The organism is Stappia sp. P2PMeth1, from assembly GCF_900185735.1.
Lineage (GTDB): Bacteria > Pseudomonadota > Alphaproteobacteria > Rhizobiales > Stappiaceae > Stappia.
Window position 1 is genome coordinate 1 of record NZ_FYAW01000035.1, and the last position, 55931, is coordinate 55931.

Consider the following 55931-nt stretch of genomic DNA (forward strand, 5'->3'; position numbering starts at 1 on the left):
CTGTTCTATCAACGGCTTGTCCAGAACGGAAAGAAGCCAATCGTCGCCATCGCCGCTCTCATGAGAAAGATCGTCGTCATCCTCAATGCAAGGCTCAGAGATCAGATCCAACAACAGAGTTGATGACGGCCGAGAGGATGCGGGGTCGGGCCACTTTCTCGGGGTGACGGCTGAGAGGATGAGGGGTGGTGCCTCCGTTTCAGGCTGACGCTCAAGCGTCCGCCCGACCTACTCCTCCCAACCGCCCCCCGACGCCCCCCGACGCCTCCCGACGCCTCCCGACGCCTCCCGACCTCCCGCCTAGCGCCCCCCGACGCCCCCCCCCGACGCCCTCGCGCCCTTCTTCTTGCGCATGTTCACACCCGTATCGCGATCTCGGCCGCGGCGGGTTTGCCAGCAGGGGCAGGCGGTTGCGCGACTGATTGACAGATTGTCTGATAATCTGCTAATGCCGTCCTGTCAGTTATGCAGAGGCCGCAAGCAGGGGCCGGAGAGGCCGCGCGGCGGCGTCCGGCGAAGCGTTGCGGCAGGCGGGGAGTTGCGGACATGGTCGGGCAGTCGGGCCAGCAAACGGGCCAGAAATCAGGCCAGAAATCAGACCAGAAATCAGGTGCGGGCACGAAGATCGCCTTCATCGGCCTCGGGCGGATGGGGCTGCCGATGGCGGTCAACCTGCTGAAGGCCGGCTTCGACGTGACCGGCTACGACCGGGCGACGGAGGCCGGCGTGGCCTTCGCGGCCAAGGGCGGGAGGTCAGCGGCGAGCGCCCGCGCGGCAGCAAACGGCGCCGACATCGTCATCACCATGCTACCGACCTCGGCCATCGTCGCCGCCTGCCTCATTGGTGAAGAAAACGCGCTGGCGGATGTGGCACTGGGCGCGCTGGTGATCGACATGAGCTCGTCGGTGCCCGCCGACACGCTGAAGCTCGCCGAGGCGCTGACGGCGCGCGGCCTGTCGCTGGTCGATGCGCCGGTCTCCGGCGGCGTCGGCAAGGCCATCGACGGCACGCTGGCGATCATGGTCGGCGGCGAGGCGGGCGATGCGGCCCGCGCCGAGCCGGTGCTGAAGGCGATGGGCGAGCGGATCTTCCGCGCCGGCAAGCTGGGCGCCGGCCATGTGATCAAGGTGCTGAACAACTACGTCTCGGCGGCCGGTGCGCTGGCGGCGGTGGAGGCGCTGATCGTCGGCCGCGAGTTCGGCCTCGACGAGGGCGTGATCACCGACATTCTCAACGCCTCCACGGGGCGCAACAACACGACCGAGAACAAGGTCAAGAAGTTCATCCTGTCGGGCGCCTTCAACTCGGGCTTCGACCTGGCGCTGATGTCGAAGGATATCGGCATCGCGGCGGGGCTCGCCGGCGATCTCGGCCTCGACATGAAGCTGTTGGCGCGCACCTCGCAGGAGTGGACCGCGGCGACGGACGAGCTGCCGGCCGGCGCCGACCACACCGAGATCTACCGCTATGTCGACGGCGGCTCGCGCCGTGGCTGACCTGCTCGCCGCCCTTGCCGGCCGCCTCGAGGCGGCCTCCGGCGATCCGGAGCTGACCCGGCTGTCGCCGGGCCTTGCCGTGGCGCTGGCGATCCGCGCGGGCGAGGCGCGCGCCGTGCTGCGGATCGCGGCGGGCAGGGTGGAGCCGGCGGGCGCGGACGCGTCTGCCGAAATCGAGATGACCCTCGGCGAGGGCGTGCTGGAGAAGATGCTGCAGGTGCCCCCGCCGCCGCGTCACCAGGGCTTCACGGCGCTGCAGATCGCCAATCCGGATGTGACGGTCGAGGGCGAGGATCTCGTCATCGCGCGGGCGCGCGCCGCGCTGGAGCGGCTGTTCGAATTGGCGCTGGCCGCGCCCGAACTCGCCGCACTGAGGCGCACCCGCCGCACCGAGGGGATCGCCGGGCGCAGGATCACGCTCGACTGCGCCGAAGGGCCGCTGGAGATCCACACCGATATTGCCGGGCGCAAGGGCGCCGTGCCGCTGGTCTTTTTGCACACGGCGGGGGCGGATGCGCGCCAGTTCGAGGCGCAGATGGCCGACAGCGCGCTGGGCGAGACTCATGAGCTGCACGCGCCGGACATGCCGTTTCACGGGCGCTCGATGCCGCCGCTTGGCTGGGACGGCGCGCCCTACACGCTGACGGCGGAGCGTTATCTCGACTGGGTGAGGGCCTATCTGGCGCAGGTCGTCGGCCGGCCGGCGATCCTTGCCGGCTGCTCGATGGGCGCGGCGGTGACGCTGGTCTGCGCGGCCCGCGCGCCGGAGCTGCTGCGCGGCGTGCTGGCGATCGAGCCGCCCTACCGCGCCAAGGGGCGGATCCACCGCGGCCAGAACGATGTCGGCGTCCATGCCGGCCTGCACAACGGCGCCTTCGTGCGCGGGCTGATGGCGCCGACCTCGCCGGAAGGCCGTCGCCGCCGCGCCGCCTGGATCTATTCGCAAGGCGCGCCGGGCGTCTACCAGGCGGATCTCGGCTTCTACTCGCTGGAATTCGACGGCGGGGAGACCGCCCCGATGGTGGATGCCACCCGCCTGCCGGTGGTGCTGCTGTCGGGCGCCTACGACTATTCGGCAACGCCGGAGGACGGCGCGCGGCTCTGCGCCCTGATGCCGGGCGCCCGCCAGATCGTCATGCCCGATCTCGGCCATTTCCCGATGACCGAACATCCCGACCTTTTCGCCGGCTACCTGGACCAGGCGCTGGCGCTCCTCGCCGCCGGACCCGGCGACCAACCCTCGAACGCGAGCAACTGAAGGAAGTGAACATGAGCACGAAGACCATGCGCCCCGACGGCACGCCGGCCGGCGAACGGTTCGAAGCCGGCCTCAAGACCCGCCGCGAGGTGCTGGGCGACGACTACGTGAACGCCTCGGTCAACAAGGCGACGGACTACAACTGGCCGATGCAGCAGCTCGTCACCGAATATTGCTGGGGCGATGTGTGGAACCGTCCCGGCCTCGGCCGCCGCGAACGCTCGATCCTCAATCTCGGCATGATCTCGGCGCTCGGCCGCAGCCACGAGCTGCGCCTGCATGTGCGCGGCGCGATCAACAACGGCCTCACCAAGGAAGAGATCCGCGAAATCATGCTGCAGGTCGCGATCTATTGCGGCGTGCCGGCGGGGATCGACAGCTTCCGCACCGCCCAGGACGTCTTCGACGAAATGGGCATCTGATTGCGCCGTGCCCGGAGCGACATCCGGGCAATCATTCCAGGGAGGAAGCAATGACCAAGACCACGACGAAATCCCCGTTCAGCCTGTCGCGCCGCCAGGTGCTGGCGGCCGGTGCCGCAACGGCGCTGACCATGCCGTTCTACGCGCGCCGGGGCTTTGCCGCCGACACGATCAATGTCGGCGTGATCCAGCCGCTGTCGGGCGCCAATGCCCAGTTCGGCATCAACTCGCGCAACGGCATCCAGCTCGTCGCCGACGAGATCAACGCCGCCGGCGGCATCCAGTCGATGGGCGGGGCGAAGATCAACCTGATCATCTCCGACGCCACCTCCAACCCGACCCAGGCCGCGACCGTCGCGCAGCGGATGATGTCGCAGGACGGCGTATGCGCGGTGCTCGGCGCCTTCGCCTCGTCGCTGACGCTGGCGATCTCCGAGGTGACCGAGCGGCGCGGCGTGCCGCTGCTGACCATGTCCTTCTCGGACCAGGTGACGGGCCGCGGCTTCCGCAACATCTTCCAGGTGGTGTCCAAGGCCTCGCAGCTCGGCAGCGCGACGATCACCCACACGCTCGACCTTGCCCGCAAGGCCGGCGACGAGATCACCAAGATCGCCATCATGTATGAGGACACCGCCTACGGCACCTCGCAGGCCGGCGGCCTGCGCGCCGCGGCGGAGGCCAACGGCATCGAGGTGGTGATGGACGAGGCCTATCCGCTCGGCATCACCGACGTGTCGCCGCTGATCAACCAGCTTCGCCGCACCCAGGCCCAGGCGGTGTTCCCGGTCTCCTACCTGAACGACAGCCTGCTGATCATCCGCAACATGCGCCAGCAGGGCATCAACCTGCCGACCATCGGCGGCGCGGCCGGCTATATCATCCCCGACTTCCGCAACGGCCTCGGCGAGCTTGCCGACGACGTGCTGTCGATCTCGCCGGCCGCCTACGACCAGGCGCCGGAGTTCACCGAGCGGTTCCGCGAGCGTTTCGGCTACTTCATGGTGCACGAGGCGCAGGAGCACGCCGCCTGCATGGGCGTGCTCGCCTCGGCGCTGGAGAAGGCCGGCAATGCCGACCCGCGCCAGCTCCGCGAGGTCATCGCCGCCGAGACCTTCGACGAGGGCTGGGCCACCGTCATGTCGGGCGGCAAGATCAAGTTCGACGAGACCGGCCTCAACATCCACGCGGTGCCGATGATGGTGCAGTGGCGCGGCGACGAGCTGGTGACCGTCGCCCCGGCGGAATACGCCAAGGCCGAGGCCGTCTGGCACCGCCTCTGATCCCGACCTCAAGCCCCCGCTGAGGGGCTGCCAGGCGACCGGGAGGGTCCTCAAGCGCCCTCCCGGCGAACCTTGTGAGGGGACCATGGAATACCTCATCATCCTGCTCCAGACCCTGCTCGACGGGATCATGATCGGCGGCGTCTACGCGGTGCTGGCGATCGGTCTCAGCCTCGTCTTCGGCGTCATGCACATCGTCAACTTCGCCCATGCGGAGTTCATGATGATCGGCATGTTCATCGGCTGGGCGTGCTGGCACTTTCTCGGCCTCGATCCGATGCTCGGCGCCTTCATCGCGCTCGCCGTGACCTTCGGCTTCGGCATGGTGCTGCAGCGCGTGCTGATCCGCCCGGTGCTCGGCGCGCCGCAGGTCGCGCAGATCTTCCTGACCGTCGGCATGCTGTTCGCGCTGGAAAACGCCGCCCTGATGATCATGGGCGCCGAATACCGCTCGGTGACGACGCCTTACCAGACCCAGTCGCTGACGCTGTTCTCCCATGGCGCGGAGCGGGTGCTGGTCGGCATGGACAAGCTCTATGCCTTCCTGATGGCCCTGCTGTCGGGCAGCGCGGTGTGGCTGTTCCTCAACAAGACCCGCTTCGGCGCGGCCATGCGCGCGACCTCGCAGGACCCGATGGCGGCCAAGCTGATGGGCGTCAACACCGACCTGATGTACGCGGTCGCCTTCGGCCTCGGCGTCGGCACCACCGCCTTCGGCGGCTCGGTCGTGCTGCCCTATATCACCGCCTCGCCGGCGGTCGGCTCGGGCTATGCGGTGCTGATGTTCACGGTGGTGGTGCTCGGCGGCCTCGGCTCGGTGACCGGTGCGATCATCGGCGGCATCGCCGTCGGCATCATCCAGTCCTTCTCCGCCCTGTTCATGCCGATCCAGCTCCAGAACCTCGCGCTGTTCGTGGTGTTCATCCTGGTGCTGGCGCTGCGGCCGGAAGGCATCGTCGCCCGGAGGCGCTCATGACCCGCGCCGAGACCCTGTCCATCGCCCTTCCCGCGCTGGTCGTGCTGGCGCTGATCATCGCCCCGCTCGGCCTCGATCCTTATGGCTACACGCTGCGCATCCTGTGCCTGATGCTGCTGTTCTGCGCGATGGGCCAGGCCTGGAACATCGTCGGCGGCCTCGCCAACCAGATCTCGCTCGGCCACGCCGCCTATTTCGGCATCGGCGCCTACAGTTCGACGATCCTGTTCGGCTCGTTCGGCCTCTCGCCGCTGATCGGCGTGTTCGTCGGCATGGCGCTGGCGGCGCTCTTCGCGCTGGTGCTGTCGCTGCCGACGCTCCGGCTCAAGGGCCACTATTTCGCGCTGGCGACGCTTGCCGCCGGCGAGGTCGCCCGCGTCGTCGCCAATTCCTGGACCAGCCTGACCGGCGGGCCGGTCGGCATCTCCGTGCCTTACCGTCCCGATGCCGGCTTCTGGGCGCTGCAGTTCCAGACCGTGCTGCCGAACTACTACCTGTTCCTCGGCGCCATGGTCCTGGTGTCGCTGGTGTTCTGGCGGGTCCAGACCTCGGCCTTCGGCTACCGGCTGCGGGCGATCAAGGAGAACGAGACGGCGGCCGAGGTGATCGGCGTCAACACCTACCGGGTGAAGCTGCATGCCTCGCTGCTGTCGGCGGTGCTGACCGCGATGCTCGGCACGCTCTATGCCCAGTTCCAGTTCTTCTTCGATCCCGACACGATCTTCGGCGTGGCGACGATCTCGGTGAAGATGGCGCTGATCGTCATCCTCGGCGGTGCCGGCCGGCTCTATGGCCCGTGGATCGGCGCGGCGGTGATCATTCCGCTGGAAGAGATGGCCAATTCCTATCTCGGCAACTCCATCGCCGGCCTGTCGCAATTCGCCTATGGCGTGCTGCTGATCGTGGTGATCCTGCTCAACCCGCGCGGCCTGATCTCGCTGTTCGAGTCGCTGCGCGACCGGCTCAAGCGGAGGCAGCGCGCATGAGCGGCCAGCTTCTCGAGGTGCGCAACGTCACCCGCCGCTTCGGCGGCCTGGTGGCCAATTCCAACGTCGCCTTCACCGTCGCGCCGGGCGAGATCGTCGGCCTGATCGGCCCGAACGGTGCCGGCAAGACGACGCTGTTCAACGTGCTGGTCGGGATCTATCCGCCGAGCTCGGGCGAGGTGATCTTCGACGGCAAGAGCATCGGCGGGATGAAGCCGCACCAGATCGCCAAGGCCGGCCTGACCAAGACGTTCCAGAACGTCGCGCTGTTCGCCGAAACCTCCGTGCTCGACAATGTCGTGACCGGCGGGCTGGTCAACCGCAGCCTCACGGACGCGCGCCGCTTCGCCGCCGAGTGCCTGGAGCGGGTCGGCATCGGCGCCATCGCCGGCAAGAAGGCGGGCGACCTGTCCTTCCCCGAGCGCGCCCGCGTCGAGGTGGCCCGTGCCCTGTGCACCTCGCCCAAGCTCCTGCTGCTGGACGAGGTGATGGCGGCGCTGACGCCGGCGGAGATGGAGGAGATCATCGAACTGGTGCGCTCGCTGCGCGACGAGGGCATGACCTTCATCGTCGTCGAGCACCACATGAAGGCGGTGATGAAACTGTGCGAGCGGCTGATCGTGCTGAATTTCGGCGAGATGATCGCCGACGGCACGCCGCAGGAGATCGCCGGCAACCGCAAGGTGCTGGACGCCTATCTCGGCGCCAATTTCACGACGCAAGGGGAGGGCCACTGATGCAGGCCACGGCCAGTCACACGGACGTCCTGCTGGAGATCGGCGAGCTGACCGCCGGCTATGGCGCCCAGCCGGTGCTGCACGGCATCTCGCTGCATGTGGCGCGCAACGAGTTCGTTGCCGTGATCGGCGCCAACACCGCCGGCAAGAGCACGCTTTTGCGCGCGATCTCCGGCCTTCTGCCCCAGTGCCGGGGCCGCATCGCCTTCGAGGGGCGCGACCTGACGCGGATGAAGGCGCATCAGATCGCCGGCCTCGGCATCGCCCATGTTCCGGAAGGGCGCCATGTCTTCCCCGAGATGACGGTGGAGGAAAACCTCAGGATGGGCGCCTTTTCGCATGCCGACCGGGGAGCGGTGCAGCAGGCGCTGGAGCGGGTGTTCGAGCTGTTCCCGCGGCTGAAGGAGCGGCGGGCGCAATATGCCGGCTCGATGTCCGGCGGCGAGCAGCAGATGGTGGCGGTCGGCCGCGGCATGATGCTGGAGCCCAAGCTCCTCATCCTCGACGAGCCGAGCCTCGGTCTTGCGCCGATGGTGGTGGAGGAAATGCACCAGCGCTTCCTCGACATCCACCGCTCCGGCGTCACGGTGCTGCTGGTCGAGCAGAACGTGTCGCTGGCCCTGCACAGCGCGGAGCGGGCCTATGTGATGGCCTCGGGCGCGATCGAGATCGAGGGTTCGGCGCGCGAGCTGCTGCATGACGACCGCATCCGCAAGGCCTATCTGGGCATCTGAGCGCGGATAGAAAAACGGGCGGCCCGGCAGATGTCGGGCCGCCTTTTTCAGGTTCGTTCGCCCTCAGCGCGAGGGCGACAGGGCGGCGATGTCGATCTCCGGCGCGCGGCCGTCGACGAGATCGGCGATCACCCGGCCGGAGCCGCAGGCCATGGTCCAGCCGAGCGTGCCGTGGCCGGTGTTGAGGAACAGTCGGCCGATGCCGGAGGGGCCGACATAGGGCGGGCCGTCCGGCGTCATCGGCCGGTGGCCGCACCAGAATGTCGCCTGCGCCGGATCGGCGCTGCCGCCGAACAGATCGCCGAAGGAATGTTCGAGCGCCGCCCGCCGCGCGGCGCGCAGCGCCGTGTCGAAGCCGCCGAGCTCCGCCGTGCCGCCGACGCGGATGCGCGCGCCCAGCCGGGTGATCGCGGTCTTGTAGGTCTCGTCCATGACGGTGGAGACCGGCGCCAGCGCCTCGTCGCGGATCGGGAGGGTGAGCGAATAGCCCTTCACCGGATAGATCGGCAGCTTGATCCCGAGCGGGGCGAGGGCCGCCGGCGAATGGGCGGCGAGCGCCAGCACATAGGCATCGGCCTTGCGGGTTCCTCGCGAGGTCAGCACCTCGACGATCTCGCCGCCCTCGTGCGAGAAGCCGATGAACTGCGTGCCGAAGGAAAAGCGCACGCCGAGCTCCGCCGCCATCCCGGCAAGGCGGGTGGTGAACATCTGGCAGTCGCCGGTCTCGTCGTCCGGCAGCCGCAGGCCGCCGGCGAACTCGGCCCTGGCATGGGCGAGCGCCGGCTCTGCGGCAATGCAGCCCTCGTGGTCGAGCAGCTCGCAGGGAACGCCGAACCGGCGCAGCACGTCGACATCCTTGGCGACGCCGTCGAGCTGTTTCGCGGAGCGGAAGAGCTGCAGCGTGCCGAGGCTGCGCCCGTCATAGGCAATGCCGGTCTCCTCCCGCAGGGCGCGCAACAGGTCGCGGCTGTATTCGGCGATCGGCACCATGCGCGCCTTGTTCACCGCATAGCGCGCCGAGGTGCAGTTGCGCAGCATCCTCAGCATCCAGCCCCACATGGCCGGATCTGCCCTGGGCCGCACCACCAGCGGGCCGTGCTTCATGGTCAGCCAGCCGAGCGCCTTGAGCGGCACGCCGGGCCCGGCCCAGGGGGCGGAATAGCCGGGCGAGACCTGGCCGGCATTGGCGAAGCTCGTTTCCATGCCGGCCGCCTCGCGCCGCTCGATCACCTCGACCTCGTGGCCGGCGCGGGCAAGATACCAGGCGGTGGTGACACCGATGACGCCGCCGCCGAGAACCAGAACTTTCATGTTGGAACTGCCTGATGTTGCGGCGCCGTCAGAAGACCAGGCGCCAGAAGAAGATGACACTCATGAGCCCGCCGACGGCGATGACGATGGCCCGCACCGCCTGTCGCGGCAGCGCGCGGGCGACCGGCGCGCCGGCATAGCCGCCGATGGTGGCGGCGACCATCATCACGATGGCCTGCGGCCAACTGACGAGGCCGGCCGCGGCGAAGGTCGCGACCGAGATGGCGGAGAGGACGAAGGAGAGGCCGGTCTTCAGCCCGTTCATCGTGTTGAGGTCGCGCAGGCCCCACAGCGAGAACAGCGCCAGCAGCACGATGCCGAGGCCGCCGTTGAAATAGCCGCCATAGATCGACACCAGCACGGTACCGAGCGGCCCGCCGGGCGCAAGGCGCTGCCGCTGTGCCCAGATCTGCAGCCGGTCGGCGAAGGCGAAGGTGAGGGTGGCGGCAAGCAGCAGGAAGGGGACGACGGCCGAGAACGCCTCGTTGGAGGAGACCAGCAGCAGCAAGGAGCCGAGGAACCCGCCGAGCGCCGTGACGAGGACGACGCGCAGCAGCAGGCCGCGATCGATGGCGGCGATCTCCTTGCGGAAGCCGACGGCGCCGCCGAGATAGCCGGGAAACACGGCAACCGCGCTCGTCGCATTGGCCGCCACCACCGGCACGCCGGTATAGACGAGCGCGGGGAAGGTGAGGAAGGTGCCGCCTCCCGCGACCGTGTTGAGCATGCCGGCGGCGAAGGCCGCCGCCGCCAGCACCAGGTAATCGAGCATGGCTGTCGTCTCCAGATCGGACGCGGGCGTCAGGCCGCCGAGGGGCCGGGGTCTTCCGGCCCCTTATAGCCGCCGGCCGGCGGGCCGTCCGCGCCGGGCAGGGCGCCATGCACCAGTTTCAGCACGGGCCGGCGCCGCGCCGGCTCGGGAATCGCCTGCGGCAGGCCCTCCGGCGTCGTGCCGCCGCGCCGGGCGGCCTCCGGCTGGAAGTGGACCTTCTGCAGCAGGACCCGCTCGGGGTGTCCGGCCGCATCCGTCAGAACGAACTCCTCGCCCTCCGACAGGCCGAGCAGGGCCAGCCCGCGCCGGGTGGTGATCGGCAGGAACATCCCCATCGGCATGGACAGGTGGTCGTGCGAGATCACCCGCGTGTCGGGCGGGCGGCCGTCGACGCTGTAGGTGACGCGGCTGCTCAAGGTGGCGACCGTCTCCGGCACGTCCTCGCGGAAGACGATGGTCGCCGTCTCGAGCTTGCGCTTGAGGATCGGCACGAGAGGGTCCTCGCGGCCGCGGCGGCGGTCGCGCATCACCTCGAGAATGGTGAAATCCTTGGTGGTCAGGATGCAGGTCTCGGTGGACATCGCAGGTCTCCAGCGCTCCGTCCGTGGAGCGGCAAAGGTGAAACGGATCGGAGTCCCCTGGCTGCCGGGTCGGCAGCGCAGGGGTTAGGATCCTGCGATGAGACAGCCTCCGAAAATCGCCAGCCGGTCGCGTGGCTTCGGCTCTTTCGTCGACGCGGTGGCGCTCATGCCGGCCGCGCCTCGGCCTCGGCCACGGCGGGGGGCTCGACGCTCTCCACGGTCAGCCGGTGGGTGCGCCCGTCGAGAGCCGTCCAGTCGATGGACTGGCCGGCGGACAGGCCGACCAAGGCGGCGCCGATCGGGGTGAGGACGGAAATCTTGCCCTCGGCGATATTGGCCTCGCCCGGGAAGACCAGCGTCACGGAGCGGTCCTCGCCGGCATCGGTGGTGAAGCGCAGCCGCGATCCCATGCGCACGACGTCGGCGGCAATGCGCCGGTCGTCGACGATGCGGGCCCGGTCGAGCTCGCTCGCCAACTGCTCGGCGACAGCGGGATTGCGGGTGGAAATGGACTCGGCAAGCCCGGACAGCCGCTCGTGGTCGGAGCGGGTCACGGTGATGGCGGGCTTGCGCCGCTTGCGGGTATCTGGAGCCATTCTCGGCGTCCTTGCAATGTTGTAAGGCCGCCGACGCACAAAGGCGCGCGTCGGGCGGTCTGGATCTCGTGAGGGGAAGTGTTCGCCGCCGTTATGGCCTGCTGTGTGCCCGCGAGGGGACGAGCCGGCCTATGCCCCGCGGCCGGGGCGCGACGCGACCTAGCCGGGGGTCAGTGTCCCGCGATGGGGCACACCCTGAAAACGCAAATCTGGCGCGGTGCGGTCGTGTTCATGCCCCGAAGGTCGGTGCTTGGCCGGCGAAAGTCAAGTGGTGGCTTTTGCGACCCGGCGACGGCGGGAACGGATTCGCCCACTGGAGGGAGCACGCCTCCCGCCCCGCCGCGCCCGGAGATCACCTGACGCAGCGTCCGGTTGCAGCGGCGAAGGGGACGGCGACAGACGATTGACTCGGGCGCGCGAAACCGCTCTCTTTGACGCCGACAGAGGTTCCGGACATGTCCGGATGAAAAGGGAACACGGTGAGGCGTACCCAACAGGGACCGAAACCGTGGCTGCCCCCGCAACTGTGAACGGAGAGTGGACGTTCGAAGGCCACTGACCCCGCCGGCAAAGGCAGGGTTGGGAAGGTGAATGTCCGCGATGACCCGTGAGCCAGGAGACCTGCCCCTGTCGGTCACCCGATCTTCGACGCGGGGTGTGTCGAGGCGCGGCTTTCCGTTGAGGTGACACCCGAAACCGCCTGCGCCCGCAGGCCGCCGCCTTGCGCCGTCGCGCTGGGGGCGTGCCTGCGTCCGCCGGCTCGTGCCGTATCGCGACGGAGCGCCGAGGGGCATTCCGGCGCACGTCAGGGGTGTGTCTGGATGAGGTTCATTTTGGGGGGCGCCTTGCGCGCCGGGCCGTTGGCTGCCGTGCTGGGGGCCGGAATGGGGGCGGCGATGATTGCCGCGCCGGGCGAGACCCGCGCTCAGGGTTTTGAAACGCCGGGTCTTGAAGATGAGGCGACGCAGCTCGACCGGATCGTCGTCTCGGCCGGGCGCACGCCGGTCGCCGCCGAGGCGGTGGGCCGGGCGCATACGGTGATCACCGCCGAGGAGCTGGAGACGACGCAGACGCGCTATGTCGCCGATGCGCTGCGCAAGGTGCCGGGCATCGCCGTCTCGCGCACCGGCGGCAATGGCGGCATGACGCAGATCCGCATCCGCGGCTCGGAGGCCAACCACGTTCTGGTGCTGATCGACGGCGTCGAGGTGGCGGCGACCTCCAGCGGCGAGTTCGACTTCGGCGGATTGCAGGTTGCCGACATCGAGCGGATCGAGGTGCTGCGCGGCCCGCAAAGCGCCATCTACGGCTCCAATGCCAGCTCCGGCGTCATCGCCATCACCACCAAGGGCGGCATCCGCAACGACCTGAAGATCACCGGCCGGGCGGAAACCGGCACCGACAAGACGGTGGCCGGCCATGTCGGCGTGCGCGGCGGCGGCGAGAGATACGACATCGCGGTCTCCGGCGCCTGGCGCCAGAACGAGGGCTTCAACATCTCGCAATTCGGCTCCGAGAAGGACGGCGACCGCAACGCCACGCTGAACGGCCGCTTCAACTGGGACATCACCGACGCGCTGAGCCTCGATCTCAGCGCCCGCTATGTCGACCGCAAGTCGGACACGGACGACCAGGATTCCGCCTGGCCGCCGACGCCGACGGAGGGCCTCGTCATCGACACGCCCGGCTACAACGCGACGAAGGAGTTCTACACCGGCGTCGGCCTGTCCTGGTCGCTGTTCGACGACCGGCTGGTGCAGAAGGCGCGGGCCAAATACACCGGGCTGGAGCGGCGCGGCTTCAATACCGGCAGCCTGAACGGCAACGACGACCGCCGGCTGCACCTCAGCTATCAGGCGACGGTGACGGCGGCGACGCCGGACTTCCTCGATGCAGAACACAGTCTGACCGGCGCCGTCGAATGGGAGCGCGAGCACTACAAGAACGCCTTTCCCGCTTTCGATCCCTCGCAGATCCCCGGCAAACAGCGCGACCTGACCAGCTATGTCGCCGAGTATCGCGGCGCCTTCCTCGACACGGTGTTCCTTGGAGCGGGCCTGCGCTACGACCGCAACGACCAGTTCAAGGACACGCTGACCTACAGCGCCAGCGCCGCCTATCTGCTGCGCGAGACCGGCACGCGCTTCCATGCCTCGATCGGCACCGGCGTCACCAATCCGACCTTCTTCGAGCAGTTCGGCTTCATCCCGGCGAGCTTCACCGGCAATCCGAACCTCAGGCCGGAGAAGAACTTCGCCTGGGACATCGGCATCGAGCAGCGGTTCTGGGACGGTCGCGCCGTCGCCGATGTGACCTATTTCAACGAGCGGCTGGAGGACGAGATCTGGACGCCCTGGGTGCCGGGCGTCGGCTCCTCGCCGGCCAATATGGCGGGCACCAGCAAGCGCCAGGGCATCGAGGTGTCGCTCGGTGTCGAACTGCTCGCCGACCTCTCCGTCAAGGGCACCTATACCTATCTCGATGCGACCGAGCCGAGCGGGCTGGAGGAAGTGCGCCGGCCCAAGCACTCGGCCTCGCTCAGCCTGGTGCGCGGCTTCGACGAGGGACGGGGAACCGTCTTTCTCGATGCGATCTTCAACGGCCGGATGAAGGACAGCGAGTTCATCAGTGCGACGCCGCAGACCCGGGTGACGCTCGCCGAGTATTTCCTCGTCAATGTCGGTGCCGACTACAAGGTCTCGGAGAATTTCACGGTCTATGGACGGGTCGAGAACCTGCTCGATCAGCGCTACCAGGAAGTCTACAGCTATCGGGCACAAGGATTGACCGCCTATGCGGGCATCAAGGCAAGCTTCTGACGCAAGGCGCGGGGCGGCGGGGCGTGTCCTCGCCGTCCTGCTGGCGCTGACTGCTCCGACTGTTGCTCCGGCAGCGGGCGAGGCGCCCCGGCGCGTCGTCTCGATGAACCTGTGCACCGACCAGATCGCCATGCTGGTGGCCGCGCCCGGCCAGCTCGTCTCGGTCTCGCATCTGGCGGCGAGGCCGGACGTCTCGTTGATGAGCGCTGAGGCGGCGGGGCTCGCGATCAATCACGGGCTGGCGGAGGAGATCTTCCGCCTCGATCCCGACCTGGTGGTGGCCGGCACCTATACGACGCGGGCGACGGTCAACCTGTTGCGGCGCCTGGGGCGCCGGGTGGAGGAATTCCGCCCCGAGGCGAGCTTCGCCGACATTCGCGAAAACGTCCGCCGGATGGGCGAGCTGCTGGGGCGCGAGGCTGAGGCCGCGCGGCTGATCGCCGCCTTCGATGCCGAGGCGGCGGCCCTTGCCGCCGCACCGCCGGGCGAAGATGCGCCGGTGCTCGGCTCCTTTGGCGCCAACAGCTACACGTCGGGTGCCGGCACGCTGGAAAACGCCATCGTCGGCGCGGCGGGCCTGCGCCATCTCGGCGAGGACCTGGCGATCACCGGCACGACGCGGCTGCCGCTGGAGGCCTTGGTGCTGGCCGATCCGGACTATGTGCTGCTGTGGGAGCGCTCGCGCAATGATCCCTCGCGGGCGGCGGACATCCTGCGCCATCCGGCGCTCGATGCGCGGTTTTCGAGCGAGCGGCGGCTTTCCGCCGACAGCCGCGCCTGGATCTGCGGCACGCCGCTGACGCTGGAGGCGGTCAAGCGGCTGCGGGCGGCGGTGCTCGGCCAGACTTCCCTGCGCAGGGAGGAGGGCCGATGAGCGCGGACCGGCGCTATCCGCTGCTGCTGGCGGGCCTTGGCCTGCTGGCCGCGCTGCTGTTCCTCGCCTCGCTCGGGATCGGCCAGGTGTGGATCGATCCGCTGACGCTGGCGGCAGCGTTCAACGACACGGACAGCGCCGAGGCGCTGATCCTCGCCGAGATCCGCCTGCCGCGTGCGCTGCTGGGCGCGGGTATCGGCGCGATCCTCGGCCTGTCGGGGGCGGTGCTGCAGGGCTTCCTGCGCAATCCGCTGGCCGAGCCGGGCCTGCTCGGCATTTCCGCCAGTGCCTCGCTCGGCGCGGTGATCGCGATCTATGCCGGGCTGACGGCGCTGCACCCCTACGCGCTGCCGCTCTGCGCGCTGGCCGGCGCGCTGATCGCGGTGATGCTGGTGCAGATGCTGGTGGGGCGCTCGGGCGATATCCTGGTGATCATCCTTGCCGGTGTCGCGCTGTCCTCGCTCGCCGGGGCGCTAACCTCGCTGGCGCTGAACCTGTCGCCGAGCCCCTTCGCAGCGCTGGAAATCGTCTTCTGGATGCTCGGCTCGCTGACCGACCGCAGCCTTGTCCATGTCGGGCTGGCGCTGCCGTTCATCGCGGTCGGCGGCATCATGCTGGCGCTGACGGGGCGGGCGCTCGATGCGCTGGCGCTCGGGCCCGATGTCGCCCGCAGCCTCGGCATCGACCTCGACCGCACCCGGGTGCTGGCGGTGGTGGGCACCGCCATCGGCGTCGGCGGGGCGACGGCGGTGAGCGGCGCCATCGGCTTTGTCGGGCTGATCGTGCCGCATCTGCTGCGCCCGCTCGTCGGCCACCGGCCCTCGCGCCTGCTGCCGGCAAGCGCGCTGGGCGGGGCGGCCTTCCTGCTGGCCGCCGATATCGCCGTGCGGGTGGTGATGCCGGATCGCGACCTGAAGCTCGGCGTCGTCACCGCCCTTCTCGGCGCGCCGTTCTTCCTCTGGCTGCTCATCAGCCTGCGCGGGAGGTCGGCATGATCCGTCTCGACTGCGACAGCGTCACCGTGCGCCGGGGCGCGCGCGAGACCTTGCGGGGGATCTCGTTTTCCTGCGACCGGCCGCAGCTCGTCGGCGTGATCGGCCCGAACGGGGCGGGCAAGTCGACCCTGATGCGGGCGATGGCCGGATTGCAGGCCCATGCGGGCAGTATCCGCTGGCAGGGACGGGAGCTTGCCGCGATGCCGGCAAGCGAACGGGCCCGGCTGATCGGCTACATGCCGCAGGAGCGGACGGTGCACTGGCCGATGGAGTGCATCGAAGTGGTGCTGCTGGGGCGCCTGCCGCATCGCGGCGGGTTCGGCGGGGCCTCGGCGCACGACCTGCGCCAGGCCCGCGAGGCGATGGAGCGGATGGACGTCACCGGCTTTGCCCGCCGGCCCTTCGACACGCTGTCGGGCGGCGAGCAGGCGCGGGTGCTGATCGCCCGGATGCTGGCGCAGGCCCCGCATGCCTGCATCGCCGACGAGCCGGTGAACGGCCTCGACCCGGCGCACCAGATCGCCCTGATGCAGGTGCTGGCCGACCTTGTCGCGGAAGGGCGGCCGGTCTTCGTGTCGCTGCACGACCTGACGCTGGCGAGCCGCTGGTGCGACCGGCTGCTGCTGCTCGACGGCGGACGGCTCGTTGCCGACGGGGCGCCGGGCGAGGTGCTGAACGAGGCCCGCCTTGCCGGCGTCTACGGCATCCGCGCCGAACATATCGACATCGGGGGGCGGCCGTCCGTCGTCCCCAGCGATCTGATTGCCAGGGAGAGATCCGAATGGGAGACAGCGCAATGACCACGCCGAGCCTCATCGATATTCTCGCGGAACGGCTGGCCGACCGCGATGCCGGCTGGAGCATCGGCTCCTTCGGCGCCATCGCCGAGTTTCACCAGCGGACCGACGACGAGCTGCGCCTCGACCGGCCGCAGGAGCTGTGCCGGGTGACCGGCAAGGGCGGCATCCGCCTCGATCCGCAGGCGGTGAGTGAGGCGACGGCGCTCGCCTTCGAGACGCTGAGCCCGCGTGCGCATCGCTGGGGCCAGGGGCTGGCGCTGTGCCTGCCCGAGGACCGCGCGGGCGTGCCGCGCCGCGAGGTGCTGAGCGAGCTGGGGCCGGACGCAGATGCCTTGCGCGAGGAGGAGAGGGGCGCGGTGCTGTTCGACATGGGGCTGGCGCAGCCGCAGGTCGAGTTCTGCATCCGCACCAGCGATCCCGACCTGCTGGCGATCCTGCGGAAGACGGCAGGTCGGTCGGTGATGGATCCGCAGAACCCGGCGATGGCGGCGATCCTGCGGGCGCATCCGCACCGGGTGGTTCGGTCCAAACTGGGGCGGGTCGAGGTCTACCAGAAGATCGGCGGGCCGGACACCGGCGGCGTCTCGCCGGACGGGCCGCACACCCATGTGCTGCCGAAGCTCCTGCGCTCCGGGCGCACCCACTCGGCCAACACGCCGATCCCGCAAGGGCTGGTGCCCTGCGCCATGCTGCATCCGGCAAGCGCGGTGGCGGGGTCGCAAGGAGAGGACATCGCCTTCGACGCCGCCCGCCACGAGGCGTTCCAGGAGCTGCTGCGCCGCTATGGCCTGCCGGACTATGTGGCGATCAAGGACAGGGTGCTGGACGCGCTGGAAGAGGGGATGGAGGACGCGCTCACCGAGCCCGACAGCCGACTGACCCGCACGGGCCTGCGCATCGCGCTGCGCCAGCTCGGGCGGCAGGCGGAGGCGGTCGGCCGGCCGAACCTTGCCCGCCGCATCGAGCGGCTGCGCCGGCGCTTCGACCGGGCGGAGGAGCCCGGCGAGGCGGACGAGGACCGGCCGGGCCACTGAGGCGGCCGGTCCCCGTTCGGGCGATTTTCAGAACTCCCGCACCAGGTGGCCCTCGCCGACCGGATACATGCGCGAGGGCGGCCGCGCCCAGTCCATCGGGCGCACCGGGCTCTTCAGCTCGTCGGTGAGCAGCCCACCGCGCTGGCGCTTGTCGGCGGGATCGGGCACCGGCACCGCCTCGATCAGCTTCTTGGTGTAGGGGTGCTGCGGGTTGCGCAGCACCGCGTCGCGCGGGCCGATCTCGACGATCTCGCCGAGCAGCATGACGGCGATGCGGTGGCTGACCCGCTCGACCACGGCGATGTCGTGGCTGATGAAGAGATAGGCAAGGCCGAGCTCGCGCTGCAGGTCGAGCATCAGGTTGACCACCTGCGCCTTGATCGAGGCATCGAGCGCGGAGACGGACTCGTCCGCGACGATCATCTTCGGCGACAGCGCCAGGCTGCGGGCGATGCAGATGCGCTGGCGCTGGCCGCCGGAGAACTCGTGCGGGAAGCGCAGCGCGTGCTCCTCCTTCAGCCCGACCAGGCGCAGCAGCTCGTTGACCCGGTCGGGGATCGCCTCGTCGGGCAGCAGCCCGTGCACGCGGATCGGTTCGGCAATCGCCGAGCCGACCGCCTGGCGCGGGTTGAGCGAGCCGTAGGGGTCCTGGAAGATCATCTGCAGCCGCTGGCGGGCAAGGCGCAGCTCGGCATGGCTCGCGGCCATCAGGTCCTTGCCCTCGAACAGGATCTCGCCGCCGGCCGGCTGCACCAGCCGCAGGATCGAGCGGCCCGTCGTCGACTTGCCGCAGCCCGATTCCCCGACCAGCGCCAGCGTCTCGCCGGCGGCAAGCGTCAGCGACACGTCCTCGACCGCATGGACATTGCCGACCGGCCGGTTGAGCAGCCCGCCGCGCACGGAGAACCGCGTCGTCAGGTTGCGCACTTCCAGGAGCGGGGCGCCGCGCAGGTCCGGCTCGTTGTCGGGCTCGGGGCCGGCGCCGGTGTCGTCGAGCCTGGGGAAGCGGCGCGGCGTCTTGGTGTCGCCGAGCCCGCCGAGACGGGGCACGGCGCCGAGCAGCATCTTGGTGTAGGGGTGCTCGGGCGCGGCGAAGAGCCGGCCGACGGGGGCTTCCTCCACCTTGTCGCCGCGCAGCATGACGACGACCCGGTCGGAGATCTCGGCGACGACGCCCATGTCGTGGGTGATGAACATCACCGCCATGCCGATGTCCTTCTGCAGCTCGCGGATGAGCTCGAGGATCTGCGCCTGGATGGTGACGTCGAGGGCGGTGGTCGGCTCGTCGGCGATCAGCAGCTTCGGCTGGCAGGCGAGCGCCATGGCGATCATCGCCCGCTGGCGCATGCCGCCGGAGAAGGAATGCGGATATTCGCCGATCCGCCGTTTCGCGTCGGGAATGCGCACCAGGTCGAACAGCCGCAGCACCTCTGTTTCCGCTTGGGCCTGGCTCATGTCGCGGTGGCGGCGCAGCACCTCGGCGATCTGGAAGCCGATCTTCAGCACCGGGTTGAGGCTGGTCATCGGCTCCTGGAAGATCATGCCGATGTCGCCGCCGCGCACGTCGCGCATCGCCGCCTCGTCGAGCGCCAGCAGATCGCGCCCGGAGAGGCGCACCGAACCCTCGATGCGGCTCGAGCCTTCCTGCAGCAACCGCATGATCGACAGCGCGGTGACCGACTTGCCGGAGCCGGATTCGCCGACGATGGCAACGGTCTCGCCGGTGTCGATGGCGAAGTCGAGATTGCGCACCACCGGCACCAGGGCGCCGTCGATGCGGAAGGAGGTGGTGAGGCCTTCGACCTTGAGAACGGGCTCGGTCATTGTTCCCCCTTCAGTCGCGGGTCGACCGCATCGCGCAGGCCGTCGCCCAGAAGGTTGAGAGAGAAGACGACGACGAGGATCGCCAGCGAGGGGAAGAGGGCGAGCCAGAAACTGTCGAGAATGTTCTCGAAGCCCTCGCGGATCATGCCGCCCCAGGTGGCCGTCGGCGGATTGACGCCAAGGCCGATGAAGGCGAGCGAGGCCTCGACGCGGATGGCGGTGGCGAGCCACAGCGAGCCCATCACCAGCACTTCCGGCGCGATGTTCGGCAGGATGTGGCGGAACATCAGCCGCAGATGCGAATAGCCGAGCGCGTGGCCGGCCTCGATGAACTCGCGGTTCTTGACCGCGATGGTCGGCGCCCTGGCGATGCGCGCGAACGGCGGGATCGCGGTGAGCGAGATGGCGATGACGAGATTGGCGACCGACGGGCCGAGCATGGCGACGACGATCAGGCCGAGGATCAGCGAGGGGAAGGCGAGCAGCACGTCCATCACCTGCATGATGAGAAGGTCCGTGCGGCCGCCGAAATAGCCGGCGATCAGGCCGATCAGGGTGCCGATGATCATCGCCGAGCCGATGGCGAGCAACCCGATGGTCAGCGAGATGCGGGCGCCCCACAGGATGCGCGAGAGCGTGTCGCGGCCATAGTAGTCGGTGCCGAACCAATGCGCGTCCGTCGGCGGCCTGAGGCGGTAGAGGATGTTCTGCTGCAAGGGATCGTAAGGGGCGATCACCGGCGCCAGGATCGCCAGCAGCGCGACGATCAGGAACACGGCAAGGCCGACCCACGAGGTCTTGTTGGCGTTGAAGGCGTTGAACAGACCCGAAAGCACCGTCGCGATCGCGAGGCGGTAATAGGTCATGCGCGACGGGCGTTGGCCGGTCGCGGCGCTCGGCTGGGTCGTCATGAGTATTTGATCCTCGGGTCGATCAGGCCATAGGTCAGGTCGGTGATCAGGTTCACCAGCACGACGATCAACGTGTAGATGACCATCATGCCCTGCAGCATCGTGTAGTCGCGCTGGTTGAGCGCGCCGACGATCAGCTTGCCGAGACCGGGGCGGTTGAAGACGATCTCGGTCAGCACCGAATTGCCGATCAGGATGCCGAGATAGAGGCCGACGACGGTGACCACCGGGATCAGGGCGTTGCGCAGGCAATGCCGCCAGACGATGATCGCGAAGGCGAGGCCCTTGGCCCTGGCCGTGCGCACATAGTCCTGGTTCAGCACCTCCAGCATCGCCGAGCGGGTGACGCGGGTGATGTAGGCGGCCATGATCAGGCCGAGATTGATCGCCGGCAGGGCGAGATCCCGCAGCCGGTCGGCAAGGCCGCTGCCCTGGCCCGAGCTGATCACCGGGAACCAGCGCAGGTGGATCGAGAAGAACAGGAGCAGCAGCACCGCCGAGACGAAGGCCGGGAACGACAGGCCGAGCAGCGAGCCGATGCGGGCGAGATAGTCCGGCAGCTTGTTGCGCCGCACCGCCGACCACACGCCGATGGGCACGCCGACGACGATGCCGAGGATCAGCGAGGCGACGGTGAGCTCGATGGTCGCGGGAAGGACCTTGAGGATCTCCTCGATCACCGGCCGGCCGGACACCATGGAAACGCCCCAGTCGCCGACCACGACGCCGCCGAGAAAGACGAAATACTGCTGGTAGAGCGGCACGTCGAGGCCGAGGCGCACGCGCAAGGCCTCCAGCGCCGCCTGGCTGGCCTGGTCGCCGAGGATCGCCATGGCGGGATCGCCCGGCAGCACGCGGACGATGAAGAAGACGATGGTCAGCACGGCGAACAGCGTGATCGCCGCGAAGCCAAGTCGCTTGAGAACGAATGCGGTCATGTAGGCGAGCCTCCGTCGCCGATGGGCGGGACGGCCCGCTTGCACGGGTCTCCTGCCATGGCGGATGAGATCGCTGCCCCCGCCGGGCACGCCGGGCGGCCGGCGGAAGCAGCGTCGTCACTTGCCGGAGCGGCCTTGCGGCCGCCCGGTGCGGAGCTTACGCGCCGTTTCTCACTTGGAGAAGGACGCGGCTTCGGTGACGGGCGGGCTGAGGTTCAGCGAGCCGTTCACCTCGACGCCGAGGTCGAGCGTGTCCTTCCACGCCCAGAGCTGCATGCTCTGCACGATCGGCACGACGCAGACCTCGGCCATGATCTTGCGCTGGGCCTCGGCCCAGTATTCGAGCTGCTTCTGCAGGTCGCCCTCGACCCGCGCCGCCTCGATCTCCGCGTCGGCGACCGCGCAATGCGAGAAGTTGGCGACGGCCGTCGGCGTGCCGACGATGGCGGCCGAGTGGTAGAACTGCGAGAGGTAGACGTCGGCCACCGGGAAGCGCGCGGCGGCGTAATGGGTCACCTGGCTCATGTCCTTGCGGATCTGCTCGTGGAACGTCGCGTGCTCGACGGTCTCGATCTCCAGGTTGATGCTCGCCTCGCGCAGCAGGGCCTGGATCGCTTCCATCGTGGTGAGCATGCCCGGCAGGGTGGTGTGGATCGCCTTGATCGTCACCCCGTCCGGATGGCCGGCCTCGGCGAGCAGGGCCTTGGCCTTGTCGACCGAATACTCGTAGATCGGCACATCGTCGGTGAAGCCGAGATTGCCTTCCGGCACCGGCGAGAGCGCCGCCAGCGTGACGTCCGGTCCCTTGAACTGGACCATGGCATCGCGGCTGATCGCATGGGCGACGGCCTGGCGCACGCGCAGATCGTCGAGCGGCGGCATCTTCATGTTGAGGTGGATGACCGACATTTCGCCCGGCGTCATCACCGAGACGACAGCGCCCGGCACCTGCTTGATGCGCTCGACCCAGGTCTGCTCCTGCTTGCCGTAGATCATGTCGACCTCGCCGGCCTGGAAGGCCAGGTCACGCGAGGAGTCGGAGGGGATGTAGCGGTAGAAGATCTCCTTGATCTTCGGCTCGCCGCGGAAATAGTCCGGATTGGCGACCAGCTTCACATATTGCTGCGGCTGGTATTCGGCGAACATGAAGGGGCCGGTGCCGATCGGGGTGCGCTGGAACTCGTCGCCGAGCGCCTCGACCGCGTCCTTGCAGACGATGTTGCCGCCATGATACGGCACCAGGAGGCCGAGCAGGCTCGGGATCTTGTTCTTGAGCTTGATGGTGACTTCCAGCGGGCCGGTGGCCTCGACGCTCTCGAACGCCGCATAGTCCTTGGCGAAGGCGGAAATGTCGGCATTGGCCGAGCGGTTCAGCGAATAGACGACGGCCTCCGCGTCGATCGTGCCGTAGTCGCCGTGGCATTTCACGTCGTCGCGCAGGGAGAAGACCCAGGTCAGGCCATCCTCGGAGGTGGTCCAGCTCGTGGCGATGTCCGGCTCGATGAACTCCGGATTGGCCTCGCCCGGCTTGATCCGCACCAGGCCGTTGAACATCCAGTGAAGGAGGCCCTTGTCGGGGGTCGAGGTCGCCACATGCGGGTCGAGCTTGCCGGCATCGGCGCTCGCCATGCCGACATTCAGCGTCGTTCCGGCGGCATAGGCCTGTCCTGTCGCAAGCAAGGCTGCGAGTGCAATTCCCAGTCCGGTTTTCATGGTCCTGTCCTCTGGTCGTTGTTGGTCTTGTTTTGTCTATGGGGCCCTGTTGGTGTGACGCTGCTCCTCACAGCGTGTCTTCGAGCCGGCAGTTTACCAGCATTTCCGCCATGGCTGCCGTGTTCGGCAGGGCCAGCGCCAGGGCGGCAATCTCGGCGAAGTCGTCGGGATGGATCATCTCCTCCCGCGCGATCTTGGTGATCCCGTCGGTCAGATCCGTTGCGACGAAACTCGGGCAGACGGCGGTGGCGCGCACGCCATGCTCCCAGCCGATGCGGCGAGTGCCATGGGTCAGCGCCATCAAGGCGTGTTTGGTCATGTTATAGGCAACGTTCTCGTTGCGCACGCGTTTGCCCGACAGCGAGGCGACATTGATCACCCGGCCGCTGCCGGCGGCCTTCAGATGCGGCAGGCAGGCCCGCGTCAGGAACAGCGGCCCCTTGACGTTGATGGTCCACAGCGCGTCGAGATCCTCCTCCTCGCCGCTTTCGATGGAGAAACTGTTGGAGGTGCCGGCATTGTTGACCAGCCCGTCGAGCCGGCCGAAGCGGGCGAGCGTCGCGGCGAGCCAGGCCTCGTGCGAGGCGCGGTCGGCGGCGTCATAGCGGGCGCAGAGCAGCCGGTCGCCCGGCGCATCCGTCAAGAGTTCGGCGAGCGCATCCGGGTTCCGCGCGCCGGCGCTGACGCTGTAGCCGGTGTCGAGCAGCTTGCGGGTGATCGCCAGCCCGATCCCCCGGCTGGCGCCGGACACCATCACCACGCGGCCTTCGGGATCGAGCATGGGCGTGTCTCCTCTATCCGTGCAGGGTGAGCGGCGCGTCCGGGCCGGACTGCGCGGCGAAGCGGCCATAGCGGAAGGCGGACACGTCGTGGCCGGGATCGCGGCCGAGCGCGATGCGGCCGGCGATGGCGCCGGTGACCGGGCCGATGCCGAAGCCATGGCCGGAAAAACCGGCGGCGACGACCGCATTGTCGAGGCCGGGCAGACGGTCGATGACGGGCAGCGCGTCAGGTGTCAGGTCGAGCGCGCCGGCCCAGCACTCGGCCAGTTCCACCTCGGCGAAGCCCGGCAGCACCTCGGCGACCTTGGCGATGGTCTCCTGGATGGCGCGCATGCGCGGGCGGATGGCAGGGCGGCCGCCGACCTCGACGATCTCGCTGGCCCAGTGTTCCATGCCGCTGGTCACCCGCATGCGCCCGTCGTTCTCCTGGCGGGCCGCCATGTTGGCATTGGCGACGCCGAGCACGGGGGTGAGCATCGGCCGGCAGGGGGTGCTGCGCAGCACCGTGACCATCGGCCGGCGCAGGGGGATGGCATGGTCCAGCGGGACGAGCAGGTCGTTGACGAGGATCCCGGCGGCGATCAGCACCATGCCGGGGCTCAACGTCCGCCGGTCGGTGACGACGCGCAGGACGCGCTTGCCGTCCGTCTCCAGCCGCAGGACGCGCTCGCCGAAGGCAAGGCGGGCGCCGAGGCTCTCGGCGCGGCTCGCATAGGCGGTGACGGTGGCTATCGGGTCGGCATGGCCGTCGGACGGGCAGAAGGAGGCGGCGAGCACCCGGTCGGAGAGCGCCGGGGCGATCTCGCGCACGCTGGAAAGGTCCGGCAGGAAGGCGAGCTGCAGGCCGGCCCGGGTCTGGTCCTCGACCAGCGCGCGGATCGTCGCGACTTCCGCATCCGTGCGGGCAAGGCGCAGGTTGCCGGAGCGGCGATAGCCGGTCGGCGCGCCGAGATGTTCGTGAAGGTCCTGCCAGAGCTCGACGGCGGCCAGCGCCAGCGGCAGCTCCGCCGGATGGCGGCCCGACTGGCGCACGCCCGCCAGCGTCCAGCCCGAGGCCATGGCGGCGGGGCCGTAGGCGTCGATCACCTCCACACTCGCGCCCGCCCCGGCGACCTCGAGCGCTGCCGCGGTGCCGGTGATACCGGCGCCGATGACGAGCACGTCGGGCGTGGCGAGGGCGGGTGAGGTCATGCGGCCGCCTTCGATTTTCTGCCGAAACGGGTGTAGGCGAAGGGCTTCGTGTCGACCAGCGGCGCCTCGCCCTCGATCCGCTGGACCACCAGGCGGGCAACGCCGGGGCCGATGCCGAAGCCGTGGCCGGAGAGGCCGGTGGCGATGACGAGGCCGGACCAGCCGGCGGGCTCGTCGACGACGGGGATCTCGTCCGGCAGGACGTCGATCAACCCGCCCCAGGTCTCGGCGATCTCGACCCCGTCGAGGCGCGGATGCAGGGTCTTGGCCGAGGCCAGCACGTCGCGCAGCAGGCGGGCGTCCGGCGCCGGGTCCATCACCCGCACCTGTTCGAACGGGGTGACCTCGTCGGCCTGCCAGCGATGGCGGCCGAGCGGGCCGAAGAAATCGCCACTGAGGCGGACCTTCATGATGCGCCAGCGGTCGGCGAGGATCGGCAGGAAGTCGACGAAATGGCGGAAGGCGGCCGGCACGAGCTGGAACTCCGCCGCGCCCGCACGGGCGATGGTGTAGCCGCCGTCGGCGCGCCGGCGCAGCGAAGCCTTGGTGGCGCCGATGGTGCCGGCAATCACCTCGGGGCCGGCCGTGGTGCGCAGGACCGAGGACTTCACCGCGAGCTGCGGCAGCGACAGGCCGAGATTTTCCAGGAAGGTGCGCGACCACACGCCGCCGGCCAGCACCACGCTCTGGCAGGCGATCTCGCCATGCTCGGTGACGACGGAGCGGACCTTGCCGCCGGCGCGCTCGACCGAGCGCACCGCGCAGCCCTCGATGATCGTCGCCCCGAGCCGGGCGGCGTAGCGCGCCATCGCCGGGACGGCGAGGGTGGGTTCGGCGGTGGCGTCGGACGGCGTGTGCAGGGCGCCGGCGAACTGCCGGTCGTTGCGCTTGAGAAGGTCGTCGGTCTCCTGCGGGCTCAGCAGGCGCGCGCCGTGGTCGAAGCCGGCATTGTCGCGCAGCCACTCCTCGTGCTTTGCCAGTTCCGCCTCGTCGGCGGCGAGATAGGTGGTGCCGCGAATGCCGTAGCCGATGTCCTCGCCGAGACGCGGGGCGAGATCGCGCCACATGGCGGCGCTCTCGATCATCAACTGCAATTCGCGGCTGTCGCGGCCGGCCTTGCGGATCCAGCCCCAGTTGCGCGAGGACTGTTCGCCGGCGATGCGGCCCTTCTCGCACAGGACGACGGGAATGCCCTTTTCGGCGAGGAAGAGGGCGCTGCAGACACCGACGATGCCTCCGCCGATGACAACGACCTGCGTGCTTGCCGGCACCTGCCGGCGATCGTCTGCCGTGCTCACCTTGCCCCTCCAGACTGTGGCCTGTTGTCACAGTGCGAAGGCGCCGAGTATAAGGCAAATACCGTTTTCTTCCACGCTTATGCGGAAATGTTATGAGCTCCCCCCTGTCGCAACGCTCCCTGGAAGCCTTCCGCTGCGTGATGCGGGCGGGCACCGTCTCCGCCGCCGCCGACGAGATGGCGATCTCGCAGCCCGCCGTCAGCCGGCTGATCCGCGACCTGGAGGAGCGGCTGCAACTGCCGCTGTTCAGCCGCAGGGGCGGGCGCGTCGTCGCCACCCGCGAGGCGCACGAGCTGTGGACGGAAGTCGAGCGCAGCTTCGTCGGCCTGGGGCAGATCGAGCGGGCGGCGACGCAGATCCGCCAGGGCTACCGGGCGACGCTGACCATCGCCGCCGCCCCGGCGATCGCCCAGTCGGCGCTGCCCGGCGTGATCGCGCTGCTGTCGCAGGAGCGGCCCGAGTTTCGCGGCGAGTTCCTGGCGATGACGACGCTGCCGGTGGTGCGGCAGGTGGCGCTGCGCCAGTGCCAGGTCGGCTTCGGCATCCCCACGCGCCACAAGCACGAGGTCGACGTGATCGGCACCGGCTCGGTGCCGTTCCGCTTCATCGCCCCGCCAGGCCACCCGCTCGGCGGGCGGGATGTCATCCGCGAGGAGGACCTTGCCGGCGTCGACTTCGTCGGCTTCGTGGACTCCACCATGTCGGGCCGCGCCTTCGACCGGCTGTTCGCCAAGATGCGCCGGCCGCCGGTGCAGAAGCTGAAATCCTACCTGTCGCATATCGTCTCGGCCCTGGTGATGCGCGGGCTCGGCGTCGGCATCGTCGATGCCTTCACCGCCCGCGACCACATGCGCATGGGCGGGGTGATGCGCCCGGTCGAGATCGTCGACCGCTTCGAATATTCGATCATCAAGCCGCATGGCGACAAGCTCGGCCCCGAGGCGCTGGCGCTGGTCGACGGGTTCGAGCGCTACGTGCGCGATTATCAGGACGACTGACGAGTGACGGGCCTCACGCCGCGTCGCGCCGCTCGCCCGTCACCTCCTGCCAGGCAAGGCCGGGCCGGTAGCGCGCCGTCACCTTGCCGTTCTCCAGCAGCAGCAGATGCATCCAGCCCCTGTCGAACAGGGCGCGCAAACCCTCGTGCCGGGCAAGGACGTCGTGCACCGCCGCGCGCGGGGCCTCGACCAGCACCGACAGCCGCAGCGGCTCGTGCATCAGCCGGGCCCCGTCGCTGATCGCCTGCCAGGGCAGGCCGGCGCGCAGCCGCCCGCCATTGCCCTCGACGACGCCGATGCCGCCGACGACATTGTGCAGCAGCTTGTTGCCGCTGCCGAACAGGTCGGGCGCCACGGTCGAGCCGTAATATTGCAGCGAGATCCAGCTCGCCACGACCACCGGCGCGGTGAGGATCAGCTCCAGCACCTGCATGCCCTCGTCCGCCCGCCAGTCATAGGAGTGCAGGAAGGCGCGCCCGCCGAGATCGACGCCGGCGGTGACGCCGCGCGGCGCGGCGATGAAGGCGGAGCAGCCGGCAAGCCCCCATTCGGGCCGGGTCTCGGCCCAGTTGCGCGCCCGCAAGGCCAGCCGGTCGTGGCTGGCGCCCGGCAGCCGGGCGGCCCGCTCGATCCGCGCGAGCCGTCCCGCCTCGGCGAGTTTTTCCCGCGCGAAGGCGAGATCGTCGGCGTGCTCGCCGGACGGCGCGTCCTCGGCAAAGAGCGTCACCGCGTCGGTGGTGGTGTCGTGCAGGCCGGCGACGAACAGCGTGTCGGCGGCGATCGCAAGGCCCATCTCGGCAAGGCCGGTGCGGGTCTCAGTATCGTTGAGAAGCTGCGCCAGCAGCCGCGCCGAGACTTCGCCGGTGTGGCCGCCGCAGGCACCGCAATGATAGGCGCTCTCCTGCGGGTTGTTGGTGGTGCTGGCACCATGGCCGAGCAGCAGCACCAGCCGGGCATGGCCCTGCGTCATCGACATCGCCTTCAGCACGGTCGCCGCCGTCTCGGCCTTTTGCCGCGCGGTCAGCGCCGGGTCGAGCCGCGGCGCGCAGCCGTGATGGTGGGCGTGATGATGATGGTCATGGCGATGGGTGGGCGCCAGCGACAGCGCGTCGCGCACCAGCTTGGCCGCATAGAGCGGGCCGGCGGCCTCCACAAAGGCGAAGGAGGAGACGGCGGCCTGCCGGAACCGGTTCCACGCCCGCCGCGCCCGCGCCTTGATCCGCCCTTCCGTTTCCGCCTGCGGCGGAAGCTGGGCGGTGGAGGTCATGCCCGGCGTCAGCAGCACGGGAAGATGCGCCTCGCTCTCCACCGAGCCATGCGGATGGTGGGCGACCGGCAGGCCGAAGAAGCCGGCAAAGCCGAGCGTGTTGATGCCGGTGTCGAGGCTTTCCAAGGCCCGCCGGAACACTTCCGAGCGCACGTCGATGCAGAAGGCCGCCTGAAGGGCCGGGCGACCGTCGGTCGTCGCTATCGCAGGCGCGTGAAGCCGGGCGGCGAGCCGCCGCTGGAACGACCGCTCGGCCGCCTCCTGCAGGATGGCGTCGGCGATCTGGTCGGCGGTGGGCTCGGGCGCCCGCGCATGCGCGGCGAGCACGCCCTGCCAGTCTTGCGCCACGGCGTCGCCGATGGTGAGGAACAGCGCCTCCTCGAAGACGAGGCGGATGGCGAGAAGGTCGGTGAGCGTGGCGTCGGTGCTCCCCGAAAGCTCCGCCTGCCACAGCAGGTAGCGGGCATGCTGGGCCCAGCCGCCGAGATCGACCAGCAGCCGGTGGAACAGGGTTTCGGCCGCAGCGCCGCTGACGCCGAGCGCGGCGGATGCCCGCAGGATCGCCCGCTCCGGCGTGTCCGGACAGGCGGCGACATGCCGGCAGAAGCCGGCAAGGCCGGCAAGCTCCGGCGTCAGATCGTGCTGCGCCCATTCCCGCCAGGCGGCGAAGGCGGAGCGGCCGGGCGCCGGCGTCCACAGCGCCTGGCCCCGGTCGAAATGGCCGGCTGCCCACAGCCCGGTGGTGCGGGCGACGATCTCCGGCCAATCGGTGTCGGTGGCGCGGGCGGCAAGATCGGCGAGCGTTGCCAGCGGCGCGGGGGCGGCAGCGGGTTGTGCAAGCTGGGCCCGCAAGCTCGCGGCATCCGCCGGCTTGCCGGAAAAGGGCGCGGCGTCGAGCGCGTCTTTGAGGTCCTGATCGGAAATCTCGCCGGAGGCCAGCGCATCGGCATGCAGCCGCCGCGCCGGCACGATGTCGCTGCCGGCGACCCGGGCAAGGCGCGCGGCGGCGGTGGCGATGTCCTCGCCGGTCTGGCCGAGGAACGGGTTGACGGCGACGGTCGCCTGCAGCGGGAAGGCCGGCGGCACCCGCTGGGCGGCGCGGTTGGCGGCCGCGAGCAGGGCGGTGACCTGCGGGATGGCAAGGGAGGTCGGGGGCGTGAGCATCGGGGTTGTCCTGCGGATCGCTGGGCTGATTGGGGCGGATCAGGTCGAGGAGGGCGTCCGGAAGCCGCCGATCAGGCGGTCGACCGTTGCATTGACATAGAAGCCGTTGGCGAAGTGGACCCGCAGGCCCGCCGTTGCCGGGTGGTGCGCCCAATGCGGGAACAGCGCCTGGGCGATGGCGACGCCGCCGAAGGAGGCGAGCGCCAGGACGATCAGCGCCCATTCCAGCGGGCCGGCCTGCGGCGGGGCGAGCAACTCGCTGCCCACCACCAGCCCGGCCAGCACATGGAAGCCGAAATAGCCGATGGCGGCCGCGACCGAGGCTGTCGCGGTCTTGCGGGTGAGGGCGGCGGGGGCGGCATCGGCCAGTCCCTGCGCCACCAGATAGGCGACGCCGAAGATCAGGATCGCGCCGAGCGCCAGCGCCTGGGCCGACTTTTCCAGCGGCAGCAACGAGAAGGCGCCGGCGACAGTTGCATAAAGAGCAAGGGCGAGCAGGAAGGCCCGCGCCACCGCGGCGATGCCGGGCGCGGCGACCGGCCCCGGCCGCCGCGTCGCCTGCACCGCGCGCACGGCAGTGCCCGAGGAGAGGAAGGCATGCGCCTTGTAGAGCGAGTGGGCAACGATATGCAGCAGCGCCAGCGGCCACAGGCCGAGCCCGCATTGCAGCAGCATGAAACCCATCTGCGCCACCGTCGACCAGGCGAGCGCCGTCTTCACCGCGCTCTGGGTCAGCATGACGAGGGCGCCGAACAGGGCCGAGAAGCCGCCGACCATCACCAGCAGCGTCATCGCCGCCGGGCTCGCCTGCACCGGCTCGGCAAGGCGGATGAGCAGCAGGCCGCCGGCATTGATGATGCCCGCATGCAGCAGCGCCGAGACCGGGGTGGGGGCCTCCATCACTTCCGTCAGCCAGCCGTGCAGGGGAAAGGCCGCCGTCTTCAGCAGCGCGGCAAGGACGACCAGCAGCACGGCGATCCCGGCGGCGAGCGGCATGTCGCCGCTTGCGGCGACCTCATTGATGCCGGCGAGCGACAGCGTGCCGAAGGCGATCCAGAAGCCGAGCGCGGCAAGCAGCAGCGCGACGTCTCCGGCCGTCCAGGCGAGGGTGAACTTCGCCGCCGCCCGCCGGGCCTGCGGCCGCTCGGGATAGAACAGCAGCAGGTGCCGCAGCAAGGCGCCGACAAGGGCGAAGCTCAGGATCAGCACCGGCAGGGTGGCGGCCTGCACCATCACCAGAACGGCGGCGATGGCGGCGAGCAGCAGGCCGTGGAAGGCGCCTTCCCGCGCCTCGCCGTCGAGATAGCTGCGCGAGAAGCGCAAGACCACCCAGCCGACAAAGGCGACCAGCACCGACATCACCGCCGACACCGTGTCGAGGCCAAGCGCCAGAGCGAGAGGACCGCTGCCGATGCCGAGCGTCGCCGGGCCGACGAGCGCCAGCCAGACGCCGCCGGCAAGGGCGAGGGCGAGGGCGACGAGCGCCGCGCCCTCCGCCAGTGCCGGAAACGCGCCGGGACGGCGGCCGGGACGGGCGAGAGCGAAGGCGGCAAGGATCAGCAGCGGCAGGGGCGCGAGCGCGGTGGGAAACATCGGGGATCTCCGGACAGGAAGGACGGGGCCGGAGATAGCGCTTGCCAATGTTCAAGAAAATTACATATTTAAGCGGATATCATTCTGTTTTATAGAACGATCCGTGGGAGAGGACGATGCCGGCGCTCAACCTCCATCACCTGCGCCTGTTCAGCGCGGTGGCCGAGGACGGGACGCTGACCGGCGCCGCGCGCCGGCTCAACCTGTCGGCCTCGGCGCTGTCGGCGCAGGTCAAGGCGCTGGAGGGGGCGCTGGGGCACGATCTCTTCGAGCGGCGCGGGCGCGGGCTGGTGCTGACCGAGGCCGGGCGCATCGCGCTCGACCATGCGCAGGCGATCTTCCGCACCGCCGAGGACCTGTCGGCGACGCTGAAGGGCGGCGGGCAGAAGCCGCGCGCCCTGCGGGTCGGCGCGCTCAGCACCCTGTCGCGCAACCTGCAGATCGCGTTTCTGATGCCGGTCATCGGCAAGCCCGATGTCGATGTGGTGGTGCGCTCGGGCAGCCAGACGGAACTGCTGGCCGGGCTGGACGCGCTGGCGCTGGACGTGGTGCTGACCAATGTCGCTCCGGCGCGCGACGAGGCCCGCCGCTATCTCGTCCACCGCATCGCCGAGCAGGCGGCGAGCCTGATCGGCACGCCGGCACGCGCCGGGCGCGACCGGCCGCTGGTCGACCTGCTGGCGCACGAACCTTTGGTGCTACCGACCCGCGAGACGGCGATCCGCGCCGCTTTCGACGTGCTGGCCGCGCGGCTCGGCATCGTCCCGCGCATCGCCGCGGAGGTCGACGACATGACGATGATCCGCCTGCTGGCCCGCGAGGACGCGGGGCTCGCCGTTATTCCGCCGATCGTGGTGCGGGACGAGTTGGCCAACGGCGTGCTGGTCGAGGCCGGCCCGCTGCCGGGCATCACCGAGGTGTTCCTGGCGGTGACGGTGGAGCGCCGCTTTCCCAATCCGCTGCTGGCGGGCCTTTTGTTCCGCACGCCCGAGGGGGTGCCGGCAAGGTCCGCGGAGGGAGCAGCGACATGATCGGCATGCAAACGCGCTAAACGCGAAAGACAATCCCGCCGAACGCGCAAGAGTTGAAATGGTTGCACTCAATTTGTGCAGGCACTGCCTACCCGCTTTTTTCGACGGCTTCGGAGTTTAGAAAGCTCATTCTCTGGTGGACTTCGAGAACGGATTTCTTAGGATGAATATCCTAACAAAAACTCCAGAGGTAGAACGAAAGATGCAAATTGATGAGTTTGACAGAAAAATACTTTCTGTAATTCAAGATGATGCTAGCCTATCTATAGCTCAGGTTTCTGAGAGGGTAGGTCTCTCGACAACGCCATGTTGGCGCCGCCTCCAGAAGCTCGAGCGAGAGGGGTATATCGACGGTCGCGTAACGCTTTTGAATCAAAGCAAAATCGGCCTCGAGCTCACGGTTTTCGTGATGATACGGACCAGCCAGCATAACACAGCCTGGCTGGAGAAGTTCAATAGCGTCGTGAGTTTATTCCCGGAAATCGTGGAAGTGAACCGATTGGCGGGCGAGTATGACTATCTCTTGAAGGTTATCACCAAGAGCAATTCGTCCTACGACGCCTTCTACAAGAAGTTCATCAATCTCATCGAGCTCAATGATGTCACATCCTGTTTCTCAATGGAACAAATCAAGCGAAGTACAAGGCTGCCACTCGACGCTGCCGGCGGCGGACGCTGACGCGCTGATCGCGCGGATCCGCGCCAGCGTCATCGGCGAGGGACGGCCGATCGAAACCCCCTTCGGCCTGCGCCCGCTCGTCTATGCGGACTATGTCGCCTCCGGGCGCGGACTGTCCTTCATCGAGAACCTGATCCGCGACCAGGTGCTGCCCGACTACGGCAACACCCATACGGAGACCTCGCACACCGGACGGCGGACGACGGTGCTGCGCGAGACCGCCCGCGAGACCATCCGCAAGGCGCTCGGCGCCGATGAGCGCCATGCGGTGATCTTCACCGGCTCGGGCGCGACCTCGGCCGTCAACAAGCTGGTGCGGGCGATGCAGTTGCAGGGACGGCTGCCGCGGCGGGCGAGCCTTGCCGAGATGACCGAGGCCGAGCGGCCGGTGGTCTTCGTCGGTCCCTACGAGCACCATTCCAACGACCTGCCCTGGCGCGAGACCGGCGCCCGCATCCGCCGCATTCCGCTGAACGCGGCCGGCGGCATCTGCCTCGACACGCTGGCGCGCGAGCTCGCCGCCGTGCCCGCCGGCGTGCCGCGCCTCGGCGTCTTCTCCGCCGCCTCCAACGTCACCGGCATCAAGACCGACGTGCGGGCGATCGCGAAGCTGCTGCATGCCCATGACGCCATGGTCTTCTGCGACTACGCGGCCGGCGCCCCCTACATGCCGATCGCCATCGGCGAGACGGCGCCGGGCGCGAACGACCATATCGACGCGCTGGTCCTGTCGCCGCACAAGTTCGTCGGCGGGCCGGGCGCCTCGGGCCTGCTGGTCTGCGACAAGGCGATCTTCGAGGGCATCGAGCCGACCACCACCGGCGGCGGCACGGTCAGCTACGTGACGGCCGAGGGCCATTGCTACGTGACCAGCGTCGAGCGGCGCGAGGAGGCGGGCACGCCCAACATCGTCGGCGACATCAAGACCGGCCTGGTGCTGGAGCTGCAGGCGCGGGTCGGCGCCCGCGAGATCGAGCGCCGCGAGACGGAGATGGTGGCGCGCGCCATGCGCGCCTGGGCGCAGGAGCCGAATATCGAGCTGCTGGGTCCGCTCGACGCCGAACGCATCGGCGTCTTCGCGCTCAACATCCGCTGCGGCGCCAAGAAGCTGCATTACGGCCTCGTCGTCGCCCTGCTCAACGACCTGTTCGGCATCCAGGCGCGCGGCGGCTGTTCCTGCGCCGGCCCCTATGGCCACGACCTGCTCGGCATCGACGGGGCGGACGCCCTGCGCCACCAGCAGGAGGTGCACAGCGGCCGCAGCGTGCTGCGGCCGGGCTGGGTGCGGCTCGGCTTCAACTATTTCTTCGACGAGCGGACGACGGACTATCTGATCGAGGCGGTGCGCTTCGTCGCCGCCCATGGCGCCGCCTTCATGTCGCTCTACAAGGTCAATCCGAGCACCGGCGTGTGGTCGGTGGCGAGCGGCGCGGCGCCGGCGGCGCGGCCCGCCTCGCTGTTCGAGGCGCTTGACGGTGCGGCGACGCCGCCAGCCGGCACCGAGGTGCCGGACTTCGCCGAGTGCCTTGCGATCGCGCAAGACATCGCGCAGAAGGCCAGCGCCGCATACCCGTGCAATCCAGCGATATCCATGCCCGAACAGGAGGATATTCGCTGGTTCTGGTTGCCCCATGAGGCAGCCGAGGCCGCACGTTCCGAGAATGAGGATCGCCTATGATTGACGCATCGCCATCCGCGCAGGGGCTTGAGCAGCTTGAGGCTCGCATCAAGTTCGAGCTTAGCTGCCTGAACCTGCCCGCAGCCAACTGGGTGCCCGAACAGGTCGCTCCGGACGGCGAGCAGGTCCATGATGTCGTGATCATCGGCGGTGGCATGTGCGGGCTTGTCGCGGGCTTCGCTCTGAGGTCGGGCGGCATCCGCAATCTCCGCATCCTTGACCGCAACCCTGCCGGTTACGAAGGCCCTTGGCTTACCTATGCCCGCATGGAGACCCTGCGCTCGCCCAAGACGCTGCCTGGCCCGGCTTTTGGCATGGGGTCCTTGACCTTCCGGGCGTGGTTCCAGGCCCAGTTTGGGTACAGTGCCTGGGAAGATCTCGACAAGATCCCTCGTCCCATGTGGATGGACTACCTGAAGTGGTATCGGGAGGTTCTCGACATCCCTGTCGAAAACGGGATCGAGGTCACTCGGATCGCACCCGAAGGCCGCTATCTGCGGCTTGCGCTTCGGGGCGCGGGGCAGCCGTCGATCCTGACCCGCAGGGTGGTGATGGCAACCGGGCGCGATGGGACCGGCGGGCCGAATATTCCCGCATTTGTCGAGGGCCTGCCGCGCAGTCTCTGGGCGCATTCGGCCGACCACATTGATTTCGCGGCGCTCAAGGGCAAGCGCGTGGCTGTTGTCGGAATCGGGGCATCCGCTGTCGACAACGCGGCCGAGGCGCTCGAGCACGGGGCGGCCGAAGTCCGCCATCTGATCCGGCGATCGCAAATGCCGGTTGTGAACAAGATGATGGGCATTGGCTCCTATGGCTTCACGCAGGGCTATTGCCAAATGTCGGACGACTGGCGCTGGCAGTTCATGCGCTACTCCTTCGTCACCCAGACGCCATCTCCGCGCGGCTCGACACTGCGCGTCAGCCGCCACCCGAACGCCTTTTTCCATTTTGGTGCCGGCGTTGAGAGCGCCCGCGTCGAACAGGGGCAGTTGCTGGTCGAGACCGCCAAGGGAACGCTGGAAACCGATTTCCTGATCCTCGGGACGGGATTCCGGATCGAGCCCGATGCTCGGCCCGAACTGGCCGAACACAGCGACCAGATCCTGCTGTGGAGGGACTGCTATACCCCTCCGCCAGGTCTGGAACATGCCGAACTAGGGAATTTCCCCTATGTCGGGCGTGACTTCGCGTTTCGCCCCAAGGATCCGGTCAAGTCGTCGTGGCTGCGGCAGGTCCATTGCTTCAACTACGGCGCGACGTTGAGTCTGGGCAAGGTGAGCGGCGATATTCCCGGCATCAGCGAAGGGGCGCGATGGCTCGCGGAAGCGATCGCGGCAGCGCTTTATACCGAGGATGTCGATCACCACTGGTCGGCGCTGGAGGCTTATGACCAACCCGAGTTGCTGGGCGACGAATGGCGTCAGTCCCCATGGCCCGAAAACCGTCAGGTGGAGGTGGAGGTATGAGCGATCATGTCCTGGAGCGCGCCGCGGGAGTGGCGCAGGCTGGAGGAGAGCTTGGGGCCGCGTTGGCCACCCGGGCGCGGCTGATGGACCTGACTGAAGGGTCGCATGATGCGGCGCTGCTGCCGAAGACCCCCGGCGGACTTGCGCACGGGCTTCGCGCCCATCTGGCCGCGCGCATGTCGCGCATCTGCTCGGACGATGCGCTGGCGCGTCACTATGATCGGCTTGGCGAGGTTTCGCCTGATCTGGCCGACCTGGCGCGGCCGGGCCATCAGCCTGAAGCCCCGCGCCTGGCCGCACTGGTGGCATATGTGGACAAGATGACCCTTCATCCCAAGGAAGCCACGGCTCAAGACATCGATATTCTGCGCGATGCAGGTGTTGCAGAGGATGACATCGTTCGTCTGGCCGGCCTGGTGGCTTTCGTGAACTATCAGATCCGGGTGGCAAAGGTCTTGCGCGTCATGGAGGGGCAGTCATGAGCCGGGTAATCACGAAATTCACGACCCGTGTTCCTCATTGGCGTCCCCATGTCACGCCGGTCGATCTGGATCACGCGAGCGACGAACAGCGCGAGGCGCTGAAGGAAACGCCGTCGAACACCAAGATTTCCGAGTATGTTCTGGTTCTGGCCCATGATCCCCAGGCGCTGACCCTGCGCACGCCGCTGTTCAACGGCATCATGTATGACCCGGGCGGTCTGTCCCGTGCCGAGCGGGAACTGGGCGCGGTGGCGGCGTCCTTCGTCAATCGCTGCATCTATTGTGCGGCGGTTCATGCCAGTCGCTACAATCAGATCACCAAAGACAGCAGCGTCATGCAAAAGGTGTTCCTGGATGGCGAGAAGGCAGACATCGACCCCCGTGCCAAGGCCATTCTGAGCTTCGGGGTCAAGCTGTCGCTATGTCCGCCCGAGATCACACCCGAGGATGTGGACGCCCTGCGCGCGGTCGGGCTGGACAGCCAGGAGATTCTGGACCTGACGCTTTCGACGGCGCTTTTTGGCTGGGCCAATCGCCTCATGCACACTTTGGGTGAGCCTGTAGAGAAGTCCTGACGGTTGGGACCAATCCGGGGGAGGAGACCCCCGGCGCTTAAGAGGAGACGGTTATATGACTCGCACATTCAGGATATTGGCGGTGGCAGCAGTGACGGGCCTGGCCTCCGCAATGCCTGCGGCAGCCCAGACGCTGCGTCTGGCCACAGTTGTGTCTGCGCCGCATCCCTGGGTGGATGCTGCCGAGGTGTTCAAGACCGAGGTCGAGGCGAAAACGGGTCTGACCGTCGAGATTTTCCCCGGTGGCCAGCTCGGGAACGACCAGACCGTGGTCGATGAGATGCGCATCGGAACGGTCGATGTGATGATCGGCGGCGTCCAGAATATCTCGCCCTTCGTCAAGAAATTCGAGTTCTTCAGCCTCAACTATCTTTTTGGCGGAATGGACAGTTTCCGCGCGGCGACGGATCCGGAAGGCGAGATTTTCGCCCGTTTCAAGCAGGAAGTGGCCGATGCCGGAGTGGGGCTGAACTTGCTGGCGCTGACCGGCGGCGGCACGCGCAATCTGTCGACTTCGTCGGGGCCCGTCACCAAACCGGAGGACCTGCAAGGCACGCGCATGCGCGTGACGGGCTCGGCCCTGGACGGAGAGACCTGGCAGACCTTCGGGGCCCTGACCACCTCGCTGCCCTGGACCGAGGTCTATACGGGGGTGCAGACCGGCGTTGTCGGTGCGTTTGAAAGCACGATCAGCGGGTTTTACGGCGCGCGTCTGTATGAAGTGGCGAAATACCACAACAAGACCGAGCACCAGATCATGATGAGCCATATTTCCATCAGCGAGCTGACATGGGGCAAGCTCTCGGAAGAAGAGCGGGCGGTGATCGAAAGTGCAGCCATCGCGGCAGCGGCCCATGGGACCGACATGGGCGAGAGATATGACGCCGAGCTCATCAACCGGCTGGCCGAACAGGGCGTGACGGTCTCCGAGGTCGACAAGGATGCCTTCATCGCAAAGATCATCCCCTTGCACGAGACCTATGCCGACCGCCTTGGGGCGAGGGACTTGTTGGAGATTATCCGCGGGCTGTAGTCGGCAACCGGCCACGGACCTTGTCCGTGGCCATTTTTCAATGAGGGGATGATGCGTACTCTAAATACCCTTCTTGAAAGGGTGATGATCTTTGTTGCCAACTGCCTGTTCGCGATTTTCATATCCGCGATCCTGTATCAGGTTGTGGCCCGCAACTATCTGATGATCTCGGTGAACTGGACGGATGAAGTCGCGCTATTCTGTTTTGTCTGGTCGGTGTTCTTCGGTGCGGCCGTGGCGTTTCGACGTGGGGTGCATTATGTGGTCGAAATTCTTCCGCACCGGTTCATCACGCTGAACAACATCCTGCGCCTGTTCGGGTCGCTGGCTTGCCTTCCGGTGATTTACGTCCTCGTCGTCCATGGGCAGATTTTCGCCGAGATGGGCTGGCGGAGAAGCTCTGTCGCGCTGCAAATGCCGATGGTCTACGCCTTTGCCGCCATCCCGATTTCGGGCGTAGCCATGGCGCTGTTTGCGATCGAGGTCATTCGTGACGACTTTCGTCGTCTGCGAACCCGCACGCCCGTCGGACGACAGCCTGAGGATTACTGACATGCCCCCCTTTCTCACGCTGATTCTCAGCTTCCTGGGTCTGATCGCGTTGCGCGTGCCGATTGCCTTTGCCATTGGCCTGGCGTCGATCATCACGATCTGGCAGCTCGGTATCCCGCTGACCTCCGTCATCAACCAGATGTTCGCCAGTATCAATTCGTTTCCGCTGCTGGCGGTTCCGTTCTTCCTCCTGCTTGGACGTTTGATGAACGACGGAGGAATTACCGATCGCTTGCTGAATTTTGCGGACGCGACTGTCGGACACATCCGGGGTGGGCTGGGGCATATAAACGTCATGGTATCGATGATGTTTGCCAGTCTGTCAGGGTCGGCCGCGGCCGATACAGCCAGTGTGGGAGGGGTGCTGATCCCGGCGATGAAGAAGGCGGGGTATCCGGCGCCGTTTTCCGTCGCGTTGACGGCGGCGTCCTCTGTATTGGGAGGGATAATACCGCCGTCCATCCTTATGGTGATCTATGGCGCGTTCGGGAACGTCTCCGTCGGCGCCCTCTTTCTGGGCGGTATTGTGCCGGGAATTCTGGTGGGCCTGTCCCAGATGGGCTACACTTACGTTGTTGCAGGTAAGTTCGACGTAAAGCCAAAAGAAAAAGCCTCGTTCAAACGTGTTGTCGAGACCGGTCTGCATGCTGCGCCGCCGATGATCCTGCCGATCGTCGTCCTCGGTGGGATTATCATGGGCGTCTTCACCGCTACCGAAGCGGCGGCCATTGCCGTGGCGGTCGGGTTTTTGCTGTCAATGGGCTTTTATCGCGCCATCCGGATCAGAGACCTGCCCAAGATATTCTCGGATTCGGTCATCTCGTATTCGCTGCCCATGTTTGCGGTCGCGTCGGCGGGGATCATGGGGTGGTTGATTTCCTATCTGGGCATTGCGACCGATGCGGCCACGTTCATCCTCTCGGTGACGGACACGCGCATCGGGTTGATGCTGATGATCATGGGGTTCATGCTGATCATCGGGACGGTCCTGAGCCCGGTCACCGCCGCCATCATCTTTTTGCCCATCATCCAGAGCATCGGCAATGTCGGCGGAATAGATCAGGTGCATCTGGGTCTTATTGTCATCCTGTCGCTGACCCTCGGACTGATTACGCCGCCATACGGAATTTGCCTCCTGATTGCGACGCAGATCGGGAATGTCTCCAGCCTGCGCGCGTTCGTGGCAATCATGCCCTTGATAGGACTGGTCATGGCGATCATCGTATTGGGGATCGTGTTTCCAGGACTGTTCATGTATCTGCCTTGGACTTTCTTGCCCGATGCATTCCCCAAATAGGCCATCTGCTGTCCTGCAACCGCGATGGCGGCTCCTGCAGCGGCGACAATCCGGGGCAGGAGCTTCCATCCACGAACCTCCCTCCCGGGTCTCTTGAGAACGGACCAACCCATGTTTTCCAGCAAGCAGATCTCGGCATCCCTGTGGGCGGACACGGCGCCGCCCAGGCCGCCGGCGCCCCCGGTCTCCGGCCGCATCGAGACCGATGTGGCGGTCATCGGCGGCGGCTTCTCGGGGCTTTCCACGGCCCTGCACCTGGCCCGCGCCGGGCACCGGGTCACGGTGCTGGAAGGCATGGAGGTCGGCTTCGGCGGATCGGGCCGCAACAACGGCCAGGTGATCCCGACGATGACGGCGGCCGAGCCGGATGCGATCGAGACGCGGTTCGGCGAGACCGGCGAGCGGTTCGTCGCCCTGGTGCGCGACAGCGCCGCCTATCTGTTCGACACCGTCCGCGAGGAAGGCATCGATTGCGAGGCGGAGCAGACCGGCTGGTTCCAGCCGGCGCACCGGGAAAGCCGGCTGAAGCTGAGCCGCGCCCGTGTCGAGGCCTGGGCGAAGCGCGGCGCGCCGACCCGGCTGGTCGATGCGGCTGAATGCGCCGAACTGCTCGGCTCCGACCGCTGGTTCGGCGGCATGTACAACCCGACCGGCGGCCATATCAATCCGCTGGCGCTGGCCCGCGGCCTGGCAGGCGCCTGCGAGGCGAAGGGCGTCACGATCCACGAGAAAAGCCCGGTCGAGGCGGTGGAGCGGCGCGAGGGCCGCTGGCACCTGCGCACGCCGGCCGGCGAGGTTGTCGCCCGCGCGGTGATGCTGGCGAGCAACGCCTATACCGGCGTCCTGTCGTCGCGGCTGGCGCCGAGGGTCGCCCGCTCCGTCGTGCCGGTGCTGTCCTGGCAGATGGCGACGCGCCCGCTCACGGAGGCGCAGCGCGAGGTGGTGGTGCCGGGCCGGCAGGCGGTCTCCGACACCCATGGCGACCTGCATTTCTTCCGCTACGACAAGCGGAACCGCCTGGTGACCGGCGGCGCGCTGGCGCTCGGTCACAACGGCCCGGACCGGCTGCGCGACCTCGTCGGCCGCCGGCTGCAGACGGCGTTTCCGGTGCTCGGCAAGCCGGAGTTCGACTTCGTCTGGAACGGCTATATCGGCATGACCGAGGACCGCTTCCCCTTCATCTGCCAGCTCGGCCCGGATTTCTGGTGCTGGGCCGGCTGCAACGGCCGCGGCGTCGCCCTGTCGATCTCGCTCGGCCGCGAATTCGCCGCGGCGATCGCCGGCACCCCGGTTGCCGATCTCGCCCTGCCGATGTCCGATCCCAAGCCAATCCCCCTGCACGGTCTGGTCACGACCTTCGCCCCGCCGGTGATGCTCCCGCTCTACCGGTGGCGCGACGGCCGCGACTGACCCAAGCAGGACAGCCAAGAGGACGATGCCCCATATGACCCAGCACACCACCAGCGAGCCGGTCGTCACGCTCGACATGCTGAAGGCCGCCTTCGCCATGCGCGCCAAGGCCTATGCGCATATGTTCGACGTGCTGCGCGAGGCCTATGGCGCCGAGCGCGCCGTCGAGCTGATCGCCGAATCCACCCGTCGCCTCGGCAAGGACATGGGCAAGAAATTCGCGCATCTGGGCCCGGGCGACCTGCCGGGCCTGAAGGACGCCTTCATCGGCGGCATCCCGTGCTCGGCCGAAATGTTCGCGCCCGAGATCAAGGCGTGCGACGACGAGCGTCTGGAGATCCAGTTCCACCGCTGTCCGCTGAAGGACACGTGGACGGAGCAGGGCCGCAGCGAGGAGGATCTCGAGCTGCTCTGCAAGGCCGCCGGAGCCATCGACGGCGGCCTGTTCACCGAGGCCGGCTTTACCTTCAAGGGGGAAACCTGGACAAAGGGCAAGACCGGATGTTGCCTGCTGCGGGTCGAGCCCGGCGTCGGTGCAGGCTGAAACGACCGTCATCCCGGCCGCGGGGTGACCCCAACAAACAACAAGACAAGCTCTTCCAGATACAGGAGTAGATCACTATGACCATGTCTCGCAGGACCACTCTCGGACTGTTGGCCGGCGTTGCCGGCATGCTCGCCGTTCCGGCCGCCGCGCTCGCCGACGGCCCGGTCTATCTCGGCTACCAGTTGCCGCTGACCGGCAACACGGCGCAGTACGGCCAGGACTTCAAGACCGCCGCCGAGATCGCCCTCAAGGACTTCAACGCCTCCGGCAAGCTGAAGGTGCCGGTGGAGATCATCTTCGAGGACTCGCGCTCCGACGCGAAGGAAGGCGTCGCCATCGCCCGCAAGTTCGTCGACGACAAGCGCATCGTCGCCGCGCTCGGCGACTTCACCTCGACCGTGTCGATGGCCGCCGCCCAGGTCTACCAGCGCGCCGGCATGGCCCAGCTCAGCCAGACCGCCTCGCACCCGGACTATGCCAAGATCTCCGAATGGCAGTTCCGCAACATCACCACCCAGGCCCAGGAAGGCGTCTACAACGCCGACTGGATGACCCAGAACGGCCTGAAGAAGATCGCGGTGATCGCCGAGCAGACCGACTGGGGCCAGTCGGTGGTCAAGGACTTCGCCGAGCAGGTCAAGGCGAATGGCGGCGAGGTGGTCTTCACCGAGTTCTTCAACCGCGGCCTGCCGGACTTCCGCTCGATCATCACCAAGATCGAGCGCGCCAAGCCGGACGCGATCTACACGGGCTTCTTCTATGAGGACGGCGCCCAGTTCCTCAAGCAGATGAAGCAGCTCAACGTCGAGACCCCGGTCTATTCGACCTCCGCCGCCTACAACCAGAAGCTCGTCGAACTCGCCGGCCCGGCGGCCGAAGGCCTGTTCCTGACGGTCACCTTCCTGCCCAACAGCGAGAGCGAGAACGTCAAGACCTTCGTCGACGAGTGGAAGGCGGCGCGCGGCGGTGCCGAGCCCGGCCAGTTCCCGGCCCAGGCCTATGACGCGGTCAACATCATGCTGGAAGCGGTCGCCCGCGCCTATCCGGACGTCTCGCGCCAGAACGTCCGCGACGAGCTGGCCAAGACGACGGACTTCCCCGGCGTCACCGGCGTCACGTCCTTCGACGAGAACGGCGAGGCGCTGAAGCAGCTCACCAAGGCAACGGTGACCGACGGCCAGTTCGTCCCGGTCAAGTAACGCCGCGTTCCCCGCTCTCCGGCCGCAAGGTGCGGGGAGCGGGGCCGCAGCCGGGCTCCGCAGACCTGGCGCATGTCGAGGACCTGCCGCCGCCACGACCCGGTCTCCGGGCGGCGGGGACGGCTCCCCCTTGCGCCTGGTCCCCGTGTTCCCAGGTCAGGACAGGTTCCCGTGATAGATCCCTATTACCTGCAACAATTCACGATCGGCATATCGCTGGGCATGGTCTATGCCCTGATGGCCATCGGCTTCACGCTGATCTTCGGCGTCCTCAACGTCGTCAACTTCGCCCATGGCGAGGTCTACACGATCGGCGCCTTCGCCGGCATCATGGCGATCGCCGCCTTCGGCCCGCCCTTCCTCGTCATCGTCTTCATCGTCCTGGCGGTCGGTGCGCTGTCCGGCTTCAGCCTGGAGCGGGTGGCGTTCAGGCCGTTCCGACGGTTCTCCGACGAGGCTTCGCTGAAATCGCGGGCGATGCGCGAGGCGACGCTGATGTCCTCGCTCGCCATGTCGATCATCGCCCGCGAGGCGATGGAGCTGCTGTTCGGCTCCGAGTTCCAGACCATCGACATCAGCTACCTGATCAACAAGCCGATCTCCCTCGGCCCGGTGACCATCGTCAACGGCGACATCATCATCTTCCTGGTCTCGGTGCTGATGCTGGGCGGGTTGCAATGGCTGCTGAAATACAGCGCCATCGGCCTGTCGATCCGGGCGGTGTCGAACAATCCCTTGGGCGCGAAATATGTCGGCATCAACACCGACCGCACCATCGTGCTGACCTTCGTCATCGGCTCGATGATGGGCGCGCTCGCCGGCATTCTCGTCGGCCTCTATTACGGCGCGGTGTTCCCCTCGATGGGCTTCATTCCGGGGGTCAAGGCCTTCGTCGCCATGGTGATGGGCGGGTTGAGCTCGATCCCGGGCGCGGTGATCGCGGCGCTGGTGCTGGGGGTGGCGGAGAGCCTGTCGACGACCTTCATGTCGTCGGTCTGGGCCGACATGGTCGCCTACCTGTTCCTGATCGTCACCCTGGTGTTCTTCCCGCGGGGGCTCTTCGGAGCGAGGAGGGAACGTGTCTAAGGATCTGATCACATCGGCGGTCCTCAAGATCGCCATCCTGGCGGTGCTGTTCGCCGCCCTTCCGGCCCTGCTGGCCTATCTCGGCCAGGGCTATCTCTACCAGGTCGTCATGCTGGCGCTGATCTTCTCGCTGCTGGCGGTGTCGCTGCAACTGGTCACCGGCATCGCCGGCCTGCTGCACCTGGGCCATGCCGCCTTCTACGGCGTCGGCGCCTATATCGCGGCGCTGGCCGGAGCCGATTACGGCATCGGCTTCACCCTCGGCCTGCCGCTGGCGGGCCTGGGCGCGGCGGCGATCGCCTTCGTCGTCGCCCTGCCGACCATGCGGCTCGTCAGCATCTATTTCGCCGTCGCCACGCTCGGCATCGGCCAGATGATCTTCCTCGTGCTGCAGAACTGGGTCGAGGTCACCAAGGGCCCGAACGGGGTGATGCTGTTCACCGGCATCGACCTGTTCGGCTACACGGTCGACAGCGAGCTCGGCACCTATTTCGTGGTGGCGACGATCGTCTGCGCCTCGATCTGGGTCATCCACCGGCTGAGCCATTCCTACTACGGCAATGCGCTGCGCAGCCTGCGCGAGGACGACCAGTGCGCGGATGCGATGGGCATCGACACGGTGCGGCTGAAGATCGAGGCCTTCATGATCTCGTCCTTCTTCGCCGGGATCGCCGGGGCCTTGTGGGCCTATACCACCGGCTACATCTCGCCGATGGACTTCGATTTCTCGGAATCGATCCTGATCCTCGCCATGGTCGTGGTCGGCGGGCTGGGCAGCATTCCCGGCGCCGTCATCGGCGCCCTGCTCTTGATCCTGCTGCCCGAGGCGCTGCGCGGCGTCGGCGACATCCGCAACATCATCGTCGGCTTCGTGCTGTTCTTCTCGATCCTGTTCCTGCCCAAGGGACTGTTCGGCGAGGTGCCGGCGCTGAACTTCATCCGCCGGCAGTTCGGCTCCGCCTGGCAGGACAATCCCGACAAGCAGAAGGTGGGCTGGAAATGAGCGCCATGCTTGAGGTGGACAACGTGTCCCGGCGCTTCGGCGGCCTGATGGCGGTCGACAGCGTCACCACCACGGTCGGGGAAGGGGAACTCGTCGGGCTGATCGGCCCGAACGGCGCCGGCAAGACGACGCTGTTCAACCTGATCTCCGGCTTCACCCCGGTCTCCTCCGGCGAGATCCGCTATCGCGGCGAGACGATCAGCGGCCTCAAGCCGTCGGTGATCGCCTCGAAAGGGGTCTCGCGCACGTTCCAGAACCTGCGCGTCTTCCCCAACATGACCGTCTTCGACAATGTCTCGGTCGGCGCGGTCGGGGCCATCGGCCAGAGCCCGTGGCAGGCGATCACCGGCGGCTCGAAGCGGGCGCAGCAGATCTCCGAGCGAAGCTGGGAGGCGCTGGAGAAGGTCCGGCTGACCCAATACGCCAACGATCTGGCGGCCAACCTTGCCTATGGCAAGCGCAAGTATCTGGAGATCGCCCGCGCGCTGGCGATGAACCCGGACCTGCTGATCCTTGACGAACCGGCGGCGGGACTGAACGATTCCGAGACGGCGGAGCTTGCCGCCTTCATCAAGGAACTGCATTCAAGCGGGATCACCGTCATGCTCGTCGAGCACGACATGGGTCTCGTGATGAGCATCTGCGAGCGGATCGTCGTGCTGGCGTCGGGCCGCAAGATCGCCGATGCGGAACCGGCGGTCGTCCGGCAGAACCGCGAGGTCCTGGAAGCCTATCTGGGGGTGGACGAGTGAACGTTCTCGAAATCGCAAACCTGTCCCTGCGGATCGGCGTCCAGGACATCCTGCACGACATCAGCCTGGACCTGCCCGAAAAGGGCATCTACGCCATTCTCGGCGCCAATGGTGTCGGCAAGACCAGCCTGATGCGCTGCATCTCCGGCATCTACCACCCGACCGGCGGCGAGATCCGCTACGAGGGCAAGAACATCGTCGGCCTGAAGAGCCACCAGATCGTCGATCTCGGCATTCTCCAGGCCCCCGAGGGGCGGCAGATCTTCTCCAACATGAGCGTGCTGGAGAACCTGACCATCGGCGGCGGGCCGCTGAAGACCGCAGAACTCGACCGGGTGCTCGGGCTGTTCCCCAAGCTCAAGGAACGGCTCAAGCAGGGCGCCGGCTCCCTGTCCGGCGGCGAGCAGCAGATGCTGTGCATCGGCCGCGCCTTGATGCGCCGGCCCAAGGTGCTGCTGCTCGACGAGCCCTCGCTCGGCCTTGCGCCGATGCTGGTGCGCTTCATCTTCGACCTGGTCGAGGAGATCCGCGCGCAGGGCTACTCGATCCTGATCGTCGAGCAGAACGCCAAGGCGGCGCTGCGCATCGCCGACCGGGCCGCGGTGATCGAGGGCGGGCGGATCGTCATGGAGGGCGCGGCCAAGGATCTCGCCAATGACAGCCGCGTCGCCGATGCCTATCTGGGAGGGCATGTCGCGGCGCATTGAGCTGCGACATCGGGTACCAAACGGAAACGAGGGAACGACGATGACGCTGCCGATGATCGAGAAACGCCGTATCGAGGCCGCGGTGCTCAAGCATGTCTTCGACGTGCTGGTGGAGCGGCACGGGCGCGAGGAGGCGGAAAAGGTGATCGGCGAGGCCGTCTCCAACTCCGCCATCGCGCAGGGCAAGGAGTTCCGGGAGAAGGAGCCGAGCGAGCCTGACCTTGAGAACTTCGCCGACCTGCTGCCGCTGTGGCAGATGGACGACGCGCTGCAGATCGAGGTGCTGGAGAAGGGGCCGGACCGGCTCGACTTCAACGTCAAGCGCTGCCGCTATTCCGAGGTCTACAAGGAGATGGGGCTCGGCGATATCGGCCACCTGCTGTCCTGCAACCGCGATGGCGACTTCTGCATCGGCTACAATCCGAGGATGGAGCTGACGCGCACCCAGACGATCATGAAGGGCGCGTCCCATTGCGATTTCCGCTACCGGCTGAAGCCGGCGGCCGAATAGGCTCCTCGCTTTCCTGTTTCAAAATGACGGCGCGGTCCTCACGGTCCGCGCCGTTTTCTTTCGGTGAAGACGAGGCCGATGCCGCAGGCGGCGATCAGCGCCGCGCCGACCAGCGTCAGCGGGCGCGGTGCGAGGTCGAACAGCACGAGATCGAAGAGGGCGGCCCAGATCACCGCCGAATAGCGGGTGGCGGCGACCATGGTCGAATGGCGCGCCCGCGTCGCCGAGGCGATCAGCAGATTGCTGAGGATATAGAAGACGATCATCGCCGCGATGATGCCTGTCTCGCCGGCGACCAGCGGCCGCCAGTCACCGACGACACCCATGGCGAATGCCAGCATCAGCGTCGCGACGCTGGCCGTGAAGGAGAGTTCAAGGCTCGGCACGCTCGAGGCGCGCCGGCTGGTCAGCAGGTCGCGGGCGACATAGAAGCCGGCCGAGAAGATGGCCGAAAGGGCGCCCTCCATGCTTCCCGCAAGCGCCGGGCCGGTGGCGATCAGCGCGCCGGAAAACGCCAGCAGCAGCAGGATGCGCCCGCGCGGCGACAGGGGCTCGCCGGCCAGCAGCCAGTTCATCGCCATCACGCCGATAGGGATCGTCATCATCACCGTGGCGACGAAGCTGAGCGGGGCGAGGGTGAGCGCGTGCATCAACCCGGCGGTGGCGATGGCCTCCAGCGCGGCGCGCGCCAGCACCACGCGCGGCGGCCAGCGCAGGCCGCGCCGGATCATCAGCGGCAGCAGCAGGAAGATCGTGCCGACCGCCCGCAGCAGGATCAACTGGCTGGTCGGCATCACCGCCAGCAGCTTGACGCAGGCATTGTTGATGGTGCCGGCCCCCGTCGCCAGCAGGCCCTCGATCAGCGGCCGCCGGTCGCCGGGGGCGGGCGGCGGGCCGTGATCGTGTGCGGGCTGGCCGGAGTTGGATTGGCCGGATGTGGGGTGATCGCGCAATCGGCCGGCATCTGACGGCATGGCGGTGGGGCTCCCGAAGGGAGGAAGAGGGAATCAGGTGCCGGGGAAGGCCTTGCGGGCGGCGGCAATGAGGCTGCGTGCCCGTTCCGCAAGCTGGTCCAGCGAAATGCCGGGCCGGTAGAGCGAGGAGCCGAGGCCGAAGCCGCTGGCGCCGGCCTCGCACCAGGGCGCCATCGTCGTGGTGTCGATGCCGCCGACGGGGAGCAGCAGCGCGTCCTGCGGCATGACGCTGCGCCAGGCCTTCAGCGCGCGGGGCTCCATCGCCTCGGCCGGGAAGAGCTTCAGCGCGTCCGCCCCCTGGCGCAGCGCGGCGAAGGCTTCGGACGGGGTGGCGACGCCCGGAAGCGTCACCAGTCCGCGCGCCTGCGCTTCCGCCACCACGTCGGGCGCGTAGTTCGGCGCGACCATCAGTCGTCCGCCGACATCGGCAAGCCGGCGGCACTGCTCCGGCTCGAGCACCGTGCCGGCGCCGATCAGCGCGCGTTCGCCATGGGACGTCGCCAGCCTGCCGATGCTGGCGAAGGGATCGGGCGAGTTGAGCGGAACCTCGATGATGCGGAAGCCGGCCTCGAACAGGACGTCGGCGACATCGGTGATTTCCGCCGGCGTGACGCCGCGCAGGATGGCAACGAGCGGGCAGGCGGCAAGCGCTTCGCGCAAGGTCATGTCAGGTCTCCCTTGGCCGCGGCGAGGATCTGCCGGGCACCGTCGATCGCGGCATGGTCGCTGCCGTCCATGACATCCAGGCCGAAATGGCGGGCGACGATGGCATAGCGGCGGTTGAGCCCGTCATTGCCGACGATGCCGATGCGCTCGCCCCTGGCGAACTCGCCCTTGGCGAAGAAGCCGCAATTGCGGGCCTGCCGGAACTCCTGCGCGATCAGGAGCCCGGAGACGTAGTCGCGAATGTCGCCTGGAGCAAGCTTGCCGGCGAGCATGCCGGTGCGCGCGGCAAAGACCAGCGAGAGCATGGCATCGCCCTCCGCGCCCTCCGGTGAGCCGTCGACGATGCCGCGCTCGAAGGCGGCGATGTTTTCCCCGGCATGGTCCGAGCCGGCGGCGGCACGGGCAATGAACGAATGCTGCGTCAACAGGGCGAAGACCTCGCCGGTGACGAAGGTGCGGAAGCCCGAGATCCGCCCGCCGGCAACGCGCGCCCACTTGCTGTGGGTGCCGGGCAGCACGAGCGTTGCGTCCCTGTCGAGGCCGAAGCCGACGATCTGGGTCTCCTCGCCGCGCATCACATCGGGGAAGGGCGCGCGGGCCGGATCGGTGATGCCGGGAAGCAGGATGGCGCGCGAGCCGTTGGCGAGCGTCCGCGTGACGGTTCCCTTTGCGAGGTCTTCGACCGCGCAGGGGCAGGGGACATAGGGCACCTCGATCCAGCCGTTGCGGCTGGTGACCATGCCGACCAGCACGATGTCGAGCGCCCCTTCCGCCGAAAGCCAGGGCGCGAGCAGGGCCAGCAGCCGGGTCTCGAACGAGCCCTTTTCCACAAACTGGATGCCGTCGCCCGTCTCGATGCGGTCGCGCTGCGTGCCGTCGGCGGCGAGCAGCACCGCGCGGAAGGAGGTGGTGCCCCAGTCGACCACGATATGCGGCGCGTTGAGGGCGGAGGGGGAGGGCATGAATCGGTCCTTTCGGGGGCGGCGATGGGTCGAGCATTGATGCTTGTCTTAGCCGCAGAAACAAGATAGTGTCAATTTATGAAACATAGTCTCACATATTGGACATAGACGACATGGCTGACCTCGCCGGCATCCTCCCGGTTCTCCCGACGCCCTTCACGCAAGACGGAAAGGTCGATCTCCCGGCGATGCGCCGGCTGGTGCGCTTCGCGCTCGATTGCGGCGTCGACGGCGTCGTCTTCCCGGGTTTCGCCAGCGAGGTGGAGCAGTTGGAGGCGGGCGAGCGGGCCGAATTGTTGGCGGTCGTGGCGCAGGAGGTCGGCGGCAAGGTGCCGGTGGTGGCCGGGGCCAGTGCGCCGACCGCGAGCGAGGTGATCGCGCATGGCCGCGTGGCGGCCGCCGCCGGCGTCACCTGGCTGATGATCCAGCCGCCGGTCTCCATCGGCCGCGAGGCCGGTGCGGTGACGGCGTTCATGAGCGAGGTCGCGGCCGGCCTGCCGGAGGCGCGCATCGTGCTGCAGAATGCGCCGGCGCCGCGCGGCTCCGACATCGCGCCGCAGACCCTGGTTGAGGTGGCGCGCGCCGTGCCGCAGATCGTCTATGTCAAGGAAGAGACCCTACCGGCGGGGCCGGCGATCAGCCATCTGCTGGCGCATCGGCCGCAGACGCTGGCCGGCGTGATCGGCGGCGGCGGGGCGCGCTACATTCTCGATGAATATGCGCGCGGCGCCTGCGCGGCGATGCCGGCGATCGAGATCGCCGACGAGCATGTCGCGCTCGACCGGGCCTGGCGGGCGGGCCGCATCGCCGAGGCGCGGGAGATCTATGTGCGGACCCTGCCGCTGCTGACGCTGCAGGCCGTCTACCGGATGCGCCTGACCAAGCATGTCATGATCCGCCGCGGCGTGCTGGACAACACCGTGGTGCGCGCGCCGACGCCGGAGCTCGACGGACCGGCGAGCGCGGATATCGATGCCAACCTTGCCGCGCTCGGCATCGGCGTGCCGCAGGCGGCTGTCGCCGGGGGCGCCCGATGAGCGATAGCGTCCGCAGCATCGAGGTCTTCACGCTGACGCAGACGCGGGAGACGCCTTATCTCGGCACCGCCCGCAAGGGCGAGGAGCCGAACGCGCGCGGCTATCTGGTGCGCAAGGGCAACCGCACCGTCTATCCGACCTTCGACCGCAGCGTGCTCTTGCGCATCGAGACCCGCGACGGCGTTGTCGGCTGGGGCGAGACCTATGGCCTCGTCGCGCCCGGCGCCGTTGCCGAGATCGTCAAGGACCTGCTCGCCGACTTCACCAAGGGCCGCGATCCGACAGGTCCCTCGGCGGTCTACGACGACCTCTACGACCTGATGCGGGTGCGCGGCTATACGGGGGGCTTCTATGTCGATGCGCTGGCCGCCATCGACATCGCCCTGTGGGACATTGCCGGGCAGATCGCCGGCAAGCCCGTGGCGGAGCTTCTGGGCGGCGACCGCTCGAAGACCATCCCCGCCTATGTCTCGGGCCTGCCCGAGGCGACCCGCGAGGCCCGCGCCGAGCTCGCCCTCGCCTGGCAGGCGCGCGGGTTCGATGCGTTCAAGTTTGCAACCCCGGTCGCCGACGACGGCCCGGCGGCGGAGATGGAGAGTTTGCGCGCGGCGCTCGGCCCCAATGCGCGGATCGCCGCCGACATGCACTGGAACCAGACGGCCGACGAGGCGCTGGCCCTGATCGAGGCGATGAAGCCGCACGGGCTGTGGTTCGCCGAGGCGCCGGTCTACACCGAGGACATTGCCGGTCTGGAGCGGGTCACGAAGGGCACGGACGTAGCCATCGCCGTCGGCGAGGAATGGCGCACGGTCTGGGACATGCGCCACCGGGTGGAGCGCTGCCGCATCGCCATCGTCCAGCCGGAGATGGGGCACAAGGGCATCACCAACTTCACCCGCATCGGCGCGCTGGCGGCGGAGCGGGGGATCGAGGTGATCCCGCACGCGACCATCGGCGCCGGCATTTTCCTGGCGGCCAGCCTGCAGGCGAGCGCCTCGCTGCCGACGCTGACCGGCCACGAGTTCCAGCATTCGATCTTCGAACCCAATCGGCGCCTCCTTGCAGGTGACATGGACTGCGCGGGGGGCGTCTACCGCCTCCCGACCGGTCCGGGTCTTGGGGTGCGTCCGTCGGAGGAAGCGCTGCGGCTGATGCAGCGGATATAAAACCAAGTGGAGGAAACGCGATGACCACGACTTTCGGGCGGTTCGTCAGGACCGCAACTGCCGCTGCCCTGCTCTCGGCGACGATGCTGTCGCCGGCGCTGGCCGACACGACGCTGAAATTCGTCTCCTGGCAGGTGGACGATGCCGGCACCGGCGACTGGTGGAAGGCCGCCATCGCCGCTTTCGAGGAGGCCAATCCGGGCGTCAAGGTGGAGTTCACCAAGGTCGAGCGTGCGGCCTATGCCGACACGATGACGACGCTGTTCGCCGGCGGCCAGCCGCCGCATATCGTCCATCTCGCCTCGTTCGAGTTCCAATCCTTCGCCGAGAACGGCTGGATGGAGAATCTCGGCCCCTGGCTCGACAAGGACGGCATCGACATGACCGGCTGGGCCGGCCAGGGCAAATGCATGTGGAACGGCGAAACCGCCTGCATCATGATGAACTACTTCGGCTTCATCATGGCCTACAACAAGGCGCTCCTCGAGAAGGAGGGCCTGTCGGTTCCCACCACCTATGCCGAGTTCCTCGAGGTCGCCCGCAAGACCACCAAGGACTTCAACGGCGACGGCATCACCGACCAGTACGGCACCGGCCACGAGACCAAGGGCGGCGCCGGCCAGTACCTGACCGAGATGCTGAGCTACATCCTCGACGCCGGCGCCTACTGGACCGACGCGGACGGCAACGTCACCATCGACACGCCGCAGATGGTCGAGGGCCTGACCCGCTGGAAGACCATCGTCAAGGAGGGCCTCACCCCCATCGACCTGTCCGCCGGCGACATCCGCAAGCTCTTCGCCGACGGCAAGATCGCCCTGCGCCTCGACGGGCCGTGGCTCTACGGCATCATGCAGAACGGCGCCGCCGCCGCCGACACGGTCGTCGCCGAGCCGGCCTTCACCCCGCCGGTCGGCGGCTCGTCCAACGTGCTCGGCATGGCGAGCGAGATCCCGGACGGGGAAAAGGCGCTGGTCTGGGACTTCATCAAGCTGGTGATGTCGCCCGAGTGGCAGCGCAAATATGCCACCATCGGCAAGAACACCCCGCCGAGCCCGGTCGCCGACGTCTCCGGCGTCGAGCAGGACGTGCCGCATTTCCCCTTGCTCATCAAGACGATGATGGCGGCCTCCGATGCCGGCGTCGACCGCATCCCGACCGGCCTTGAGATCCAGTACAACGAGTTCGGCAAGATGGTGCAGGAAGAGGTCCAGCGCATGCTGATCCAGGATCTCGACCCGGCCGAGGTGGTCAAGGTCATGCAGGCGCGGGCCGAGGCCATCAAGAACGGCGGCTGACCGTCTATCCGCGGCCGGCTCCCGCCGATGGGAGCCGGCTTGTCCCTTCGATCCTGCGCCGCGGCGCTGCGCCCGCGGCAGGAGGTTGCATGTCCCGAGTCCGGCTCTTCGATCTGGCCAGGCCGAGCCGTCAGCATCTCATGGGCTATATTCTGCTTGCCCCCGCGGTGCTGTTGGTCGGCCTGATCATCGTCTATCCCCTGATCATCTCGATCGACCTGTCGCTGCAGGCGGTCAAGCTGCCGCGCATCGGCGCCCCGCGCGCGCCCTTCACCACGGCCAATTACGAGCGGCTGTTCGCCTCCAGCGAGTTCTGGATGGCCTGCTGGGTGACGCTGAAGCTCGTCGTCGTGGTCACCGCCGGCAGCCTGATCACCGGCGTCTCGACCGCGCTGCTGGTCAACAACCGCTTCCGCGGGCGCACGCTCGCGCGCCTCGCCATGGCGCTGCCCTGGGCGGTGCCGGAGGTGATCGCGGTGGTGATCTTCGCCTGGATCTTCGACAGTTCCTTCGGGTTGATGAGCTGGCTGCTGGTCAAGCTCGGCCTCTCAAACGGCATGGTCGCCTGGGTGTCGACGCCGGGCGCCGCCTTCTGGGCGGTGGCGATCACCATGATCTGGAAGGGCTTTCCCTTCGTCTCGATCATGACGCTGGCCGGCCTGCAGTCGATCCCGACCGACTTCTACAATGCCGCCAAGGTCGACGGGGCCAACGTCTTCCAGCGCTTCCGCTGGATCACGCTGCCGCTCCTGATGCCGGTGCTCGGCGTTACCCTGGTTCTGGTGATCCTGTGGGTGTTCCGCGACTTCTCGATCATCAAGGTGCTGACCGAGGGCGGGCCGCTGAAGTCGACCCAGACCCTGTCGATCATGACCTACGACCAGGCCTTCGGCTTCTTCAACTTCGGCTATGCCTCGGCGGTGGGCGTCGTCACGCTGGTCATCTGCGTCGTCGCGAGCCTGCTGATGCTCGGCCGCCAGACCCGCGCCATGTATTGAGGAAGGGGACGACATGAACCGCACGCCTCTGCAAAGCCTGGCGCTTTACGGCACCGTCATCCTGCTCGCCGCGCTGATCCTGTTTCCGGTCTACTGGCTGCTGGTGACGGCGATTTCCACCTCGGCGGAGCTGTCGCAACTGCCGCCCAGCTTCTGGCCGGACGATGCCCAGTGGAGCACCTTCGCCAAGGTCTGGGAGGAGCGGCCGATCCCGCTCTGGCTGCTCAACTCGATGCTGGCGGCGATCGGCTCGGTCGCCCTGTCGATGGTGGTCTCGGTGCTGGCGGGCTATGCCCTGTCGCGCTTCTCGATCCGCGGCGGCCATTCGCTCGGCCTGTTCATCCTGACGGCGAAGATGCTGCCGGCGACGCTGCTGGTGATCCCGCTGTTCTCGATCTTCCGCAACTTCGGCATGATCGGCAGCCTGTGGACGCTGGTGCTCGCCCATTCGACGCTGATCATTCCCTTCACCACCTGGATGCTGAAGGGCTATTTCGACACGATCCCGCGCGAGCTGGAACAGGCGGCGATGGTCGACGGCTGCTCGCCGATGGGGGCGATGGTGCGGGTCGTGCTCCCCGTTGCCACCCCCGGACTGGCGGCGACCTCGCTCTATGCCTTCGTGCTGAGCTGGGCCGACTACGCCTATGCGCGGACCTTCCTCGTCAACGCGCCCGGCAGTTGGACCGCCAATCTCGGCATCACGACGATGCGCGGCGAATACACCACCGACTGGAACGAGATTTCGGCCGCGGCCGTCTTCGTCGCCGTTCCGATCATCGTCATCTACCTGTTCCTTGAGCGCTACCTGGTCGGCGGACTGACCGCGGGCGCGGAGAAGTAATCCATGGCCAATATCTCCATTCGAAACGTCCACAAGAGCTATGGCGCGCACGAGGTGCTGAAGCCGTTCTCGCTCGAGATCGCGGACGGCGAGTTCATCGTGCTGGTCGGCCCGTCCGGCTGCGGCAAGTCGACGATGCTCAAGATCCTCGCAGGCCTCGAGCCGGCGAGTGGCGGCGCCATCCATCTCGGCGAGCGGGAGGTCACCGACCTTGCCCCCGGCGATCGCGACATCGCCATGGTGTTCCAGAACTACGCGCTCTATCCGCATCTGACCGTGCGCGAGAACATCGGCTTCGGGCTGAAGATGCGCGGCACGCCCAAGGCCGAGATCGAGCGCCGGGTGCTGGAGGCCGCGCGCATTCTGGAGGTGGAGAAATACCTCGAGCGGCGCCCGAAGGACCTGTCCGGCGGCCAGCGCCAGCGCGTCGCGCTGGGCCGGGCCATCGTGCGCCAGCCGCTCGCCTTCCTGATGGACGAGCCGCTGTCCAATCTCGACGCCAAGCTGCGCGTCCACATGCGCGCCGAGATCGGCGCGCTGCACCAACGCCTCGGCGTCACCACGGTCTATGTCACGCACGACCAGATCGAGGCGATGACCATGGCCGACCGGGTGGTGATCATGCGC

General features: G+C 67.9%; 53 protein-coding genes, 1 pseudogene and 1 riboswitch (1 of these 55 running past the window's edge). Of the genes and pseudogenes, 38 read left to right on the top strand and 16 right to left on the bottom strand.

From position 1 onward, the window contains the following. The 9 genes and pseudogenes from P2PM1_RS25555 to P2PM1_RS19940 form a co-directional block, all read left to right on the top strand. Positions 1-123, top strand: a pseudogene (locus P2PM1_RS25555) (IS110 family transposase); the annotation flags it as partial. A 423-nt stretch (positions 124-546) separates the two neighbouring features. After that, the gene (locus P2PM1_RS19905; RefSeq protein ID WP_186400249.1) at positions 547-1497 is read left to right on the top strand and encodes an NAD(P)-dependent oxidoreductase; all 951 of its coding nucleotides are present in this window, start codon (positions 547-549) and stop codon (positions 1495-1497) included. Next, positions 1490-2755 carry an alpha/beta fold hydrolase gene (locus tag P2PM1_RS19910; protein ID WP_244301576.1) on the top strand — a complete coding sequence of 422 codons (1266 nt, stop codon included), beginning with the start codon at positions 1490-1492 and terminating at the stop codon, positions 2753-2755. The genes P2PM1_RS19905 and P2PM1_RS19910 overlap by 8 nt, the downstream gene beginning before the upstream one ends. Positions 2756-2766: 11 nt before the next feature. After that, positions 2767-3177 carry a carboxymuconolactone decarboxylase family protein gene (locus tag P2PM1_RS19915; protein ID WP_186386529.1) on the top strand — a complete coding sequence of 137 codons (411 nt, stop codon included), beginning with the start codon at positions 2767-2769 and terminating at the stop codon, positions 3175-3177. A gap of 50 nt (positions 3178-3227) precedes the next feature. Continuing rightward, positions 3228-4457 carry an ABC transporter substrate-binding protein gene (locus P2PM1_RS19920; protein WP_208985355.1) on the top strand — a complete coding sequence of 410 codons (1230 nt, stop codon included), beginning with the start codon at positions 3228-3230 and terminating at the stop codon, positions 4455-4457. An 85-nt stretch (positions 4458-4542) separates the two neighbouring features. Further along, positions 4543-5433: a branched-chain amino acid ABC transporter permease gene (locus tag P2PM1_RS19925; RefSeq protein WP_244292954.1), complete on the top strand. Its 891-nt coding sequence runs from the start codon at positions 4543-4545 to the stop codon at positions 5431-5433. Further along, positions 5430-6419, top strand: coding sequence for a branched-chain amino acid ABC transporter permease (locus P2PM1_RS19930; protein ID WP_186386530.1), 990 nt, complete (start codon positions 5430-5432; stop codon positions 6417-6419). The genes P2PM1_RS19925 and P2PM1_RS19930 overlap by 4 nt, the downstream gene beginning before the upstream one ends. Then, the gene (locus P2PM1_RS19935) at positions 6416-7156 is read left to right on the top strand and encodes an ABC transporter ATP-binding protein (protein WP_186400251.1); all 741 of its coding nucleotides are present in this window, start codon (positions 6416-6418) and stop codon (positions 7154-7156) included. Before P2PM1_RS19930 ends, P2PM1_RS19935 begins: the two co-directional genes overlap by 4 nt. 29 nt (positions 7157-7185) lie before the next feature. Further along, the gene (locus P2PM1_RS19940; RefSeq protein ID WP_186400397.1) at positions 7186-7890 is read left to right on the top strand and encodes an ABC transporter ATP-binding protein; all 705 of its coding nucleotides are present in this window, start codon (positions 7186-7188) and stop codon (positions 7888-7890) included. A gap of 63 nt (positions 7891-7953) precedes the next feature. Here P2PM1_RS19940 and P2PM1_RS19945 read toward each other — a convergent pair whose 3' ends face one another. The 4 genes from P2PM1_RS19945 to rnk all read right to left on the bottom strand — a co-directional run bounded on the left by P2PM1_RS19945 (position 7954) and on the right by rnk (position 11150). After that, positions 7954-9201, bottom strand: a complete 1248-nt coding sequence (locus P2PM1_RS19945) for a D-amino acid dehydrogenase (RefSeq protein WP_186400252.1) — start codon at positions 9199-9201, stop codon at positions 7954-7956. Positions 9202-9229: 28 nt separating this feature from the next. Beyond that, the gene (locus P2PM1_RS19950; RefSeq protein ID WP_186400253.1) at positions 9230-9973 is read right to left on the bottom strand and encodes a sulfite exporter TauE/SafE family protein; all 744 of its coding nucleotides are present in this window, start codon (positions 9971-9973) and stop codon (positions 9230-9232) included. 29 nt (positions 9974-10002) lie between these two features. Then, positions 10003-10554: a nucleoside-diphosphate kinase gene (locus P2PM1_RS19955; protein ID WP_186386534.1), complete on the bottom strand. Its 552-nt coding sequence runs from the start codon at positions 10552-10554 to the stop codon at positions 10003-10005. A gap of 164 nt (positions 10555-10718) precedes the next feature. Beyond that, positions 10719-11150 (bottom strand): nucleoside diphosphate kinase regulator, encoded by a 432-nt coding sequence (rnk, locus tag P2PM1_RS19960; protein ID WP_186386535.1) that lies wholly within the window; start codon positions 11148-11150, stop codon positions 10719-10721. A 427-nt stretch (positions 11151-11577) separates the two neighbouring features. Continuing rightward, positions 11578-11794: riboswitch (cobalamin riboswitch) on the top strand. A gap of 177 nt (positions 11795-11971) precedes the next feature. On the opposite strand from rnk, the gene P2PM1_RS19965 reads away from it, so the two are divergent. From P2PM1_RS19965 to P2PM1_RS19985, 5 genes are read left to right on the top strand one after another with little or no spacing between them, the layout of a single operon-like run. Then, the gene (locus P2PM1_RS19965) at positions 11972-13969 is read left to right on the top strand and encodes a TonB-dependent siderophore receptor (protein WP_186400254.1); all 1998 of its coding nucleotides are present in this window, start codon (positions 11972-11974) and stop codon (positions 13967-13969) included. Continuing rightward, entirely contained in the window at positions 13944-14843 is a 900-nt protein-coding gene (locus P2PM1_RS19970; RefSeq protein ID WP_186400255.1) for an ABC transporter substrate-binding protein, read from the top strand. Before P2PM1_RS19965 ends, P2PM1_RS19970 begins: the two co-directional genes overlap by 26 nt. Further along, positions 14840-15838: an iron ABC transporter permease gene (locus tag P2PM1_RS19975; protein WP_186400256.1), complete on the top strand. Its 999-nt coding sequence runs from the start codon at positions 14840-14842 to the stop codon at positions 15836-15838. The genes P2PM1_RS19970 and P2PM1_RS19975 overlap by 4 nt, the downstream gene beginning before the upstream one ends. Further along, positions 15835-16638, top strand: coding sequence for an ABC transporter ATP-binding protein (locus P2PM1_RS19980; RefSeq protein WP_186400257.1), 804 nt, complete (start codon positions 15835-15837; stop codon positions 16636-16638). Before P2PM1_RS19975 ends, P2PM1_RS19980 begins: the two co-directional genes overlap by 4 nt. After that, positions 16635-17672, top strand: coding sequence for a hypothetical protein (locus P2PM1_RS19985; RefSeq protein WP_186400258.1), 1038 nt, complete (start codon positions 16635-16637; stop codon positions 17670-17672). The genes P2PM1_RS19980 and P2PM1_RS19985 overlap by 4 nt, the downstream gene beginning before the upstream one ends. 27 nt (positions 17673-17699) lie before the next feature. On the opposite strand, the gene P2PM1_RS19990 is transcribed toward P2PM1_RS19985, so the two are convergent. The 7 genes from P2PM1_RS19990 to P2PM1_RS20020 form a co-directional block, all read right to left on the bottom strand. Further along, positions 17700-19496, bottom strand: coding sequence for an ABC transporter ATP-binding protein (locus P2PM1_RS19990; protein ID WP_186400259.1), 1797 nt, complete (start codon positions 19494-19496; stop codon positions 17700-17702). Beyond that, complete coding sequence (locus tag P2PM1_RS19995) at positions 19493-20407, bottom strand: ABC transporter permease (RefSeq protein WP_244292958.1); 915 nt, start codon at positions 20405-20407, stop codon at positions 19493-19495. The genes P2PM1_RS19990 and P2PM1_RS19995 overlap by 4 nt, the downstream gene beginning before the upstream one ends. Further along, a complete protein-coding gene (locus tag P2PM1_RS20000) occupies positions 20404-21345 on the bottom strand; it encodes an ABC transporter permease (RefSeq protein WP_186396531.1) in 942 nt (313 codons plus the stop codon). The genes P2PM1_RS19995 and P2PM1_RS20000 overlap by 4 nt, the downstream gene beginning before the upstream one ends. A 171-nt stretch (positions 21346-21516) precedes the next feature. Then, complete coding sequence (locus P2PM1_RS20005; RefSeq protein ID WP_186400260.1) at positions 21517-23058, bottom strand: ABC transporter substrate-binding protein; 1542 nt, start codon at positions 23056-23058, stop codon at positions 21517-21519. Positions 23059-23125: 67 nt separating this feature from the next. Continuing rightward, a complete protein-coding gene (locus tag P2PM1_RS20010) occupies positions 23126-23839 on the bottom strand; it encodes an SDR family NAD(P)-dependent oxidoreductase (protein WP_186400261.1) in 714 nt (237 codons plus the stop codon). Positions 23840-23852: 13 nt separating this feature from the next. Further along, a complete protein-coding gene (locus tag P2PM1_RS20015; RefSeq protein WP_186400262.1) occupies positions 23853-25031 on the bottom strand; it encodes an FAD-binding oxidoreductase in 1179 nt (392 codons plus the stop codon). After that, entirely contained in the window at positions 25028-26329 is a 1302-nt protein-coding gene (locus P2PM1_RS20020; RefSeq protein WP_186400263.1) for an FAD-binding oxidoreductase, read from the bottom strand. The genes P2PM1_RS20015 and P2PM1_RS20020 overlap by 4 nt, the downstream gene beginning before the upstream one ends. Positions 26330-26421: 92 nt before the next feature. Here P2PM1_RS20020 and P2PM1_RS20025 point away from each other — a divergent pair, with 92 nt between their 5' ends. Beyond that, the gene (locus tag P2PM1_RS20025) at positions 26422-27327 is read left to right on the top strand and encodes a LysR family transcriptional regulator (RefSeq protein ID WP_186400264.1); all 906 of its coding nucleotides are present in this window, start codon (positions 26422-26424) and stop codon (positions 27325-27327) included. Between the two features lie 13 nt (positions 27328-27340). Here the strand turns inward: P2PM1_RS20025 and P2PM1_RS20030 are convergent, their stop codons facing one another. Together P2PM1_RS20030 and P2PM1_RS20035 are read right to left on the bottom strand one after the other, a co-directional pair. Further along, on the bottom strand, positions 27341-29758 hold the full coding sequence (locus P2PM1_RS20030; protein ID WP_186400265.1) for a YbcC family protein: 2418 nt from the start codon (positions 29756-29758) through the stop codon (positions 27341-27343). 39 nt (positions 29759-29797) lie between these two features. After that, a complete protein-coding gene (locus tag P2PM1_RS20035) occupies positions 29798-31351 on the bottom strand; it encodes a proton-conducting transporter membrane subunit (RefSeq protein WP_186400266.1) in 1554 nt (517 codons plus the stop codon). Between the two features lie 116 nt (positions 31352-31467). On the opposite strand from P2PM1_RS20035, the gene P2PM1_RS20040 reads away from it, so the two are divergent. The 17 genes from P2PM1_RS20040 to P2PM1_RS20120 all read left to right on the top strand — a co-directional run bounded on the left by P2PM1_RS20040 (position 31468) and on the right by P2PM1_RS20120 (position 47359). Then, positions 31468-32382: a LysR family transcriptional regulator gene (locus P2PM1_RS20040; RefSeq protein WP_186396523.1), complete on the top strand. Its 915-nt coding sequence runs from the start codon at positions 31468-31470 to the stop codon at positions 32380-32382. A 163-nt stretch (positions 32383-32545) separates the two neighbouring features. Next, on the top strand, positions 32546-33061 hold the full coding sequence (locus tag P2PM1_RS20045; protein WP_244292960.1) for an Lrp/AsnC family transcriptional regulator: 516 nt from the start codon (positions 32546-32548) through the stop codon (positions 33059-33061). Then, positions 32982-34739: an aminotransferase class V-fold PLP-dependent enzyme gene (locus tag P2PM1_RS20050; protein ID WP_186400267.1), complete on the top strand. Its 1758-nt coding sequence runs from the start codon at positions 32982-32984 to the stop codon at positions 34737-34739. Before P2PM1_RS20045 ends, P2PM1_RS20050 begins: the two co-directional genes overlap by 80 nt. Continuing rightward, positions 34736-36205, top strand: a complete 1470-nt coding sequence (locus P2PM1_RS20055; RefSeq protein ID WP_186400268.1) for an NAD(P)-binding domain-containing protein — start codon at positions 34736-34738, stop codon at positions 36203-36205. Before P2PM1_RS20050 ends, P2PM1_RS20055 begins: the two co-directional genes overlap by 4 nt. Next, positions 36202-36687, top strand: coding sequence for a CMD domain-containing protein (locus P2PM1_RS20060; protein WP_186400269.1), 486 nt, complete (start codon positions 36202-36204; stop codon positions 36685-36687). The genes P2PM1_RS20055 and P2PM1_RS20060 overlap by 4 nt, the downstream gene beginning before the upstream one ends. Beyond that, positions 36684-37262 (top strand): peroxidase-related enzyme, encoded by a 579-nt coding sequence (locus tag P2PM1_RS20065; RefSeq protein ID WP_186400270.1) that lies wholly within the window; start codon positions 36684-36686, stop codon positions 37260-37262. Before P2PM1_RS20060 ends, P2PM1_RS20065 begins: the two co-directional genes overlap by 4 nt. Before the next feature lie 55 nt (positions 37263-37317). Beyond that, positions 37318-38295: a TRAP transporter substrate-binding protein gene (locus P2PM1_RS20070; protein ID WP_186400271.1), complete on the top strand. Its 978-nt coding sequence runs from the start codon at positions 37318-37320 to the stop codon at positions 38293-38295. Positions 38296-38379: 84 nt separating this feature from the next. Further along, on the top strand, positions 38380-38847 hold the full coding sequence (locus P2PM1_RS20075; RefSeq protein WP_208984833.1) for a TRAP transporter small permease: 468 nt from the start codon (positions 38380-38382) through the stop codon (positions 38845-38847). 1 nt (position 38848) lies between these two features. Further along, positions 38849-40144: a TRAP transporter large permease gene (locus P2PM1_RS20080; protein WP_186386556.1), complete on the top strand. Its 1296-nt coding sequence runs from the start codon at positions 38849-38851 to the stop codon at positions 40142-40144. 111 nt (positions 40145-40255) lie between these two features. After that, complete coding sequence (locus P2PM1_RS20085) at positions 40256-41554, top strand: FAD-binding oxidoreductase (protein ID WP_186400272.1); 1299 nt, start codon at positions 40256-40258, stop codon at positions 41552-41554. Positions 41555-41588: 34 nt separating this feature from the next. Further along, a complete protein-coding gene (locus tag P2PM1_RS20090; protein ID WP_186386558.1) occupies positions 41589-42098 on the top strand; it encodes an L-2-amino-thiazoline-4-carboxylic acid hydrolase in 510 nt (169 codons plus the stop codon). A 77-nt stretch (positions 42099-42175) separates the two neighbouring features. Continuing rightward, positions 42176-43300 carry an ABC transporter substrate-binding protein gene (locus P2PM1_RS20095; RefSeq protein ID WP_186400273.1) on the top strand — a complete coding sequence of 375 codons (1125 nt, stop codon included), beginning with the start codon at positions 42176-42178 and terminating at the stop codon, positions 43298-43300. A 171-nt stretch (positions 43301-43471) separates the two neighbouring features. Further along, positions 43472-44386 carry a branched-chain amino acid ABC transporter permease gene (locus P2PM1_RS20100; protein WP_244301577.1) on the top strand — a complete coding sequence of 305 codons (915 nt, stop codon included), beginning with the start codon at positions 43472-43474 and terminating at the stop codon, positions 44384-44386. Beyond that, positions 44379-45389: a branched-chain amino acid ABC transporter permease gene (locus P2PM1_RS20105; RefSeq protein WP_244292964.1), complete on the top strand. Its 1011-nt coding sequence runs from the start codon at positions 44379-44381 to the stop codon at positions 45387-45389. The genes P2PM1_RS20100 and P2PM1_RS20105 overlap by 8 nt, the downstream gene beginning before the upstream one ends. Beyond that, on the top strand, positions 45386-46141 hold the full coding sequence (locus P2PM1_RS20110; RefSeq protein ID WP_186386561.1) for an ABC transporter ATP-binding protein: 756 nt from the start codon (positions 45386-45388) through the stop codon (positions 46139-46141). The genes P2PM1_RS20105 and P2PM1_RS20110 overlap by 4 nt, the downstream gene beginning before the upstream one ends. Further along, positions 46138-46848 (top strand): ABC transporter ATP-binding protein, encoded by a 711-nt coding sequence (locus P2PM1_RS20115; protein ID WP_186400275.1) that lies wholly within the window; start codon positions 46138-46140, stop codon positions 46846-46848. The genes P2PM1_RS20110 and P2PM1_RS20115 overlap by 4 nt, the downstream gene beginning before the upstream one ends. Positions 46849-46888: 40 nt before the next feature. Next, entirely contained in the window at positions 46889-47359 is a 471-nt protein-coding gene (locus tag P2PM1_RS20120) for an L-2-amino-thiazoline-4-carboxylic acid hydrolase (protein ID WP_186386563.1), read from the top strand. Between the two features lie 38 nt (positions 47360-47397). Here P2PM1_RS20120 and P2PM1_RS20125 read toward each other — a convergent pair whose 3' ends face one another. The 3 genes from P2PM1_RS20125 to P2PM1_RS20135 are packed head-to-tail and all read right to left on the bottom strand — an operon-like array spanning position 47398 to position 49961. Next, a complete protein-coding gene (locus P2PM1_RS20125; RefSeq protein ID WP_186400276.1) occupies positions 47398-48333 on the bottom strand; it encodes a DMT family transporter in 936 nt (311 codons plus the stop codon). Between the two features lie 33 nt (positions 48334-48366). Next, positions 48367-48999, bottom strand: coding sequence for a 2-dehydro-3-deoxy-6-phosphogalactonate aldolase (locus tag P2PM1_RS20130; RefSeq protein ID WP_186400277.1), 633 nt, complete (start codon positions 48997-48999; stop codon positions 48367-48369). Beyond that, the gene (locus P2PM1_RS20135) at positions 48996-49961 is read right to left on the bottom strand and encodes a 2-dehydro-3-deoxygalactonokinase (protein ID WP_186400278.1); all 966 of its coding nucleotides are present in this window, start codon (positions 49959-49961) and stop codon (positions 48996-48998) included. The genes P2PM1_RS20130 and P2PM1_RS20135 overlap by 4 nt, the downstream gene beginning before the upstream one ends. Before the next feature lie 113 nt (positions 49962-50074). Between P2PM1_RS20135 and P2PM1_RS20140 the strand changes: the two genes are divergently transcribed. The 6 genes from P2PM1_RS20140 to P2PM1_RS20165 form a co-directional block, all read left to right on the top strand. Further along, entirely contained in the window at positions 50075-50998 is a 924-nt protein-coding gene (locus P2PM1_RS20140; protein ID WP_186400279.1) for a dihydrodipicolinate synthase family protein, read from the top strand. After that, a complete protein-coding gene (locus P2PM1_RS20145; protein ID WP_186400280.1) occupies positions 50995-52164 on the top strand; it encodes a mandelate racemase/muconate lactonizing enzyme family protein in 1170 nt (389 codons plus the stop codon). Before P2PM1_RS20140 ends, P2PM1_RS20145 begins: the two co-directional genes overlap by 4 nt. A 20-nt stretch (positions 52165-52184) precedes the next feature. Then, positions 52185-53462 carry a sugar ABC transporter substrate-binding protein gene (locus P2PM1_RS20150; protein WP_186400281.1) on the top strand — a complete coding sequence of 426 codons (1278 nt, stop codon included), beginning with the start codon at positions 52185-52187 and terminating at the stop codon, positions 53460-53462. Positions 53463-53551: 89 nt separating this feature from the next. Continuing rightward, positions 53552-54460 (top strand): carbohydrate ABC transporter permease, encoded by a 909-nt coding sequence (locus tag P2PM1_RS20155; protein WP_186386570.1) that lies wholly within the window; start codon positions 53552-53554, stop codon positions 54458-54460. Between the two features lie 13 nt (positions 54461-54473). After that, positions 54474-55304: a carbohydrate ABC transporter permease gene (locus P2PM1_RS20160; protein ID WP_186386571.1), complete on the top strand. Its 831-nt coding sequence runs from the start codon at positions 54474-54476 to the stop codon at positions 55302-55304. Positions 55305-55307: 3 nt separating this feature from the next. Continuing rightward, positions 55308-55931: the 5' portion of an ABC transporter ATP-binding protein gene (locus P2PM1_RS20165; RefSeq protein WP_186400282.1), read on the top strand. It continues 483 nt past the right edge of the window; only the first 624 of its 1107 coding nucleotides appear in the window; the start codon lies at positions 55308-55310; its stop codon lies beyond the right edge, outside the window.

Coding starts and splice junctions, on each gene's coding strand:
- P2PM1_RS20110 (WP_186386561.1), top strand. CDS start 45,386: ATGAGCGCCATGCTTGAGGTGGACAACGTGTCCCGGCGCTTCGGCGGC.
- P2PM1_RS20155 (WP_186386570.1), top strand. CDS start 53,552: ATGTCCCGAGTCCGGCTCTTCGATCTGGCCAGGCCGAGCCGTCAGCAT.
- P2PM1_RS20135 (WP_186400278.1), bottom strand. CDS start 49,961: ATGCCCTCCCCCTCCGCCCTCAACGCGCCGCATATCGTGGTCGACTGG.
- P2PM1_RS20055 (WP_186400268.1), top strand. CDS start 34,736: ATGATTGACGCATCGCCATCCGCGCAGGGGCTTGAGCAGCTTGAGGCT.
- P2PM1_RS19985 (WP_186400258.1), top strand. CDS start 16,635: ATGACCACGCCGAGCCTCATCGATATTCTCGCGGAACGGCTGGCCGAC.
- P2PM1_RS20040 (WP_186396523.1), top strand. CDS start 31,468: ATGCCGGCGCTCAACCTCCATCACCTGCGCCTGTTCAGCGCGGTGGCC.
- P2PM1_RS20010 (WP_186400261.1), bottom strand. CDS start 23,839: ATGCTCGATCCCGAAGGCCGCGTGGTGATGGTGTCCGGCGCCAGCCGG.
- P2PM1_RS20090 (WP_186386558.1), top strand. CDS start 41,589: ATGACCCAGCACACCACCAGCGAGCCGGTCGTCACGCTCGACATGCTG.
- P2PM1_RS19965 (WP_186400254.1), top strand. CDS start 11,972: ATGAGGTTCATTTTGGGGGGCGCCTTGCGCGCCGGGCCGTTGGCTGCC.
- P2PM1_RS20125 (WP_186400276.1), bottom strand. CDS start 48,333: ATGCCGTCAGATGCCGGCCGATTGCGCGATCACCCCACATCCGGCCAA.
- P2PM1_RS20005 (WP_186400260.1), bottom strand. CDS start 23,058: ATGAAAACCGGACTGGGAATTGCACTCGCAGCCTTGCTTGCGACAGGA.
- P2PM1_RS19915 (WP_186386529.1), top strand. CDS start 2,767: ATGAGCACGAAGACCATGCGCCCCGACGGCACGCCGGCCGGCGAACGG.
- P2PM1_RS19995 (WP_244292958.1), bottom strand. CDS start 20,407: ATGACGACCCAGCCGAGCGCCGCGACCGGCCAACGCCCGTCGCGCATG.
- rnk (WP_186386535.1), bottom strand. CDS start 11,150: ATGGCTCCAGATACCCGCAAGCGGCGCAAGCCCGCCATCACCGTGACC.
- P2PM1_RS19970 (WP_186400255.1), top strand. CDS start 13,944: ATGCGGGCATCAAGGCAAGCTTCTGACGCAAGGCGCGGGGCGGCGGGG.
- P2PM1_RS20035 (WP_186400266.1), bottom strand. CDS start 31,351: ATGTTTCCCACCGCGCTCGCGCCCCTGCCGCTGCTGATCCTTGCCGCC.
- P2PM1_RS19955 (WP_186386534.1), bottom strand. CDS start 10,554: ATGTCCACCGAGACCTGCATCCTGACCACCAAGGATTTCACCATTCTC.
- P2PM1_RS20025 (WP_186400264.1), top strand. CDS start 26,422: ATGAGCTCCCCCCTGTCGCAACGCTCCCTGGAAGCCTTCCGCTGCGTG.
- P2PM1_RS20095 (WP_186400273.1), top strand. CDS start 42,176: ATGACCATGTCTCGCAGGACCACTCTCGGACTGTTGGCCGGCGTTGCC.
- P2PM1_RS19920 (WP_208985355.1), top strand. CDS start 3,228: ATGACCAAGACCACGACGAAATCCCCGTTCAGCCTGTCGCGCCGCCAG.
- P2PM1_RS20075 (WP_208984833.1), top strand. CDS start 38,380: ATGATCTTTGTTGCCAACTGCCTGTTCGCGATTTTCATATCCGCGATC.
- P2PM1_RS20085 (WP_186400272.1), top strand. CDS start 40,256: ATGTTTTCCAGCAAGCAGATCTCGGCATCCCTGTGGGCGGACACGGCG.
- P2PM1_RS20080 (WP_186386556.1), top strand. CDS start 38,849: ATGCCCCCCTTTCTCACGCTGATTCTCAGCTTCCTGGGTCTGATCGCG.
- P2PM1_RS19935 (WP_186400251.1), top strand. CDS start 6,416: ATGAGCGGCCAGCTTCTCGAGGTGCGCAACGTCACCCGCCGCTTCGGC.
- P2PM1_RS19930 (WP_186386530.1), top strand. CDS start 5,430: ATGACCCGCGCCGAGACCCTGTCCATCGCCCTTCCCGCGCTGGTCGTG.
- P2PM1_RS20050 (WP_186400267.1), top strand. CDS start 32,982: ATGTCACATCCTGTTTCTCAATGGAACAAATCAAGCGAAGTACAAGGC.
- P2PM1_RS20030 (WP_186400265.1), bottom strand. CDS start 29,758: ATGCTCACGCCCCCGACCTCCCTTGCCATCCCGCAGGTCACCGCCCTG.
- P2PM1_RS19905 (WP_186400249.1), top strand. CDS start 547: ATGGTCGGGCAGTCGGGCCAGCAAACGGGCCAGAAATCAGGCCAGAAA.
- P2PM1_RS20045 (WP_244292960.1), top strand. CDS start 32,546: ATGAATATCCTAACAAAAACTCCAGAGGTAGAACGAAAGATGCAAATT.
- P2PM1_RS19925 (WP_244292954.1), top strand. CDS start 4,543: ATGGAATACCTCATCATCCTGCTCCAGACCCTGCTCGACGGGATCATG.
- P2PM1_RS20060 (WP_186400269.1), top strand. CDS start 36,202: ATGAGCGATCATGTCCTGGAGCGCGCCGCGGGAGTGGCGCAGGCTGGA.
- P2PM1_RS20150 (WP_186400281.1), top strand. CDS start 52,185: ATGACCACGACTTTCGGGCGGTTCGTCAGGACCGCAACTGCCGCTGCC.
- P2PM1_RS19975 (WP_186400256.1), top strand. CDS start 14,840: ATGAGCGCGGACCGGCGCTATCCGCTGCTGCTGGCGGGCCTTGGCCTG.
- P2PM1_RS20145 (WP_186400280.1), top strand. CDS start 50,995: ATGAGCGATAGCGTCCGCAGCATCGAGGTCTTCACGCTGACGCAGACG.
- P2PM1_RS20070 (WP_186400271.1), top strand. CDS start 37,318: ATGACTCGCACATTCAGGATATTGGCGGTGGCAGCAGTGACGGGCCTG.
- P2PM1_RS19945 (WP_186400252.1), bottom strand. CDS start 9,201: ATGAAAGTTCTGGTTCTCGGCGGCGGCGTCATCGGTGTCACCACCGCC.
- P2PM1_RS20130 (WP_186400277.1), bottom strand. CDS start 48,999: ATGACCTTGCGCGAAGCGCTTGCCGCCTGCCCGCTCGTTGCCATCCTG.
- P2PM1_RS19980 (WP_186400257.1), top strand. CDS start 15,835: ATGATCCGTCTCGACTGCGACAGCGTCACCGTGCGCCGGGGCGCGCGC.
- P2PM1_RS19950 (WP_186400253.1), bottom strand. CDS start 9,973: ATGCTCGATTACCTGGTGCTGGCGGCGGCGGCCTTCGCCGCCGGCATG.
- P2PM1_RS20000 (WP_186396531.1), bottom strand. CDS start 21,345: ATGACCGCATTCGTTCTCAAGCGACTTGGCTTCGCGGCGATCACGCTG.
- P2PM1_RS20160 (WP_186386571.1), top strand. CDS start 54,474: ATGAACCGCACGCCTCTGCAAAGCCTGGCGCTTTACGGCACCGTCATC.
- P2PM1_RS19990 (WP_186400259.1), bottom strand. CDS start 19,496: ATGACCGAGCCCGTTCTCAAGGTCGAAGGCCTCACCACCTCCTTCCGC.
- P2PM1_RS20065 (WP_186400270.1), top strand. CDS start 36,684: ATGAGCCGGGTAATCACGAAATTCACGACCCGTGTTCCTCATTGGCGT.
- P2PM1_RS20140 (WP_186400279.1), top strand. CDS start 50,075: ATGGCTGACCTCGCCGGCATCCTCCCGGTTCTCCCGACGCCCTTCACG.
- P2PM1_RS20120 (WP_186386563.1), top strand. CDS start 46,889: ATGACGCTGCCGATGATCGAGAAACGCCGTATCGAGGCCGCGGTGCTC.
- P2PM1_RS20015 (WP_186400262.1), bottom strand. CDS start 25,031: ATGACCTCACCCGCCCTCGCCACGCCCGACGTGCTCGTCATCGGCGCC.